Source organism: Spirosoma lacussanchae (assembly GCF_005870035.1).
Lineage (GTDB): Bacteria > Bacteroidota > Bacteroidia > Cytophagales > Spirosomataceae > Spirosoma > Spirosoma lacussanchae.
The window spans coordinates 188,275-245,945 of sequence record NZ_SWJG01000004.1; the positions used below are offsets into that span (position 1 = coordinate 188,275).

Below are 57,671 nucleotides of genomic sequence, written 5' to 3' on the forward strand. Positions count from 1 at the left end.
GGTCGGATCGACGGACTGGTCAACAATGCGGGCGTAAACGATGGCGTCGGGCTGGAAACCGGCAGCTACGAGCGGTTCATGGCTTCGCTGCACAAGAACCTCGTCCACTACTACCTCATGGCCCAGTATGCGCTGCCGTTCCTGAAACAAAGCAAAGGCGCTATTGTCAACATCGGCTCCAAAACGGCAGAAACGGGTCAGGGCAATACTTCAGCCTATGCCGCTGCCAATGGGGGCCGAAACGCCCTCACCCGCGAATGGGCGGTTGAACTGCTGCCGTACGGTATCCGGGTCAACGCCGTCATTGTAGCGGAGTGCTATACCCCTCTGTACGATACCTGGATCAGGACATTCGACAATCCGGAGGAGATGCTCAGCAAGATTGAATCGAAAATACCCCTCGGCCAGCGCATGACAACGGCCGAAGAGATTGCCTCTATGGTTGCCTTTCTGCTTTCGGAGCGGTCGAGCCATACAACCGGTCAACTCATTCATGTTGACGGTGGGTATGTGCATCTGGATCGGGCGCTCTAGCCTACGCTCTTTCATTAATGCTGTTCCTTTTTATTCCTCCCTACCTATATGAACCGTTTTTCTAAACCAACCCTGATCGCCCTCAGCCTCGCAGCTCAGCTGCTGACCGCATCGGCTTCGCTGGCTCAGTCGGCAGCCCCCGGCCCCTACCAGCCTACCTGGTCCTCTATCGACTCACGCCCGGTACCGACCTGGTTCGAAGACGCCAAATTCGGCATTTTCATCCACTGGGGGGTTTACTCCGTTCCGGCCTATAGTCCAACCGGTCGGGATAAAGTCGGCATCTACGAACGGTACGCCGAACATTACTGGCGCCGATGGCTCACCAAATCGCCCACGCAGAAATACTTCGATGAGTTTCACAACCGCGTGTACGGACCCAATGTCAAGTACCAGGACTTTGCCCGCGACTTCAAAGCCGAACTTTTTGAGCCCGAACAGTGGGCCGACCGTTTCAAAGGATCGGGGGCACAATATGTCGTGCTGACCTCCAAACATCACGAGGGGTTTGCGCTATGGCCTTCGTCACTCTCCTGGAACTGGAACGCCGTTGATGTGGGCCCACACCGCGATGTACTGGGCGATCTGACCAAAGCGGTGCAGGCAAAGGGGCTGAAGATGGGCTATTATTATTCACTGCTGGAGTGGTATCATCCGCTTTATAAGAAGGAAACGATCAACCAGTACGTTGACGAGCACATGATTCCCCAGATGAAAGAGCTGGTCACCCGGTATAAACCCGACGTGTTCTGGACCGATGGCGAGTGGGACTATCCCTCCGAAACGCTGAAAAGTACCCAGTTCCTGTCGTGGCTCTACAACGATTCGCCAGTTAAGGACCGGGTCGTCGTGAATGACCGCTGGGGCAAAGAAACCCGCAGCAAACACGGAGGCTTTTTCACGACGGAGTATGACCTGATTCACGAGGGAGATTCGAAGGGCGTTACGTTTGAGCGCCCCTGGGAAGAATGCCGGGGTATGGCCGGCTCGTTCGGTTATAACCGCAACGAGATGCTGGAAGACTACTCGACCTCCGAAGAACTCATAAAAATCCTGATTGACAAAGTAGCGCGCGGTGGAAACCTGCTGCTCAACATAGGCCCCACCGCCGACGGTCGTATTCCAGTCATCATGCAGCAAAGGCTCGATGATATGGGCAAGTGGCTGGCCGTAAACGGCGACGGGATTTACAGTACCCGCGCCTGGAAAAACGCCCCGAAAGTAGACAAGAATACAACTACGTTCTTTACCACAAAAGGCAAGGACTTGTACGTAATCACCACCAAATGGGCCGATAATTTGACGATCGACGGCGTCAAAAGTCCCGCTTCGGTGTCGCTGCTGGGCTACAAAGGTCCCATCAAAACCAGCGTAAAAAACGGAAAACTTACCCTGACGGCCCCTACCCTCACCCCGGCCACCACACCCTGCCAGTACGCCTGGGTCTATAAACTAACCGGCGCACTGAACTAACCGAATAGCATCAAAAGACAAACCGCCCCGTGTCGGATGTGATACGGGGCGGTTTGTCTTTTAACGCAGCCTGCGACTTAGTGATCGTCGTGGATAGCGGTACCTTTCTTACAGCAGCTGGGCAGCTTATTGTAGCTGTCCTGATCGGCCGGCAGGTCCTCGGCGTCGTAGCCCGATTTGCTGATGTTGGCCTTGAGCCGGGCAACATCGGTTTTGCCGGGATTATACCGGATCGTAACGACTTTCGATTTCACGTCGAGACTGGCTTCTTTCACGCCTTTCTCGAAGGCCAGGTTCCGCTCGATGCGGGCTTTGCACATACCGCAGATAGCCGATGTTTTAATCTTGACTTCTTTGTCTTTATCATCACGAGCAGACGTTCCGGCGAAGCTGGCACTTGCCAGTACGAGTGTGGTTAAGGCAGTTAGAAACAGGTTACGCAGCATGATTGTCATTGGTTTATGGTGAATGATTAACAATAATTCAGTGAGAATGGTGCCCGTTGCCGTGGTTCATCGACCCGGTTGATGATCGACTTCCCATCAGCAACACGGCGGGCGTAAGCCGGAGGTAGATCTGGCCGGACAAGGGGAACTTCCCGTAGTACGACTGCAAAAATTGATCCGGCATACTGGCAGTCAGCTGCGCCCCGGCTACCAGATCGGTGTTCAGATGCCGAATCAGCCGGTAGTTCAAGCCGAATGTCAGATTGTTGACATTCACCAGCCGATGCGCTCCGGTCCCGTTGGGGGTTTCGTCATGGCTGATGCCCAGCTCCTCCTGCGATTTGGTCACGTTCTCATAGCGACCATACAAAGCCACCCGGTTCAGTTGCAGGCTTGTTTCGGCCAGATACGCATTTTCGTTGACGCCATCGTGTGAGTTCAGCCCCCAGACCAGTGCCGAGGTTACGTACCGATCAGGGGCGCCCAGCGGTTTACTGTGCAGTACCGAAGCGGTGGTTCGGTTAACGTCCTCGCCGGGCTCGACGGCTTCGGGACTCTTTATAAACCCACGCGACACCTGAAGGGCCAGCGTGGGCGAAGGATTGACCGAAAACCGAAACGAGTAGCTATCGAATCGTGGTCGGTCGAACCCAAGCCGCTTTTCGTCGGGTTCACGGCCCGTAAACGAAGACGCTTCCAGCTTGGCAATACCCAGCCGGTAACCCGCCGTCACCACACCGAAGGTGATGTGAGTCGCGTCGTGCCAGTGGTGACCCAGGGGCGAATCGGGGTTGTTGAACGATGAAATCCGGTGCATGAACGCCGGCGGCCCCAGTGCTGGTTCACCCGGAAAACCTACGTACAGGAAGGCATCGGACTTCGGGCTGAAGGCGTAGCTGTACGCAACCGACAACTCAGAAAACAGATCGTGCTGGTGCTGCCGGTCTACCAGCCGCTGCCCCCGATAGCTCTCGCCCGACTGGAAAAGCAACGGATAGCCATCGGCGCCGACTGTTACGGGGTCCAGCGATAGCATAGCACGGGCCAGGAACAGGCCCCGCTTGCCAACGGTTCGCTGGGCCATACCCATAAACCAGTTCGGGGCATCGAACTGGCTGTCGCGGCCGCGGCCATCGGGGTTGTTGATGTTCTGATTGGTATGCCGCAGAAAGATGCTGTAATGCAGCATGTACATCCAGCTGGGGCGGTTCTCCGGGTCAGTATGTTTCATATACGCATACAGGGGCGTCTGATCGGGGTGCCAGCTGGTACCCGATCCGTTTCGATTCATGGGCAGGTTTCGCGAAAAGGAATGGCTCATGCTCATCGACGCGTCGCTGCCAGGCTGACCGGTCTGGTGCATTGAGTGATCGGTACGGCCCGAATCGACCTGGACCGCCGACGACGGAGCGGGCATGGTCATTCCTTCGTGGTGCTGGTGCTGAGCCAGGCTACGGCCTGCCAGCAAAAAAATAAACAGATGAAAAGCGTATTTCATTACGTTGGTGAACGAAGTAAGAAGCTGGATGGCTCCGACGGGCAGGGCCATCCAGACCGATCAGGCATTGGCCGACATTGCCCGGCATTCACTGGCGCATGTACGACAGGCTTCGGCGCAGGCTTTGCAATGGGCATGGTGGGCCGCATGTTTTTCGCACTCATCGGCGCAGGCTTCGCAGACTTCGGCGCAGAGTACCATAAAGTCACGCATGAACTCAGACCCACGCGCTTCCAGCCGACCGCAGAGGGTGCATATATCGGCGCAGTCGCGGCAGAGTTTGATACAGGCCGTCATGTCATGCCCCTTGCTATCGCGGTCACCCATTTCGATACAGGCGGTAACGCAGCGTTCGCAGGCTTCGGCGCATTCAAAGCAGGTGTCAGTGTGCTTGTGGTTGTGGTGCATCGTTTCCATGAGCGTCAGTTGAGAGTTGGGAGACCACCGTTGGTCTCTTCTGCATAACTCACCAGAGTGCTTACCGATTTTACATAATTACCGACCCGCTTACAGCCTATCCAGCGCCCGCCGGTCAACCTGCGTCGCTTTTCTGAACTGACCGGGCGTCTGGCCCGTCACCTGCCGAAACTGATTAGACAGGTGCTGAACGCTGCTGTAGCTCAGCCGCCAGGCCATTTCTGTCAGTGTCAGCTCATCGTACCGCAGCCACTCTTTCACCTTTTCGATCTTGAGCGCAATGATGTATTTCTCAACCGTCTGGCCCTCGCTGGCCGAAAACAAGCCACTCAGGTACGAGTAATCATACCCGAGTTTCCGCTCCAGAAATGTCGAGACGTTCTCGTTGGCATGCCGCTCGCCTTTCAGATACTGGATTTCGTTGATGAGCAGCACCTTGATGTGCTCGACCAGCAATTGCTTGCGATCGTCGATCAGGTCGAAGCCGTTCGCCAGCAGGGCCTGCCGGACCTCGCTGAGCGAAACCGCCGGTGGCAGATCATCAAGTTCTGCTTCACCCAGATCGACGCGCGTCAGGGTCAGTCCCAGTTTCTCGAGTTCTTCCCGCACGACCCGCTTACAACGGTCGCACACCATGTTTCGGATGGTCAGTATCATTGTGTCTTATCGTTGAGGTTTGAATCGAAAGCCCAGATAAACCATGCGCCCCGTTATAGGACCCCACACACGCGCACTGGCATCGAAGTCGCGCCCGAACGGATCGGAAGCTGCCACAATGGGCGAAAGCTGACGAAATCCGGTCAGGTTCTCCCCGCCCAGGTAAATCTCCCAGCCCGACCGAAACGCCCGGCTTAGCTGAGCATTGAGGTTCACGTAGCTCGGCGCGTACTCGATCGGCACATCGCTGTAGTTAGCATCAAGCCCCTCGCGCAGGTACGGAATCCGCCGACGGCCGTTCCACTGCAGGGTTGCGTCAACCTTCCATTTGTCGTACGGAAGCGCGTAGCCAACGTTCAGCAACACCCGATCGCGGGGAATCATCATCTTGGGCAACAGCAGCGTATCTTCGGATGGTACGGTCATGCTCTGCCTTACGTCGAATAGCCGGTAGGCCAGCTTGACGTCGGTCCGTCGGAACGGCTGGTAGTTCAGCTCGGCCTGAACACTATTGGCAAACGACTTCCCGTACAGGTTGTGGAAGTGCAGTTCGCGCGGGTGCTCCACGTCGACAACCAGCTGTTCGCGGAAGTCGGTACGGTGGTAATCCAGCACCAGTGACGCTTTTTTACCGAATAGCTGAAAATCCTGCGACAGACTGACTCCGTAATTCCACGACACTTCGGGCCGTAGCTGCGCATCGTTGATGATTACCCGCGAACTAACCAGATACCCGAAATTTTCGGCAAACAGATTGGGCACCCGGAAGCCCCGCCCCGCCGAGGCCCGCAGCGTCAGGTCCGGACTGAACGAGTACTTGAGATGAGCCCTTGGGGTCCACTGCGCTCCGAACAGGTTGTGGTAATCGAACCGCCCGCCCAGCACCAGCACCAGCCGCTCCGGATCGGTATAGGTGTACTCGGCAAACAGGCCAGGCACCGACTCGGTACGGTTCATGGGCGTTGCTCCAAGCTGCTCGCGGTAGTCATCGAGCAGGTAGCTTACCCCCGTTTTGTAAGTGTGGTTGGTATTGCCGATGATACTCTGATAAATCAGATTGGCATAAACGGTTCGCTGCTGACCCGTATACGGGCGAAACCCAAAGTTGGCCGTCTGGTCGTGATGAAGCGCGTTCAGGATCAACCCGAGGCCTTTGTACGGTTTTTCTGGATAAAGCTTAGCCGTTTTTGAGAAAAACTCCAGCCGTCGGGTCGTATTACCGAACCGGTAGCGGGAAGAGCCCAGGCGCGATAGCTGCCCCCCTTCCCGGTCTTCGTACAGCGCTTTGACCCCGAACTGAGTCATGAACCGTTCTGAGCTGTATTTGAATCGGTTAACACCGTTAAGCTGCGTATAGAACGGCAGATCACGGAAGCCGTCGTTATTCTGATCGATCTCAGTACGAAGGGTGCTGGCATGGCCCAGCACGCCAACGCTCCATTTCGGGCTGAGGGGTTGTGACCAGTTTGCGTTGCCTTCAATTCGGCCAAAACTATTTACGTAGCCATTCAGGAAAAGTCGGTTCGGATCGTCGGGCTTCTGCAGTTCGATGTTCATCTGACCGCTCATCGACTCGTACCCATTCACGACCGAACCGGCGCCTTTACCGACGTCGATGCTGGTAATCCAGGTGCCCGGAATGTAGTTCAGCCCAAACGTAGTGGCCAGCCCCCGCACTGTCGGGATATTCTCGACATTGGTCTGGACATACTGACCGCCCAATCCCAGAAACTGAATCTGACGCGCGCCCGTCACGGCATCGGCGTACGAAACACTGACCGACGCGTTCGTTTCGAAGCTTTCTGACAGATTACAGCAGGCTGCCTTGGCCAGGGTCCGCTGCGTGATGAGCTCGGTCTGAATGGGGTTCAGCCGATCGATCTGTCCCGGCGCGCCCGATACCGTCACTTCCTGCAGGGTTTGTTCGGCCCGCAGGCTTGCCACGACCGGCGCGGTCGGGTCCGTTACAGCCACCGTATCCGTACGGTAGCCAACATAACTAATCAGCAGCTGGGCCGGGATCGACGGCCCGACCAGTGAAAACCGACCAACCGAATCGGTGACGGCGCCCACGCCCGTCGTGAGCCAGCGAACAGTTGCTCCCACCAGAGGTACACGCTGTCCGTTGACCAGTTCGCCAACGGTACCACGAATAACCGGTACCGCTTTCGCTGGAATCGAGTCGGTCAGAGGCAGTTGTGAAGTAAGAGTATCAGTTTGAGCCCGGGACGGCAGAACGCCCGCCCAAAGGGCAATTCCCAGCAGAAAGAAACGCATGGATATACGGATTGATGAAGGAATGAATACAGCAGATCGGTACCCATGTGCGGGTACGGCCTAATTGTTTCAATCAGTTCATCAAATCAGCAGGGAACGCAAGAGGGTAAGGATCTCCCGCCCGGATATGGAGGGTGGGGCCGGGATACTACGTGAGCTGGTTGCCATCTCACGGTCAAAAATCCAATCGATCACCCAGGCCAGCAGCGCCGTAACGCCAGCCAGCACCGTTTCTGTAATGGATTTGACAAATTTGGCGACCAGCTGCGTCAGTGACGAGGTGGCATCTACGTTTTCGTAGTGATTGTCATCCTGGCAGCAATCTGTTTTCCGGACAACCGGCCCCTGTTTGGGCATCGGCTTACCGTCGGCTGAGCAGCCTTTCTTGACGTGGGCATCGCTGAAGGCGACGATCATCGTCTTCTTCTTACCACGCATCTGGCACGAGTGTTCAACCAGCCCAAAGCCCGTGCTGCTCAGCAGCACGACGCAGGCCATCAGGAGGTTGAAAAACTGGAACAGAGCGCGTTTCATACTGGGCAAATATCCGAAGCCACCTCATTCGGTGCAAGTTTTCGGATGATAAAATCGTAATTCTACACATGCAGAATGCCATCCTGTAAAGAATGGCATCCAGAACACATCGTAAAAGGGGGCTAAGCTGCTTCAGTTTCCCGTTCGGCAACCTCGCTCAGGGGGCGCAGGTTTCGCTGCTCTTCGTTGAACGGGAAGATGTCCAGAATCTTGGTTGTATTAACGTCCGTAATTTCGAACGGGTCGAGTGACGTACGCAGACTTAGCTCGACGCGCTCGTAGGCCTGCTTGGGCGTTTCGGCGTTGACCAGCATTAGACTGGGCGACTTTTTCTGTTTACCGGTTTTTTCATCGTCGGTGATGAACATCGCTTTCACCTTGAACCAGATATCGCCCCCATCTTCGTTAAAGAAGACATCGGCCAGCTTCATCCGCGAAATATTCGTGATGTCGAAGTCGGGGGTGTTGGCCGCAATCTCCTGATAGAGCCGGGCTTCGGCATCGGTATAGCTAACGGCATCAACCAGGTAGGCTTCTGTTACCGTCTTCTGCTTGATGAATTCTTCGTTCCGCGTACCAACAGTCGCGTCGTCAATAGGTTGCTGATAGCGGATTTTTCCGAGAAACCAGTTGGGCATTTTTTACCTGATTTAGTATAGTAAGTAAACATGAAATGGGGCGCAAAAGTGCCTAAAAAGTAGACAATTCCAAGCGCTGAATCTTACTTTCGACTGTACACCGCCCCGCTCTTCCCAAGCCACAAGAACCTTGTTTCCGCCCTGCAAGACCATATTGAAAAAAAGTTTAACGTCCGGAAACGTTTTTTACCATTTACATGTATGTACATTAAATGCAATTACATTAAACACGATAAACACTATGGAAACGCAAACCTCAACCACTACCTGGGTTATTGACCCGACTCACTCAGAAGTTCAGTTCAAAGTGAAACACCTGATGGTGTCAACGGTAACCGGTCTCTTCAGCCAGTACGAAGGCCAGCTCGAAATGGCAGGCGATGATTTTGAAGATGCAACCATTACCTTCTCTGCCGATGTGGCCAGCATCAGCACCGGTAACGAACAGCGGGACGGCCACCTGAAATCGGCCGACTTCTTCGATGCTGAGCAGTTTCCCAAACTGACCTTTACCTCAACGGGCATGAAAAAAACCGGCACGGATACCTACGACCTGACCGGCGACCTGACCATGCATGGCGTTACCAAGCCCGTAAGCCTGAAGGCTGAATACGGCGGGCAGATGCAGGACTTCTACGGCCAGACTAAAGCCGGTTTTGAAGTCGTCGGCGTGCTGAAACGGAAAGAGTTTGGCTTATCCTGGGACGGCGTTACCGAAGCCGGTGGCGTGGTTGTCAGCGATGACGTTCGGCTGATCATGAACATTCAGGTTACCAAACAGGCTTAGTTGTCCGGCCTGGCTGGTTTATACCCACCCGATAGCATAACAAAGGCCCCGCCAGATACAGTCTGGCGGGGCCTTTTTGTGTGACCAGTCCGATCGGGGCTGATCGTTACAGAATCAGGCCACTCCGGCGGAGCATGGCTTTCGGCGATGGCTCACGGCCCCGGAATTTTTTGTACAATTCCATGGGCTTCTCGCTGCCTCCCTTTTCGAGCACGTTTTTGCGGAAGCTGTCGGCAGCAGTCTTGTTATCAAGTCCGCCTTTTTCCTTGAAGAACTCGAACGCATCCGCATCCAGTACCTCGCTCCACTTGTAGCTGTAATAGCCAGCCGAGTACCCACCCGCAAAAATGTGTGAGAACGCCGGGCTGAACGCAACGCCCTCTACCCGCGGAAACAGGTTAGCCACCGAATCAACTTTATTCTCAACCTGAGTGACGGTTTCGCCGGTTGGCTTTTGACCATGGTAGTACATATCGACCAGGCCGAAGCGCAGCTGGCGCAGGTTAGCTAAGCCGGCCAGAAAGTTCTGGCTCGCGCGAATCTTTTCGATCAGTTCGTTCGGAATTACCTCGCCGGTCTGATAGTGTTTGGCGAACAGTTTCAGCGCTTCGGGGTCGTAGCACCAGTTTTCCATCACCTGCGAGGGCAGCTCAACAAAGTCGCGCGGAACGCTTGTGCCGCTCAGGCTTTCGTACTTCCCGTTGGCGAGCATCCCGTGCAGGCCGTGGCCAAACTCGTGGAAGAGAGTGGTCACTTCGTAGAAGGTCAGCAACGACGGCTTAGTATCGGTCGGTCGGGTGAAGTTGCAGACGTTGACGATATGGGGCCGTACGTTCTGGCCATTCTCGACTTTTTGTCCCTGCACGTCGTTCATCCACGCGCCCGATCGTTTGCCAGGCCGGGGGAAATAGTCACCATAGAAAACCGCCAGGAACTTACCGTCTTTATCGAACACATCGTAGGTTTTCACCTCTGGGTTATAGACCGGGATGTCTTTACGCTCTTTGAAGGTGATGCCGTACAGCTTGTTGGCCACCGTGAAGGCGCCATTCAAGACGTTTTCGAGTTTAAAATACGGCTTGAGGGTCTCATCGTCGAGGTCGTATTTCTCTTTTTTGAGCTTCTCGGCGTAGTAACTGTTGTCCCAGGCCTGAAGTTTATCCTCGGTGAAGCCGTGGGCTTTGGCGTAGGTAGTCAGCTCAGCCAGCTGGCGCTCAGCCGCCGGACGGGCGTATGTAACGAGTTCATCCAGAAAGCTCTGTACCTTATCGCGCGAGCCCGCCATGCTTTCTTCCAGCACGAAGTCGGCGTGGGTTTTGTAGCCCAGCAGGTTAGCCCGTTCGTACCGCAGGGCGACCATCTTCTGGATAATGCCGGAGTTGTCGTTTTTATCGCCGTGAAAACCGCGTCCGTTGAAGGCCATGAACAGTTTCTTACGCAGCTCACGGTTGTCGGCGTACTGCATGAACGGACCATAGCTGGGGGCCTGCAGGGTAAACATATACCCTTCCTTACCTTTCTGCTTGGCCGTAGACTTCGCCAGTTCGCGTACATAATCGGGCAGACCGGCCAGCTCTTTTTCGTCCGTCACGAGCATGGAGTACTCGTTGGTTTCGTTGAGCACGTTCTCGCCGAACTGCAGCGACAACTGCGACATCTCCTTATCAATGGCGCGGAGCCGCTCTTTACCTTTGGCATCGAGATTGGCGCCGTTGCGGGCAAAGCGTTTGTAGGCTTTTTCCAGCAGCATGGCACTTTCGGTATCGAGTTTCAGGCTAGCCCGCTGTTCATAAACGGCTTTGATGCGGGCAAATAGTTTGTCGTTCAGCGTAATATCATTGCCGTATTCGCTGAGCAGGGGCGATGCCTCTTTTACAATTTTCTGTAGCTCAGGGGTCGTTTCGGCGCTGTTCAGATTGAAGAGGACCGACGTTACCTTACCCAGCAGATCGCCCGACCGTTCGAGGGCTACGATCGTATTTTCGAAAGTCGGTTTAGCGGGGTTGTTAACGATAGCATCTACGTCTTTGCGGCCCTGTGCCAGCCCCTCCTGCAAAGCCGGCAGAAAGTCAGCGTTTTTAATCTTATCGAAGGGAGCCGTCTGGTGCGGAGTCGTGTAAGGGGCTAAGAAGGGATTCTGATTCATTTTGGGTTGTTGTACCGACGGCTGCGCCAAAGCGGTGGTAGTTACCACAGCCAGCAACAGGCCGGTTTTCCTAAGATGTTGATGTGTAAACATGAGCTTGTGGGTATTGAGTTTCCTTGAAAAATACGAAACAAAGACAAAGTCGCCAATACGGTGTTGCATCGACGGTCGCAAAATCGGCTAAGTGGTTACCCCTATGGCGAATAAAGCCTGCCCCACCGGGCAAACAACAAAAAACAGCCGGCCAATATGACCGGCTGTTTAGGCATCCTCTTGCTTTATCCAACTTAATGTCCATTAATATCCGTAGGGCTCATAACCACGCCCCCGGCTGTTCCGGCGATCGGGCCAGCGGTTTGCCGACCGTTCGTAGGGACGCATCCGCTCAATAACCCGATCCCGCTGTTCAGGTCCCAGAACGGCCATCATATCGAAGAACTCCCGTTGCCGCAGCTGCCGGTAAGTGTCGCGCTGGCGTGGGTCGCGGGGATCGACCCGCCGGGTCTGCTGCTCGAACCGCTCGCGAATCCGGCGAATTTCGCGCTCCTGCCGGCGGGTCAGATTCAACTCCCGGTCCCACCAGTCGAGGTGACGGTCGAACCGGTAATCATCGTAGTCGTAGTTATAGTTTGGCTGGCCGTAACCGGGCTGTGAGGGGTAATTAGCCGGCGGAGGAGCCGGGTACCCATAGCGTTGTGCCAGGGCGCTGGTCGAAAGAAGAACAACGAGGGTAGCGGCCGTAAGCAGTGCATTTTTCATGGTGGTCATTGGTTTTTGTTGCATTTGCCTCTTTGAACAAACCACCGGCTCAGCGTTTAATCGGCCACAATTTATTTTTTCCATGCACCCGGCATCCAACTCGCCCGAAAGCCCGTCTCAACATAAATCGCCGGTTGGGTGGAGGCAACAGAATCTGTTTTGCCTCCGCCCAACCGGCGATCCACACCCGCAAATGGGTTTATAACGCCTGCTTAATGGCTCTGATCCGGTCGTTGAAGTTCAGACTCGGAAAATTGATATTCGGCACCAGCGTTGCTTCTAGATAGCCTGTTACCAGGTCATCGTGCGGAATCCGGCGACCAGTTGTTACGCTTACGTATTTCGACGTCACCCACAGCACGTTTTTGAGCTGCGTTTTGGCATCGTCGGTCATGTAATACTCGGTAACCGTGGTGTCTTCGTCGTAAAAAATCAGCCGCGACATGATGCGCACCCATTCGCTGACCTGGGCTGGGCGTACGTAGGCAATCTGATGCTGATAAATGACCCAGCTCGTTTTCAACTCATGGAACAGCTGCCCCGGGTTGAAGTCATACAGCTTGGCTACCTGGTCTTCGCGCGCGTTGAAATAATAATCGAAGTACTTGGCGTTGTTGAGGTGCTGGAGCGGGTCGCAGTCCTGGAAACGAATAATCACCCGCGATTCGGTTTCGGTTGGGTAATGGCGATTGGGGTCACGATGAAACATAGTCAAGCCTGGATTTATACTGAAGGATGCCCTGCGCTGTCGGACGGACCGAAAAACCAGCTGGTCTATAAACCCGCAGGCCAGCATCATGGGTGCAAATCACGCCAATCATTTTTACCCGATAAATTCTGGTTCAGACTTTTTACACCATTTTTGCGTTAGTACAGCAAAATCACAATAAAATAATAATTGTCCATTTCCGATCACCTATGAAATCCATTCGCTTCATCGTACCCCTGTTGCTGCTCTTCACCTCACTGACTTCCTTCGCGCCAGCCGATAATCCCGACGCCGTGGTGGGCACCTGGCTGAACGGCACCAAACGTGGTCATATTCAGATCTATAAGCAGGGTGGCACCTATTTTGGCAAACTGATCTGGATCAGTGAACCCAACGACCCAAAAACAGGAAAACCCAAAACCGACTTCCGCAACGCCGACGAGTCGAAACGGTCGCGCCCCCTCCAGAACCTGATGCTGATGTACAATTTCAAGTACGACGGGGATAACGTCTGGACTGATGGTAAAATTTACAATCCGGAGGACGGTAAGGAGTACAACTGCAAGATGACCCTGAAAGACCCCAACACGCTCGACGTCCGCGGCTATGTAGGCATCTCGCTGCTGGGCAAAACCCAGACCTGGACACGGGTCAAATAATGCCTCAGCCATACGGCAAAAAAAGAGCAGGTCCTGACTATCCGGACCTGCTCTTTTTTTGTGGCGCTACCGGAGCTGCTCGATGCTCACCAATTTGGGATTTCTGGTCAACATATGAATGATGAGCCAGGCCACCAGATAGGTACAGCCACAAATTGTAAACAGCACATTATACCCCCCGGCCAGGTTTCCGGCGGCTTTGTAGCTGTCCAGCAGGCTCCCCACCAGCATCGGAAAGAAAATACCACCCGTGGCGCCCGCCATACCCGCAATACCGGCGGCCGAACTAACGGCCTGCTTCGGAAACAGGTCAGAAGCCAGGGTAAACACATTGGTGGCCCAGGCCTGGTGAACCGCGACCGCCAGACTGATCAGTCCGACGGCGACCCACACGTCCGTGGCAAACTGAGCCATGATGATAGACAGTTCCAGCCCCGCAAAAACCAGTAATACCGTTTTTCGGGCCTTCAGCGTAGGCCAGCCCCGCCGGATCAGCCACGACGACAGGTATCCTCCGCCAATGCTCCCTACGGTCGTGGCTCCGTAAATCAGCATCAGTTCGGGGCTCGGCTTTTTCAGATCCAGCTCAAAGGTGGACGAAAAATACGAGGGCAACCAGAACAGGAAAAACCAGTAAATCGGGTCGATGAGCCCCTTGCCGGTGATAAGCGCCCAGGTCTGCGGCAGGGTGAATAGTTTGAACCAGTTGATCGGCTGTTTATCGGTCGAACCGGCTTCCTGCCCGCTGGTGATGTAGTCGTATTCGCGGGCCGACAATCGCTTTTGCCGGGCCGGTACGTCGTAGAAGATCAGCCAGAACAGCAGCCACACGAACCCCAGGGCGCCGGTTATCCAGAACACCTCCTGCCAGCCGTACCGGCTCAGGATCTGCGGCACAATAATTAGCGCTACCACAACCCCCACGCTGGTACCGGCGTTGAACAGCCCCGTAGCCAGCGCCCGCTCGCGCTGCGGAAACCATTCGGCTACGGTCTTGACGGCCGCCGGGTAATTACCCGCTTCGCCCAGTCCCAGCCCAACGCGGGCCACCCCGAACCCAAATGCACTCCGGGCCAGCGCGTGCAGCATCCCGGCTACGCTCCACCAGACAATCGTGACAGCGTACCCAATTTTGGTACCGACTTTATCGATGAACCAGCCGAAGGCCAGCAGCCCAACCGCATAGGCCGCCGTGAAGGCAATTACGATACGGGCAAAGTCGGTCTCGGTCCAGCTGAACTCCACCTCCAGAATGGGTTTGAGTAACCCGATGATCTGCCGGTCGAGGTAGTTGATGGTAGTAGCCGTGAACAGTAGCACGACGATGAACCAGCGGTAGCTGGTGCCCGCCGTAACAGGGGCCAAAAGGGGTTTTTCGGGCGTGATCATAGGGACAAGGGTTAGGACGGGATCGGATCAGACAGTGTGGGGCAGCTTCTCCAGAAACCTCTGGAAGTGCGTTTTCAGCAACGACCACTGCTTATCCCGGATGAGGGTTTTATCGAAGAGGTGGCTACCCACACCTACTCCACTGGCGCCGGCCCGGAAGAACTGGTCCAGGTTAGCCAGGTTGACGCCACCCGTAGGCAGCAGTTTAATTTGAGGCAAAGGGCCTTTCAGATCGCTGATGTACGCCGGGCCGAGGGTGGTTGTCGGAAACACCTTCACCATCGATGCCCCCAGAGTCCAGGCTTTGTACACTTCCGAGGGGGTAAACGCCCCCGGAAAAATGGGAACCCCCCGCTCGACACAGCCTCGGATCACCGCTTCGTCGATGATGGGGGTTACGATGAACCGGGCACCGGCTGCCAAAGCTTTTTCCAGCTCCTCAGCCGTGCATACGGTACCGGCACCTATGTTAAGGTCCGTTCCGTACTGATCAACAGCCTGCCGGATCATGTCTTCGGCACCGGGGGTATTGAGCGTGATTTCGATGGTTGTCAGGCCGGCATCCCGGTAAACGGGCAATACCTGCGCCACGTCGTCGGCAGATACGTTTCGGATAATGCCTACGAGAGGAGCCTGGTCAAATCGCGTCCAGGAAAATGCGGAAGTAGTCATCGGGTCGTTTCTTTTACAGTCTGATTCCGGAACAGGAGCATCTGCCCCTTGCTGGCGGCTTTGTCAATTAATTCGGCCGGCAGAATGGTGGTACGGACCGAGAGGGTGAGTTCATCGATAGCCAGCTCATAGAAGGCGGTTAGCCGGCTGCCGCTGCAAATGACCAGCGGCCAGTCGGTCTGGGTGAGCAGCGGATACAGTTCAGCCCCAATGATCAGCCCGCTCAGGTAGAACGCGTTCTGACTTTTGGTGAGCGTCTCGAACAGCTGGTTGGTTCGGGTCGTGAACAACCCGTTCAGCAGCCCGGACGTAGTTGCCTGCCGAACCCCGCGCCGGAACGCTATCTTGTTGGCCGCCGTAAAGCTGGTCAGGCTGCTCACCTCAACCGACTCCCGCAGCAAACTCTGATGCGCCATTAGGTCGAACAGCTCGCCGGTCATATAGGTCGTGAAATTCAGCAGACGCCCGTTCTGCACGTACAGGTGTTTCGAGTGGGTACCCGGAAAGACGAAAATAGCTTCGGCAGTGCCAACGCCGGCCTGGCTGAGGAGCGCAATGAGTCCAATCAGCTGCGTTTCTTCGCCCCGCATCACGTCCTGCTGGCTTCTCACACCCGATATCAGCAGCATCTCATGCGGGAAATCGGGTTCAGCCTCGTAATACCGCACACTGGCCTGACTGCCGTCAAGCGCAAACGGCAGGGTCGCGTAGGGCACCTCTTCCATACCGATCGATGATGACGCCATACCGGATATGACAAGGGGGACCTTCGTCAGATCGACCGACACCTGCTGAGCCAGCACCTGAATCTGCTGCCGGAGTTGCCGGCGAAAGAAATGCTCTCTGGTCAGGCCGTTGACCGCCCCGGTCTTTCGCCAGGCGTCAAACGTCCCGGCTATGCCCTCTCTGGCTATGAGTTCACCGACACATTGATCGTCGCTATACTGCAGCAGCTGTAACCGAAAAAACGAGGTTCCCCAATCACAACATAAGAGATAATTTGACATCGGGCGAGTTGTTGAGAGTACAGAATGAATGCCGGCTATTCTTCGGGTCATGGACGCTTCGGTAGCGCGAAAGCCACATACGAGCCCCCCGACTTCAATCCGTACCGGGTTCCGCCAGCCGCTATGGCCACGTACTGCCGACCGTTGACCTGGTAGGTGATGGGGGTCGCGAACCCGCCCGCCGGTAACTGATAGCTCCACAGTACACGACCGGTCTGTTTGTCAAACGCCCGTAGGTTTTCGTCGTAGGTAGCCGCTATAAACAGTACCCCCCCCGCCGTCACGAGCGGTCCACCGTGGTTTTCTGTACCAGTCTGAGCAATTCCCTGGCGGGTCAGCTCGGGATACTCGCCCAGTGGTACTTTCCACCGGTACTCACCCGTGTTAAGGTCGATCGCGTTGAGCGTGCCCCAGGGTGGTTTAACCGCCGGGTAGTTGTCTTGGTCCCGAAACTGGGTAGTTCCGTTGTTCAGATAGGGAGGCACGTACGGGAAATCACTGCCCCCTGCCGGACTCGTCGGTGCCGCCACCGCATGAACGTCGACAGCTGCCGAAGCCGTCAGGGCGGGTTTTGTGTTGAGATTCAACAGAAACTGTACGATGGCCTCCCGGTCTTCCCGGGCTAGGTGCTGAAACGAAGGCATGCGCCCCCGGCCCGAAGCCAGCAACTCAAGAATCTGCTTTTTATCGAGCCGTTTGCCTACCTCGGTCAGGTCAGGATAAGCCTGAGCCGTTGTGGCCGATGCCGTACTCTTTCCGCCCAAACCGTGGCATACCGAACAGTTGTTGTTGAACAACGACGCCCCCCGGCCCAGGGCCACGCCGGTTGGCTGAATTCGACTGTCACGCATCTTGAGCCACCAGAGCATATTGTTCCCGTTGACGTACAGCACGCCATCCGGATCAGCCGCAGTACCGCCCCATTCGGCACCGCCCCCGAACCCCAGGAACAACGACCCTTCTTCGCTGGGCGGCATGTATTTGCTACCCCGACGGCTGTTCCGAAAGCGCTCCAGCACATAGGCGCGGGCCGCGGGCGTACGATTGGTCAACGTGGCCTCTGTCACGTCCTGAAGCGCAAATGGCGCTGGTTTTGTCGGTACGGGCTGCGTGGGCCAGGGCTGCTCACCGGGCAGAGCGGGTGCGGTAGGTACCGGTACTTCTTTCACCGGAAACAGGGGTTTGCCCGTTTCCCGGTCCAGCACGAAGACATAGCCATCTTTCGTAGCCTGCGCCACCGCATCGACCAGCCGACCGTTCTGTCTGACGGTGATCAGGTTGGGCGGACAGGGCAGATCGCGATCCCAGAGATCGTGATGAATGGTCTGAAAATGCCAGATTCGTTCGCCGGTTCGGGCGTTCAGGGCCAGAATGCAGTTAGCAAACAGATTCTGACCGGCCCGCGCACCCCCGTAGAAATCGACCGAGGGCGAACCGGTGCCGGCATAGACAATGCCCCGTTTATCATCGACAACCATACCTGCCCAGCAGTTGGCCCCACCCAGTTTGCGGTACGCATCTTTCGGCCAGGTTTCGTAGCCGTACTCGCCCGGCAGCGGAACCGTATGGAAAGCCCAGGCCAGCTTCCCCGTTCGGACATGGTAGGCCCGGATCGTACCCGGTGCGGCATCGCCCCCTTCCGACACCCCCGACCCCATCACCAACAGATCCTGGTAGATAACGCCGGGGGTTGTGGCCCGAACCGACAGGTTTTGCAGGTCATGGCCCAGCGTTTCCCGGTCGCCTACCCCGTCGTGCAGGTCTACGATTCCGTTGGTTCCGAAACTGGAGATAGGTGCTCCCGTTTGCGCGTTTATGGCGTATAGCGATGAACCCACCGAGTACAGAATCCGCTGATCGGCTCCGTCGGCCCAGTAAACAACCCCACGGAGCGGATGAAACTGAGGTTTCTTCGCCGGGTCGGTAAATGGATCGAAGAGCCAGCGTTTTTGCCCCGTAGCGGCATCGACGGCAACGAGTTTCATCCGCGGGGTCGTTCCGTACAGGACGCCATTCACCACGATCGGCTGGCACTGGATGTCCATACCCCGCTCGGCTGGGTTGTTATTGTCGCCCGTGTCGAACGTCCAGGCCAGTTGCAGTTCCTTCACCGTACGGGTATTAATCTGCGCCAGGGGAGAATACCGATTGCCGGCTTTGTTTCCTCCATAGGCGGGCCAGTCTGCCCCGGCCGGCGGGTCGACGGACCGCTGGGTGTCGTTCACTCGCATACTGCCGGACAAGAGCAGCGCACAGCCGATAAAAAGGTTATTGACTAGTTTCATGGGACCGAATTCTCATAAAACGTGTAGTTTATTTTCCACGTCACCTCCTGGCCGGGTTCGGCCCGCAGGCGGATATACGGTTCGGGGCAGGACGTGGTGGCGCAGGCCCAGAACACCAGTTTCTCCAGCGGCTGGTCGGCGGTCATCCGCACCGAAGCGCCCGTTTTCCGGTTCTCGATCCGAACGTCATAATCGCTTGCCGACGGACCAAATCCCTGCAACCCGGCGCTGAACACCTGCTCCCGTTTTTCGAGCGGGCGGGCGTAAACCAGCTTGTTCCCCTCCGTCAGAATGGTACTGCCAAACCCTTTGCCTTCGGCCGTCACCGCAAAAGGAAAACGGATTTCTACCCCTGGCCCCGTCGGCTGTTTGTCGATCACGAAGAAGTTGTGGTTATACACGCTGGTCTCTATACGCCGTTGACCAGTGTTCTTCAGTCGGTGTTCCAGCACCAGTTCGGGCTTTCCGTTGGTGAGCCGTACGGTCTTGGTGTACTGATAGCCGTAGCCGGCTGCGTCGGTTAACTCGTGCCGGAAAACCACCCGGTCGGCATAGGTCCTGACGCTCCGCTTTCCGTAGTTGACTACGTCGTAATACGTAGCAAACGAGTACGTTTTGGCGTCGGGCCTGCGAAGGGCCCCTACCCCGATTTTTACGAACGTAGCCCCCGGTTCAGCCTCGGTGAAACCCAATGGGGTAAATTCTTCCACCGGCCCGTTAATGGCGTCGTGGATTTTGGGGTCGTAGGCATCGTACCACGGCTCTACGAACCGGTGGCCTTTGTAGTCGAGGAATCCGAAGGCGCCCGACCAGTCGAAACGGGTACCCCGGTAGTAGCCCCGTGCCGTATCGGGCAGGTACAGCGACGTCCGAATAATCCCGTTCGAGATAAGCACCTGGGGTGCATCATCAGGAATGCGGGCGCCGATGCCCAGCACCAGCAGGCCGCCAGCCAGTACCGTCGTTTTCGCAAAAGCAGTTGGTCTCATCATTACCAGTCGACAACCGACCCGTCGAGGGCATTATACGTTTCGGGGTTTTTCCAGTCGTGGCCCAGTTTATCTTTCAGCTGCGCATCGTCCAGCTCGATGCCCAGCCCCGGCCCCTGCGGGATCATGACGGTACCGTCCTTTTGCAGTTTGAAGGGGTTTTTCAGGTAGCCTTCACCCAGCGTAACCTGCTCCTGCACCAGAAAATTGGGCACGCTGGCCGCCAGATTCAGGCCCACTGCCAGCGAAATCGGCCCCATGGGGTTGTGGGGCGCTATGGGTACGTAATAGGCCTCGGCCATGCCCGCAATGATGCGTCCTTCGGTAATACCACCGGCATGGCACAAATCGGGCTGAACGATGCTGGCCGCTCCCTTTTCCAAAATTTCGCGGAAGCCCCATTTCGTAAAAATTCGTTCGCCGGTAGCGATGGGCAGATGGGTACCACGGGCAATATCGACCATAGTATCGACATTCTGCGCCTGACAGGGTTCTTCGATGAACATGGGTTTGAACGGCTCCAGCTCCTTGATCAGCACCTTGGCCAGCTGGGGCGAAATGGACCCGTGAAAGTCGATGGCAATGTCCATATCGTCGCCCCCGGCTTCACGCAACGACGCAAAATTATCGACCGCGTACTTGATGAATTTAGGATTCTCGACAATGTTGGCGGGGTTCTGTTTGGCAACGCCGGTTTTTATTACGGTGTAGCCCTCGGCCTTGCGCTTCTTCATATCGTCGGGGGTGCTGGCGCGGCCGTATACCCGAACCCGGTCGCGGGTGGGTCCGCCCAGCAGTTCGTAAACGGGTACGTTCAGCAGCTTGCCTTTAATATCCCAGAGCGCATGGTCGATCCCACTCAGCGCGCTGGTCAGGATGGGCCCGCCCCGGTAGAACGCATGGCGGTATATGGCCTGCCAGTGGTGTACAACCTGCCGCGGATCTTTACCGATTAGGTAGGGCTCAATCTCTTTGATAGCCGTCTGAATGGTCAGCGCGCGCCCTTCGAGCAGGGGCTCGCCCAGGCCGGTTACCCCGGCATCGGTGTGTATTTTGAGGAAGATCCAGCGAGGCTTTACCAGAAACGTTTCCAGCCGGGTAATTTTCACTTTCCCGTAGCCCTGGAACGGGGGCGGGCTGGCGGCATATGACCGCTCGGGCAGTACCATGGTACTCATGCCGGCCACACCCAGCACCGACTGGATAACCGACCGGCGGGAAACGGCATTGGTTTTTGGGGATGATTTCATACAGGTTCAGGGAGTTTAAGGAGTGATCAGGGGCGAATGATGGTGCCGTCCATTTTGCGGACCTGCCAGTTCGACTTGGTTGTGATGGGGTATTTGGCGGCTTCTTTTTCGTTGATATCCACCCCCAGCCCCGGCACCTCGTTGACCGACATATACCCTTTGTTCATGGTCGGGCAGCCGCTGAACACCTCTTTCATTTTATCGGAGAACTGGACGGCCTCCTGGATGCCGAAGTTCCAGACGGCCAGATCGATGTGCGCGTGGGCGGCATGCCCCACCGGCGACACATCGCCCGGGCCGTGCCAGGCGGTCCGGATGTTGAACCACTCACCCAGCCGCGCTACTTTCATGGCCGGCGTAATTCCGCCAATCTGCGAGACGTGAATCCGAATAAAGTCGAACCACTGGTTTACCATAGGCTCCTTGAACTCATTGATGTTGTTGAACAGCTCGCCCATCGCGATCGGCACCGAGGTTGCCTGCCGCAGGTTGGCGAACCACTTCATGTTTTCGGGCGAGAAGGGGTCTTCGATAAAGAACGGGCGGTATTCTTCGACCTGCTTGATCATGTTGATGGCATCGATGGGCTGCACCCGCTCGTGAATGTCATGCAACAGCTCGACCTCTTCCCCGCATCGCTTGCGCACCACCTCAAACATTTTCGGAACCGACTTCAGGTACAGTCGCTCGTTCATGTAATTATCGGTTTCGCCCCCAAAGTTGGCCGCTTTGAAATCGGGCTTGTCGGCCGTGGCCCCTACTGCGCCGTAGCCGCCCTGCTGAATCCGGATGTACCGAAACCCCTGTTCCATGAATTTAGTCACGCTCTCAGCGGCTGCTTCGGGCGTATTGCCACCGGCATGGGTATAGCACGGAATGGCAAACCGAACCTTTCCGCCCAACAGCTGATAGACCGGCATACCGGCGCGTTTCCCTTTGATGTCCCACAGCGCCTGATCCAGCCCGGAGAGGGCGTTGTTGAGCACGGGGCCGTTTCGCCAGTAGGAGCTGACATAAGCCGCCTGCCACATGTCTTCAATATTGTCTACATCTTTACCCACGCAGAACTCATTGAGGTAGGTATTGATGGCAACGACCACGGCCGCAGCCCGCTGGGTAAACGTAGCGCAACCCAGCCCATATAGGCCCGGCTCCGTCGTTTCCACTTTTACCACAATCAGGTTCGACCCCTGCGGAGCCGTAGCAATCGCCTTAACACTTTTGATTTTGACCGGTGCGGCCCCTACTGCATAGCGGGCCACCGGTTTCTGTTCGCGGGCTTCGGCGGTAGAAGGGCCTCCGAAGAGCCCCAGCAAACCGGCCGAAGAACCCATTCCCAGCATTTTTAGCGTATCCCGGCGACGTTGATCCAATGTATTCATGAACGTTTGTAAAGGTTTAGGTGATTGTTGCGAATAATCCCCCCGCCTGTGGGCAGGCGGGGGACCGGAAAGCCGAAGCCAGCCGATGGAACGAATGTGGAGTAAAAGACTATTTTTTATCCCACCATACCCGTGTATCGAGATTGTTAGGCCCCTGACGGGTAATGGCTTCGTTGAGATTCCCGGAGTTAACAACAATCTCGCTGTCAGGATAAGGCAACCGCCGGATGAAGTCGCCCTTCACTTCCGAGCCGGGATAGGGGTTCTTCTTCAGCGCCGGGAAGCCGCTACGGCGGAAATTGGCGAACGACTCGTTACCGTCGAGGAAGGTAGCGACCCAATACTGGGTGTTGATCTGCTCCAGCGCCCGGCTCGCATCCAGCGGCTGCGCATCCAGATACGCTTTGATAGACGCTTCGGGGATAGCCGCTCCGTACGAGGCCATCTGCTCCAGATTTGCCCGAACACCCCGCCCAAAATAGTCGGCCGCCGACCCCGTTACCCATCCGCGAACAGCTGCTTCGGCCAGCAGAAGCTGTACCTGGGCGTAGGTGATGTGGAACTCGGGCGCGTCTAATTTCAGCACAGTGTTCAGATTCACCTGCGAATAATCCCAGAGACTGGCGACCCCGTTCTGCGCCAGGGTCGACGTAATGGTAACGTCATTATAGCCCATGGGCATACCGATCTGGACTTTAGGGTCCGACGAGGCCCGGGCGGCTACCTGCTCCTGCCCGCCTTTGGCCCCAACATAACGAACGGCAAAAACCGAAAGCCGAGGGTCATTATTGTCTTTGAGGTAGTTGACAAACGGAGCGGCCAGGTAAAAATTCGTTTTTTCGCGGGCCGCCAGGTGGTTGGCGATGTAGTTATTGTAAATGGCCGTATGCCGAATGATCGAGTTGTCGGCGTTGGACTGAAAGACGCCCCCTGCCACGGCTTTGGCCACATAAGCCTGCGCCGTTGCCGGATCGACTTTGGTCAGCCGCATGGCCGCCCGCAGCATGAACGAATAGCCCAGCTTCTTCCATTTGGCAACGTCGCCCCCGTAGAGAATATCGGTCGTGACAGCAGCCTGGGTCGTGGTTAGCGCGGCCGACGCTTCGTCCAGCTCCTTCAGAATATCCTTATAGATAACCTGCTGCGCGTCATACTTGGGCGTAATGATCTCGTTCGTATACCCCTGGCCGGCTTCGAAGTACGGAACATCGCCGTAAGTATCGCTCAGGATCATGAACACGTAGGCCTTCCAGATGCGGGCTGCGTTATACGTATTCACCTGCAGCGGGTCGCTTTTTGTCTGGTCAAGCACCGCAACGAGCTGTTTCAGGACATTGCGGTAAAAATTGGTCCAGACCAGGGGGGTGTTGCTGTTGTTGATCTGATCATAATTGGCCCCGGATAATGAACTACCGTAGGGCGTGATGATCTGCTGTACGATCCCGAAGTTGTAGGTGAGCATCCCCAGCGTGCCGAACCCGTCGAGGTAAGTCGTACTGATGATGGCTTTGTTAAGCACCAGCGAGGGCGCCAGCGACGTTGGATTGACCCGGTTGGTGTTGAGTTCGGTAAACCCGTCGTCGCAACCCGTAAACAGACCCAGCGAGAGTACGAGGGCCAGTATGTATGTTTTTTGTCGTTTCATGATGTCTTTGATAGAATGTTAGAATCGATGCCGTTTGCAGATGGGCGAAACAGAATACCCGATACGGGCTTTAGAACCGCACGTTTAGGTTGAAGCCGATGCTACGGGTCAGCGGCAGACCCGGCCAGAAGTCGAGGCCAACGGCATTATCCGACGACACCAGCACTTCTTCCGGGTCCATGTTTTCGGTCCATTTTTTGAGTACCAGCACGTTGTTGGCCACCGCATTCAGCCGCAGTCCTTTGATGAAGAAACTGGCCGGTAACAGCTTGCTGAAATCATACCCCAGGGTTAGCTGCCGCAGCTTCCAGAACCCGGCATTCGACACAAAATCCTCGTTGATACCCAGCGGGTTGATCGACTCATAGAACGGCTGTACGGCGGCTCTGGTCTTGTTCACCTCGCCGTTTGGATTTACCCCATTGCCGATTACATACCCTTCGGCCCGGCCGGGCAGGGTCCGCTTCGACAGCCCGTGGCGGACGTAGTTGATGTTACGACCCGCAATCATCTTGTGGCCCAGTTTGAAGTCGATCAGCGCCGACAGTACGATCCCCTGGTAGGTAAAGGTGTTGGTAATACCACCGAAATACCGGGGCAGGGCGCTGCCAACGTTCTGGAGTACGTTGTTGCGCAGGGGCATGCCGCTGTTGGCATCGAACACCTGACGACCCTGAGCATCGCGCAGGTAGGTGAACGTGTACAGTTGCCCGATCGGTTTGCCCACCACCTGGTTCAGCACCCGGCCTCCGCCACTGCTGACCGTAATGACGGTATCGTTGGGCGACAGCCCAAGCCGCAGTACTTTGGAGGTGTTGTACGATACGTTCGCGCTGACGTCCCAGCGGAACGCCCGCGTCGACACCGGCGAGAACGACAGCAGCATCTCCAGCCCCTGGTTCATGCTACGCCCTACGTTGATCAGCTTGCTCGTATACGACGACGCATCGGACACCTGCGCGGCCAGAATCTGATCGTCGGTTGTTTTGTGGTAGTAGGTAAAGTCGAAGCCTATTTTGTTCTGGAACAGTTTCAGCTCCAGCCCCACCTCGGCTTCCTGAATCCGAAGCGGCCGCAGGTTTTTGTTCGGCACTACGGTCGCGTTGATTCCCCCGACCGGCACCAGCGCGCCCGATGGGTTCGGGAACGAGTTGTTGTCGACGGCAAAATACAGCGCGTTCGAATACGGGTCCACGTTGTCTGATCCCACCTGGGCGTAGGCGGCCCGCAGTTTCCCGAAGGTCAGCCAGCCCGGCAGGTTGTCGAAGGCCTGCGAAAAGACGAAACTCCCCGTCACGGACGGGTACAGGATGCTCCGGTTCGATGGGGCCAGGGTCGAGAACCAGTCGTTGCGGGCCGTGGCATTCAGGAACAGAAACTCCTTGTACGAAATAGTAGCGGCCCCGAAGACGGAGTTGATTTTTTTCTCGGCCAGGGCGTACAGGGGGTCTTTGATCCGTCCGTTCATCACGGTATACAAACCAGGCTGTACAAAGTCCTGCACCGTTACGCTGTTGTAATCGTTACGGGCGTAGCGGGCGTTGCCGCCGAGCGTCAGGTCGACCCCGATGGCACCAAAAGTTTTGTTCATGCCAATGATCAGGTCGAGGTTCCGCTCCAGGTTCTGCCGCACATCCTGTGTGTAGGAACCGTTGACGAAGCCCACCGGCGCCCGGGCAATGGGCGCGTAGCCGTTCGGAATGTTATAATCCTGATTGCGGACGTACGAATCCTGCGCCAGCCGCCCCTGCACGTAGAGCCAGTCGGTGAACTGGTATTTGAGGGCCAGGTTCCCGAACAGCCGGCTCCGCCGAACGTTCTCGAACTTGTTGTTCATGGAATAGTACGGGTTGTTCCGGACCAGGAACCGCGAAAACACGAACTCGTCGCCATTGGGCAGGGTCTGGTTCTGGCGCAGGGCCTCAAACGGCATGGAGTTGGCCAGAGTGAAGATGACGGTCGAAACCGACAGGTCCTGCGTATTGAGCTGGGGCGGATTTATGTTGTTTTCCAGCGAGTAGTTGATGTTTCCCAGCGCCGTTAGCTTGCTGGTAATGTTCTGCGTGAAGCCCAGGTTGATCACCTTCCGGTTGAAAGTGTTGTTCTCCATAATGCCTTTGTTGTCGGTGTTACCGAACGACAGGCTGAACCCACCCGAGGGCCCGTTATTGGCCACGGTCACCGTATTGGTAAAGTTGGTACCGACCCGATAAAACTTCTTCACCCGGTCAAATACCGGCTCGTAGGGCCAGGTTTCGTTATCGAACAGGGTCTGGGTCATGCCGGGCTGAAACTTCTCGCCGAAGCTCCATACGCCCGAGGTGGGATTGGGCGTGGTGGGTCGTTTGCCGCCTTCGCCCTGCCCGTATTCGTACTGAAAATCGGTGAAGTCGAGGGGCGTATCGGTCGTAAAGTTGGTGTTGTAGGTGACGCCGAATCCCTTGGCCGACCCCTTGCTTTTGGTCGTGATCATGACCACCCCGTCTTTGGCACGGGAGCCGTAGAGAGCAGCCGCTGTTGCCCCTTTCAGTACCGTCATTTCTTCGATATCGTCGGGGTTGATACTGCTCAGCCCGTCGCCCCCGTCGGAGCTGTTGGAAGCCCGGTTGCCAAAATCACCCCCCAGCGAATAGTTCGAGTTGTCGATGGGCACCCCGTTCACCACGATCAGCGGGTTGTTCTGCCCACTGAACGACGACTGGCCCCGAATCCGGATCTTGGCCGTTCCGGCGGGGCCGGTTCCCATGGAGGTGATGTTAACGCCAGCCAGTTTTCCCTGGAGGCCATTCACGAAATTGGGCGTACGGTTCACGTTGATCTGCTCGGCATTGACCGTGGCGGTTGCATAGCCCAGCGTTTTCGATTCGCGCTTGATACCCAGGGCCGTAACGATTACCTCATCGATGGCTTTCGCATCTTCGACCAGCTGCACGTTGATGATGGACCGATTGTTGACCGGAACCGTCTGGCTGACGTAGCTGATGTAGGAAAATACCAGCGACGCATCTGACGCCACATTGATCGAATAATTACCCGACGCATCGGTCGCGGTACCCAGCGAGGTACCACCCACTACCACGTTCACACCGGGCAACCCCTGGTTATCGGCGCCGGTTACCCGGCCGGTTACCCGGTTACTCTGTGCGAAGCCGTAACCCTGACACAGCAGGACAAGCACCACAAGTACGTTTATAGGTTTTTTCATGGGGCAAGGGATTATAGGTATATAGAAAGGCACTCAAAGCGAATCTGGACTGATCACCAGTTGTGAATGGCCCCGTCGGGACTCTTCAGAATCGGATGCGGATATTTCGTATTGGCCGTTACTTCCAGCACGAAGGTGGCTTTCCTGGGGTTGAACGTCACGCCCAGCCCCGGGTCGGGTTTCAGATAGAGCTTGCCGTTTTTGAAGTTCACCAGGTCTTCGTTGAAGTACTCGGGCCGCTCGGGCTCGCCACCGGCCAGCTCCATCAGGCAGCGCGTCGGACTGCTCGATCCCAGCACGTGTACCAGGGCGGCCACGGCCAGCGGGCCGGTGAAGTGCGGAATCATGCCTACGTAATGGGTTTCGCACATGGAGGCCAGCTTCTTGAATTCGGAGAGGCCGCCCGTGTTGGGCAGGGTAAAACGGGTATAGTCGATGAGCCGCTGCTCGATGAGGTTGTTGCTATCCCAGCGGTCGCCAAACTGCTCGCCAACGGCAATGGGTACGGTGGTCATCTGCCGCACCGTTTTATAAACCTCCGGATTTTCGGAGCGGATAATATCCTCGACGAAGTAGGGCTCGAGATTCTCCAGCGCTTTGCAGATTTTCACCCCTTCGGTCGTATCGAAGCGGGTGTGCAGGTCGATGGCCCATTTACCGCCACCACCCACGGCCGCATCGATTCGTTTGCAGAGGTCGATCGTTTTTCGGGCGTTGTCGTAAAAGTCGAACGGCTCGGTGCCGTTGCCGCCGGTTGGCCCGATGCGGTAGGCCCGTAAGCCGGCTTCGATGCAGTCGCGGGCGCGCTCCTCTTCGGTTTTGGCTTTAGAAGCCCGAAAACCTGTGGCATAGCACTCGACATAATCGCGGGTGGCCCCGCCCAGCAGTTCGTAGACTGGTACCCCCAGCGCCTTCCCCTTGATATCCCACAAGGCCATGTCAAGAGCGCCCTGCGCGTGGAGTTTTTCGCGACCCGGCGGATAGAACATGCCCCGGTACAAATTCTGCCAGATGTGCTCGATGCGAAACGGATTCTCGCCGATTATCATCTGCGCGCACTGCTCGATCATATCTTTGGAGCCACCCTCGCCAATACCCACGATCCCCCCATCGGTTTCAACCTCAACAATGCCCCGCGCCTGGTTGAAAAGCGGTTTGGTATAGCCAGGGGCTGCGTAATAGCGAATTTTGGTGATCTTCAGTTTAGGCACAGCAGCCTCCGGGGAGAGCAGAGGCAGACCGGCCAGCGCTGCCGTTGAGCCAAGTAGCGATGATCTGATAAAGGTTCGTCGTTGCATATAGGTAGGTTCAGGAATTGCAGAAAACGATTGCTTAAACGATTAAGCAAGGGGCTAAAAATGTAAGCCTAGTCAACGAGTACTTTTATTTTTGACGAGTTGCGGGCAATTAGATTAGCTTCCATCAGGATCTGTTTTCGCTCCTGCTGGGGGTCTTTGAGTTTGTTAATCAGTACATCGACCGATGTTTTGCCTAGTGCCTCCATCGGCTGTTGCAGGTAAGTGATGGGGCAGTAATAGAGATCGAATGCTTCGGCCTGGCCAAAACTCACAATAGCCAGATCGTCCGGCACATTCAGGCCCAGTTCGTTGATGTATTTTAACCCGCTGATCGCCAGGCGGTACGTAGCAAATATCAATGCATCGATGGGCTTTTCAGCGGCCAGCATCAGGTCGATACCGGCCCGCACTTCCAGATCGACGTTGGTAAACTCGACCTCGGTCAGCCACTCGGCGCAATACCCGGCCTCGCTGCCCCCGAGTGCATCCACATACCCCCGAATCCGCTCCCGCATATGAAACAGCTGCGACCGGTAAGCTACAAACCCGACATGCTGGTAACCGCCCTCTACCAGATGCATACCTGCCTGATAGGCAGCCTGGTAATTGTCCAGCGCTACGTAGTCCGTATCGATATCCGGAAAGTAGCGGTCCAGCAACACGAACGCAATGTTTCTGTTCTTCAGGTACTGAATCTGCTCTTCTGTGTGTTCAGACGACACGATGATGAACCCATCCACCTGCCGGTTTATCAGTACATTGATCAGATCCCACGACTTATCGGCGTCTTCGTCCGAACTCCCAATGATGACGGTATAATCGTTTTTCTTGGCTTCATCCTCTACGATCCGGGCGATATTGGCGAAAAACGGGTTCGATATATCGGCGATGATCAGGCCCAGCGTACGGGTTCGTCCACTCCGGAGGCTTTTGGCCAGGTAATTCGGCTGGTAGTTCAGGTCAATGGCAATCTGTCTGACCCGGGCTGCGATCTCTTCCCCTACCCGACTTTCCTTCTCCTTACCATTGAGTACGTAAGACACCAGCGCCGTCGATACACCCGCTTTCTGAGCAATGTCTTTCAGGGAGGCTTTCTTCTTGTTCATACGGGCAGGCTGGGCTGATCCGGTCAGGCCTTACCCGGCTGAGGCAGTCCTGACGTAACGACTGCCAAAACTAAGCTTAATCGTTTAAATACAAACAATAGTAGCAATAATTTTTTATTTATTTTCATTATTCATTGTTCTCTAACGAGTATCTGTTGCTGCTGGTTAGTCAGGTAAGCAGGCTCATCAGCCCGCCGTAGCCGCTCTTCCGTAAACCGGCCTGGCCCGGAGCATACAGCCCGGAGTTTACTGGTATACGGCGTTTATTTAGTAGTTTCAACCCTTATTTATCCGTACACCTAATCGACCAACGGCTTCATCATGCAGTCTCATTCCGTAACGACACTGATCATCGGGGCCGGTCCGGCGGGTCTGGCTATGGCTGGTCAGCTGGCCCACCTGGGTATTGCCAGCACCGTGCTGGAAGCCAGCGACTATGTGGGTTTTGCCTGGCGTACTCATTATGACCGGCTGCACCTGCATACGGTCAAGGAGCATTCGTCATTGCCCCATCTGCCCTATCCGGCCAGTTACCCGACCTACGTATCCCGGCTCCAGCTCGTGGAATATCTCGAACAGTATACCGAACATTTTGGCATCAAACCCCTTTTCAACCAGAAAGTGACGGCTATCCGGCCCGGCCAGACAGCTGGTCGATGGGAGGTCCAAACGGAAACAGACCTGTTTCTGGCCGAACGGGTCATCATCGCAACCGGATACAACCGAGTGCCGAACGTACCAGAGCTGCCGGGTCAGTCGGCCTTCAGAGGCATCATCTGGCACAGCCGCGAGTATCGCAACGGCGCACCGTTTCAGAATGAAGACGTGCTGGTCGTTGGCATGGGCAATACCGGCGCCGAGCTGGCCCTCGATCTGCTCGAACACGGCGCCCGACCCGTTATTTCAGTACGTCGTCCCATCAATATTGTCCGTCGGGACGTATTCGGGAGACCGGCACAGCCTACGGCTATCTTCCTGAGCAAGTTTCCGCACTGGTTCTACGACCTCATGACGGGGCTGTCGCAGCGATTGACGGTGGGCGACCTGACGGCCTACGGACTGGGGAAACCCGACCATCCAGCCTCCTACGACACCCGGCGGGGTAAGATTCCCGTCATCGACATCGGCACCCTCGATCAGATCAAAGCGGGCGCCATTGCTGTTGCCCCGGCCATTCGTCAGGTCAACCCCAAAACCGTCACTTTTGCCGACGGCAGTGAACGCCCTTTCGACGCTATCGTTCTCGCCACTGGTTACCGGCCGGGTCTGCTCCCCCTGCTCGGCGACACCCTGGCTGGCCAGATTTTGAATGAACGAGGTTACCCCAGGCAGCTCTGGTTCGACGATCCGGGCTTGCGCGGACTCTATTTTCTGGGCTTCACTACCCCGCTGACCGGAGTCATCTACAACCTGACCATCGACTCGGAAAAAATCGCGAAGCACGTTTCCCAAAACAATTCTGTCACGGCATAGTTCTATTTATGTAGTCACGGTGGCTACGGATGTATTCAACGTTATAATCACTACTATCATGAACGAGACAACAATCAAAGGTGGCTGGAACGAACTGAAAGGTAAAATCAAACAAGCCTATGGCGATTTGACCGACGATGATCTGGCCTACGAAGAAGGACAGGCCGATGAGATGTACGGCAAAATCCAGCAGAAGACCGGCAAGACGAAAGACGAAATTACGAAAGCCATTGCCGATCTGTAAACGACGGTGATGTCTGCATACAGCCGGGCCTGATAAGGTCCGGCTTTTTTTGTGGCCTGAAATGGCAACTTCGTGGGGTATTTTTTCTGGTTCATGCGAATTGCTTCTGATCAAACCGCCGGTTCAGTCTTCTTTTGGGGGTTCATTGACCCCGCCCATGAAGAACCGTTTTTTAATCGCCGGTCTGCTCATAACCGCCCATACCCTCCCGGCGCAGACCGTTGTCACCTCTGTGCAGGACGCGCTGACCCTGGCCCGCCGGAACAACCCGGACCTGGTCAACGCCCGGCTTAACCGTACGGCTCAGGAACAGCAGCGCACAGCCGTACGGGCCAGCCTGCTCCCCTCGGCCCGGCTCTTTACCAACTTCGATTACAACTACGCCTTACCCGTGCAGCTCGTACCGGCCGAATTTGTGGGCGGGCGCGTCGGCGATTTTCGGGAGTTTCGGTTTGGCCTTCCCTTTTTCCTGACGGCCGGCGTTGAAGTCAACGCGCCGATTCTGAACCGCCCGGCCCGCGCCGACCGGACTATTGTTGACCAGAATCTGCGTATCATCGACAACCAGACGCTGGTGTTGCAGGACGAAGTATCGACCCAGACCGCGCGCCTGTACCACGCGACCCTGCTGACCCGGGCCGCCATCGGCATCTACCAACGTAATCGCTCGGCGGCCGATACGCTGGCGCAGATTGCCGCCCAACGACTCGACAAAGGCCAGATCGAACCGCTCGAATACAACCGAATCCGGTCGGTACAGTTGACCACAACCGACATTCTTTACCAGAACGAACTAACCTACGCGCGCAACCTCGCCCAGCTCAAACTCCTGCTGGGCCTGGCCCCCGCCGATAGCCTGGTCCTCGCAGAAGAACTAACCAACCGCCCAATCGACAACCTGGCCAGCGAACCGACAGGCAGCCCGGCCGAACGACCCCAGGTGACCCTTCAGCAATCGCGGGTGGCTCTGTCGCGATTACAGCTCGACCGCGAACGGCTCATGCGCTGGCCAACCCTTTCGGCCTATGGACGCTATACGCAGCAGGCCCAGCGAGACCAGATCAATTTCCTGAACCCGAATGAACGGTGGTTCACTATTGGCGTAGCGGGTTTGCAGTTCAACTACCCCCTTTACTCGGGCGGCCTGCGGACCAGCAACATCGCCCGGGCGCGGCAGCTGCTGAAAGTAGCCGAGGCCGAACTGGCCTACGAAAGCGACCGCCAGGCAACCGATACTGACGATGTCCGGAACACATACAACCAGGCCGTTCGGTCGCTGGGGCTGAACCGGCAGAATTACGACCTCAGCCATCAGAACGTCCAGATTGCCCTGGTTAAGTACCGCTCGGGCCTGTTCGCCTACGACCAGTACCTGAACGTTTTCAACGAAGCCCTTAGCGCGCAAAACCGGTTCCTGACCAACCTCTCGAATGTATTTATCAACCAGACCATCCTGCAGATCCGCAGCGGCCGATAAACCCGACCAGACCAGGCGTGACGACTGACACCGCCCCGTACACCATGGCCCGCATCCCGACAATTAACTGCACACATGAAAACAAACCCATACCTGTTAGGCCTCCTGGGAATACTGTCTGCCTGCAACCGGGGCAGCGAGGGGGTATCACCCACTTACCGTGACCTCACCGAAGCGGTCTACGCTTCGGGCAGCATCTACCCAAGAAATGAGTATACCGTCACGGCCGACGCCACGGGCCTGTTGCAGCAGCGACTGATCAACGAAGGCGATACCATCCGTCGGAACCAGTTGCTGTTTGTGCTCGAAAGCGCGGCCGAAGATGCGCGTCAACGAGCGGCTGCCAGCGCCTACCGGCAGGCCCAGGCCAACCTGGGCGCCAACTCGCCGGTACTGGCCGAACTGGAAGCCCAGGTCCGGAACGCCCGCACCCGACTCGCCAACGACTCGATCAACTACAGCCGCTTCCGGGAGCTGTATGCCCAGAATGCCACCTCCCGCGCCGAGCTGGAACGGGCTGAGCTGAACTACACTCTGGCCCGCAATAACCTGCGGGCGCAGCTGAACACCCTCCAGCGGAGCCGTAATCAGATTCAGGTCGACGTTGAAAACAACCGCAGTCAGCTGATATCTTCGGAAGAGGCAGGCCGCAGCACGCGGGTCCGCAGTTTTGTGGATGGCAAGGTGTACGAAGTTTATAAAGATCCCGGCGAGGTAGTGCGGGTGGGTGACCAGCTGGCTCTGGTAGGCAGCAGCCACCAGCTGTACGCCCAGCTGGCCGTCGACGAGAGCGACTTCGGCCGGATACGGGTTGGGCAGACGGTCATGCTGAAGGCCGACGTGTATCCCGACAAAGTGTTCAGGGCGCGCATCGCCAAAATCTATCCGAAGCTCAATCGCTCCGATCAGTCGTTTCGGGTCGACGCTGAATTTACCGATGCCAGCCCCGCGTCCTATTACGGCCTCACGGTCGAAGCCAACATCATCATCAGCCAGAACCGGCGCGTGCTGACCATACCGAAATCTTACGTCGTTGGCTCCGACAGCGTCTGGATCGAGCAGGGTGGTAACCGGCAGAAAGTACGCTTCCGGAAAGGCGCCGAAAATTTCGACCTGGTTGAGGTGAAAGGCGGCCTGACGGAGGCTTCCAAACTGATTTCGATTGATTGAGCGATTGCATTGTTTTTCAGTAGTCTACACTCAATCACCGATTCACTCAATCTTTCGTTCTCATGAACATCAACATAGCGGCTCAGATTGCCCGGACGCATTTGCTGGCCAAGAAACGCCAGACACTGGTTGCCATGCTCGGCGTCACCTTCGGTATTGCCATGTTCATCACCATGATCTCGTTCATGCAGGGCGTCAACCAGTTTCTGGAAGATTCGGCGCTCGATGCCAGCCCGCACATCCGGGTCTATAACGAAGTGAACACGCAGCGCCCAAGCCTGATCGACGAACAGAAACCCGGCGGGTTCAACGTAGTCTACCACCAGAAGCCGAAAGACGAATCGGCGCGACTCAAGAACGGACTTCAGATTGCCGAACGCATCGGGCGCGAAGCAGGGGTGCTGGGGGTATCGCCCCAGGTAGCGACCCAGGCCTTTTACAACAACGGCCCCATTCAGCTCTCCGGCACCATCTCGGGCGTAGACATTGACCGCGAGAACCGGCTTTACAAACTGACAAACCGGCTCAAGTCGGGCAGCCTCAACACGCTGAAAACCAATCCCGACGGCCTGATTATGGGAACGGTACTGGCCCGCAAGCTGAACGTTCGGATTGGCGACAAAGTCACGGTAACGACTCCTACCGGCAGCACCCGGATTTTGCGCGTGGTGGGCACCTTCGGGTTCGGCGTCGGCACGGTCGACAATACCAAGAGTTACGCCAACCTGGCTACGGTACAGGAGATTCTCCAGCGAGACCCCAGCTACATCACCGACATTCACGTCAAGATGTTCGACCCACTACAGGCGCTTCCCTTCGGCCAGAAGATACGGGCTGTCTACGGCTATTACACCGAAGACTGGGCCACAGCCAACACCGCCATCCTGGCCGGCGAAAAAATCCGGAATATGCTCACCTACGTGGTGTCCATCACGCTGCTCGTCGTGGCCGGGTTTGGCATCTATAATATTATGAACATGACCGTCATCAACAAAATCAAGGACATTGCGATCCTGAAAGCCACCGGCTTCGACGGGCGCGATGTGGTCGCTATCTTTCTGTTGCAGGCCGTGTTTATCGGTTTTACGGGCGGCCTCCTGGGGCTGGCCATCGGCTTCGGGCTAAGTTATCTGCTCTCGATCACGCCCTTCAACGCGGGTGATTTCCTAAGCATCAAAACCTTCCCGGTCATTTTCGACGGTACGTACTACGGTCTGGGCCTATTGTTCGGGGTCATCACGACAGTGCTGGCGGGGTATTTTCCGTCCCGCAAAGCCGCCCAGGTAGACCCAGTCTCAATATTACGAGGATAGATTTTTTGAGTGATGAGTGATGAACTATGAGCGATGAGTTCTTACCGGTCATCTACGCGCATCACTCATCACTTATCACTTATCACTAAAACAATGTCTACGGTTCTTTCGGCTCGGCACCTGAACAAGTTTTTTTATGATCCTGATAAATTTCAGGTTCTGAAAGACGTCACGTTTGAGGTGCAGACGGGCGAATTTCTGGCCATAGTGGGTAAGTCGGGGTGTGGCAAAAGTACCCTGCTTTATCTGCTCTCGACGATGGACACCGACTACGACGGGGAGATCGACATGGCCGGTACGACCCTAACCGGACGGAGTCAGAACTTCCTGGCCCAGTTCCGCAACGAGCACCTGGGTTTCGTGTTTCAGTTTCACTTTCTGCTCCCCGAATTTTCGGCCCTGCAAAACGTTATGTTACCAGGACTCAAACTGGGCAGGTATCCCGAGAAAGAGATCGAAGAGCGAGCCATGGAAAAACTGCGACTGATCGGTATGGCCGACTATGCCCGGAAACCGGCCAGCAAACTGTCGGGCGGGCAACAGCAGCGGGTAGCGATTGCGCGCGCCCTGATCAACGACCCGACCATCATCATGGGCGACGAACCGACCGGGAACCTGGACCGGGCCAATTCCGAGAACGTGTTCCGTATCTTTCAGGAGCTGGCGGCAAAGGGGCAAACCATCATCACCGTTACGCACGACCCCGATTTTGCGGCCGGCACTGACCGTATCATTGAAATGAGCGACGGCAAGATCATCAGCGGCCATGAAAATTCACATCGACAAACGCATTGAACTGGCGTTTCTGTACATCTCAATCATGGGCATTGCCGTCCGGTACTGGGTACTGCCCGACATCCGGTGGTGGCAGCAGGCATTGCTGTTCATTGTCACGATGATGATGCTGAACGCCGTCTGGATCTTTCATTACGTATTCAACCACTGGCTGAATCTGCGCTTTCCGTTCGAACGTAGCGTAACCAAACGCATTGTCATTCAGCTGATCGGCAGCTGGTCGGTGGTTAAGACCGTACTGATTATCTGCAGTATGCTGGTTGTTCATCGCATTGTTCCGTCGCTGTCGGAGTTCTTCAACCGACTGACCCTGATCGCGCTGGGCGTCGGTATTTTTCTGGCCAACGTTGTCATCAGTTTGGGGTTCATTGCCAACCAGCTGTTTCAGCGCTGGCAGGCCGACCAGCTCCGGGCTGCCCGGCTCGAAAAAGAAAAAGCGCAGGTCCAGTACGACAACCTCCGAAATCAGCTGAACCCCCACTTTCTCTTCAACAGCCTGTCGTCGCTCGATAACCTGATTGACGACGATCCGGCGCTGGCCCGGCGGTTTCTGCAACAGCTCTCCAGGGTATTCCGGTACGTGTTGCAGCACAAAGACCGTGAGCTGGTGCCGCTGGAGACCGAGCTGGCGTTCATCAAAAACTACGTGTCGCTCCTGCAAACCCGTTTCGACGGCACCCTGTCGATTCGCTGCCAGATCGAGCCCGACGATACCGAGCGACTGATTGTACCCGTTACGCTTCAGATCCTGATCGAAAACGCCATTAAACACAATGTCATCAGCGAAGCCCAGCCGCTACCGATACTGATCACGACCGACCACGAATACCTGACGGTTTCGAATCCGGTCCAGCGCAAAAAACAGATCGGCACTTCCAACGGGCTGGGGCTTCAGAACCTGACCCTGCTCTACCAGTTTCTGACGCCCAAACCGGTTGACATACAGGACGCCGACAACCAGTTTCGGGTGCGGGTTCCGCTGGTGGGCTGAGTAGTCCGACCTGACTATGATTCGTATATGTCCAGGCCATAAGCCGGGAATGGGTAGCTTTCTGCATCCATCCTTTTGGTGCTTTGGCATCGGCCGGAAAACTTTTTTTGCCACCGACCGCAAGTTTAGCCGTGATTCGGGACCTGAATCAGAAACAACTGTGCGCTAGTGAACGAACAGGCCGATGAGCTACACCGACTCGAACTCCTTCGGAAGGGCGACGAACCTACCTTCCGCTGGCTGGTAGACACCTACCAGACCCGGGTCTTTCGCACGGCCCTGGCTATCGCTCCAACGCCCGAAGAAGCCGAAGATGTAGCCCAGGAGGTGTTTGAAGAAGTGTACCGAACCGTGGGCCAGTTTCGCGGGGAGGCCAGCCTGTCGACCTGGCTTTACCGGCTCACGACGTCGCGGGCGCTGAAGAAAGAGCGGGATCGGAAGCGAAAAAAACGATTCGCGTTTCTGACCAGTCTGTTCGGTCCCGACGAGTCGGCCATCTACGACCCACCCGACTTTCAGACACCCGAAACCAGCCTCGAAGACCGCGAACGGATCAAGGTCATCAACCAGGCCGTGCAGCAGCTGGCCGAGTCGCAGAAAATAGCGTTCACGCTGCATTATCAGGAAGAACTGTCATATCAGGAGATTGCGGCCGTGATGCAGACCTCGGTTTCGGCCGTCGAGTCACTGCTGTTTCGGGCGCGCCAGACCCTCCGGAAACGATTAACCCCTTACAGGAACTCATGAACGATTCAACAAAGAAACCAACCGGGTCAAACGACTGGGAAACCGACTTCCAGCGCTGGGGCAAACGCCCCCTGCCCGAAGCCAGCCCCTTTTTCTATACCCGTCTGCAGGCCCGGCTGGCCCAGTCCGGCGAGTCGGCTGGCTGGTTGCCGTGGTGGCTTCGTCGCCCGGCCTACGCCTACGCGGCCCTGAGTCTGCTGATTATGCTGAATGCTGGCGCGGTGATCCGGTCAAACTGGATCACTGAAAAACCGGCGGGGCCAGACCTGGCCCTGTCTGAACCGAACAGGCCGGACCAGGCCACGGCCGATACCGATCCCATCCTGGACGATTACGACATAGACCCGATTACGATTGCTTATGAATGATCAACGGCGCATCCGTCTACTTACGGGCTTGGTTGTGGTACTGGTGTTGCTCAACATCGGCCTGCTCAGCTGGCTTTGGCTACGGCCTGCCCGCCCCGACTTTCGAGGCAACCGGCTCCGCGAACGCACGTTTCTGGCCGACACCCTGCGGTTTTCGCCCGGGCAGCGGCAACAGCTCACGGCCCTGCAACGCACGTATTTTCAGCAGATGAAACCCCGAGTGCAGACCCTGCGGCAGGCCCGGAGGGCGTATTTCCGGCTAACCGACTCCTCGCTAACCGAGGCACAGCGTCGCGACCGGCTGCTGGCCTTCCATCGACAGGCGACCGACATTGACCTCCTGACCCTGGCCCATTTTGACCGGATTGCGGCTATCTGCACGCCCGATCAGCGGGCGTTGCTCAACCAGCTCATGAGCAAACTACCCGAACGTGCTTTCCGGATGCCCCGCTCTCGCCGAAGCAACCGCGACGGGCGTACCGAAACCCGGCCGCCGTCAGATTCAATTCGCTGAGTCAGTCGCCCTGCCGAGTGTCGGGAGTGCCGGTCGGATCGGACCACGCAAAAAAAAGTTGAGCCGGACCGCAAGTTCAGTTGCGTACCGGGGCCTAAGGGTACGAACGGCATCTGAACGATGACTGAATAGCCAACAACAAATCCAATAAACACCCATGCAAAAAACACTCATTGCCACCGTATTCGTATTCCTGTTCTATTTATCTGACGCCACCGCCCAGCAACGCCGACACAGCCGGGATGGTCAGCAGGCCCGTACGCAACAGGATAGCACGCGGGGTCCCGGCGGCCGGTTCCGCCAGATGGAGCCGGTAACCGCAGCCGAGCTACCCGCCACGGTAGCCCCGTTCGTTAAACAATCCTATCCTAATGCAGCCATGAAGCGCATTGCCAAAAGCAAGGAGGGTAGATTTTATGTTGTACTGGCAGAGACCGACAAACCCCGGCGGCTCCTGATTGTCGATAGCAAAGGCGAGATCGTTGAAAACCGCGAGATGCCGGTTCGTAACGGACGCGGGGCGGGCCGCCGACCCAACCGCTCTTAAGCCTCCTGTTCAGCAGCATATCCACACGGGCGGAGTCGTCTGACTCCGCCCTTTTTCGTTCGACGTTATGAACATCCTCCCCCTGTATCGCACGGCCCGCTTTGGTGGCTGCCTGCTCGTTCTCTGGCTGCTGGCTTCGGTTGCCCACGGCCAGTCGGTCGGCTCGGTCGACGGTTCGGTTACCGACACCAAAGGCGAACCGCTGATCGGCGTAACCGTTCAGCTCGCCAGTCAGCCCGACAGTTCTCTCCGGCGCGGGGTCGTTACCGACCTCTCCGGACGCTTCACCTTCGACAATCTGCCGACCGGTTCGTACCGGCTCCAGGCTTCGTTTGTGGGGTTTACGCCCGCGTTTGAGACCATACGTATCGACTCGGGGCGGGTTCAGCTGCCAACGATCCAGCTACGCGAAACCGCCCGTCAGCTGAACGAAGTGGTGGTAAAAGGCAAGACGGTTTCTGCTGAGCAGAAAGGAGATACCATTCAGTTCAACGCCAATGCCTTCAAGGTAAACCGCGATGCCCAGGCCGAAGACCTGGTGCGCAAACTGCCGGGAGTCGATTTGAGTGGCGGAGGCATCAAAGTACAGGGCGAAGACGTGCGCGAAATCCTCGTAGACGGCAAACCGTTCTTCGGCGACGACCCGGCCATTGCGCTCCGGAACCTGCCCGCCGAGGTCATCGACAAAATTGAAGTGTTTGACCGGCTCAGCGATCAGTCGCAGTTTACGGGAGTCAACGACGGCAATACCCTCAAGACCATCAACATCGTTACCCGGCCCGACCGCCGAAACGGACAGTTTGGTAAAGTGTACGCCGGTCTGGGCACACCCGTGGCGGGTACCGATGCGACCTACGCAGCCGGGGGAAGCGTGAATCTGTTCAAAGGCGACCGGCGCATTTCGATCATCGGGCAAACCAACAACGTGAACCAGCAGAACTTCTCGAGTCAGGATCTGCTGGGCGTGCTGGGCAGCGGAGGTGGTGGAGGTGGTCAGCGGGGCGGAGGTGGACGCGCCGGTGGCGGCAGGGGGGGACGGGGGGGTGGTAATCCCGGCAACGGCGGCAGCACCGACAACTTCCTGGTTGGTCAGCAGAGCGGCATCAATACAACCAACTCACTGGGTATCAACTACAGCGACAACTGGGGTCCTAAACTGACGGTCCGGGGTAGTTACTTTCTGAACCAGAGCCGCAACCGGAATGAGCAGTCGTCGCTGCGGGAATACTACCAGACCACCGGCGACTCGACCCAGACCTACCGGGAGCAGTCGGCCGACAACGGCATGAACCTGAACCACCGGCTCAATTTCCGGCTCGAATATACCTTCGATAAAAAGAACTCCCTGTTGCTGACGCCCCGGCTGAGCTTTCAGACCAATGAGTCGGGCTCAACCACCAACAGCGAAACCCGACTCGGTACCGGGTTGCTCAACCAGTCTGAAAACCTCTTCTCGTCCCGGAACCAGGGCTACTCGTTCAACAACTCCCTGCTGTTCCGCCACCGCTTCGAGAAACGGGGGCGCACCTTCTCGGTGAACCTGGGCACCACCTTCAACGACCGTACGGGCCTTAGCAACCTCTCCTCGCTGAACGATTTTTTCGAGGTCGATACCGTACGGCAGGTGATCAACCAGCAAACCAACACCCGCTCCAACAGCTACCAGCTCTCGGCCGGGCTCAACTACACCGAGCCACTGGGACAGGGCATTTTGCAACTATCCTACAACGCCGGTCTGAACCACAGCAACGCCGACCGGTTTACCTACCGGCTCAACCCCCTGTCGGAACGGTACGATGCCCTCGATTCACTGCTCAGTAACCGTTTCGACAACGACTACCTGACCCAGCGGGCGGGCGTTGGCTACAACCTGAATACCAAAACATGGCGACTTTCGGCCGCGCTGAACCTACAACGGGCCGACCTCATCAGCGACCAGCTCTTTCCGCGGGTGGATCGGGTTACGCGGGCCTTCACCAACCTGCTGCCCACCGTTACGGCCGACTACCGCTTTACCGACGATCTGCGACTGCGCTTCACCTACCGAACCAGTACCCAGGCGCCCAGTATCAATCAGTTGCAAAATGTGCTGAACAACACCAACCCCCTGCTCCAGACCATCGGTAACCCCGATCTCGACCAGAGCTACAGCCACATGCTGATGACGCGCTTCACCAAAACGTCGGTCTCGAAAGCCAACAGCCTTGTGGCGCTGGTGAACCTGAACTACACCCAAAGTCCTATCGGGTCGTCGCTATTCATTGCCGACACGTCGCGGTTTGTGCCGGGGGTTGTTTCGTCAACGGGTCAGGGCGTGTTCCTGCAAAAAGGTACGCAGCTGACCCGCCCCGTCAACACGGAAGACGCGCTGAATCTGAGAACCTTCTTTTCGTTTGGCACCCCGTTGACATTCATGAAAAGCAACCTCAACCTGAATACCTCGCTGAGTTATAACAAGACCCCCAGCCTGATCAATAACGAGGTGAACCGGGCCAACACCTACGCCTTCAGCCAGGGACTCGTACTGAGCAGCAACATCAGCGAAAAAATTGACTTTACCCTCTCCTACTCGTATGGGTACAACAAAGTGGTCAATACGCTGCAACCCCAGCTGAACAACAACTTCACGACCCAGACCGCCGGTGGTAACCTGACCTGGAATCCGTGGAAGGGGTTGGTGGTGCGGTCGGATATCAATTACCAGCAATACGCCGGTTTATCGGGCGGGTTTAACCAGCAGTTTGCACTCTGGAACGCCAGCATTGCCCAGCGGCTGTTCAAAAGTCAGAACGGCGAGCTGAAGCTGTCGGTCTTCGACCTGCTCAACCAGAACAACAGCATCAGCCGGACCTTTTCAGAAACCTACCTGGAGGATAACCGCTCGCTGGTGCTGAACCGGTATTTCATGCTGACGTTCACCTACAACCTCCGCCAGTTTAAATCCTAAGTCGGGGCGAGAAACGATAACAACCCCCTCATAAACAGGCGTATTAGTCTCAACAGCTGGTGAACATAACCGGAGCTATTGAGACCGCTCCCCTCACTCAAAACCGGCTCACTAAACGGTGTATGGACACTCGTATGCACGTGGTCAGACAGGGAACGATCCAGGGCTCAATAGTATATTTGCTTCGTCCTCCCTTAAGCGTTGGTAAATTCGTTTGGCAAGACAAAGTTCGCTCCTCACAGGCGGAAGTTGTTGAACGTTAAATACCTTCAATACAAGTCGGCTTACACTAACAACTTAGGATTCCAAACAGGGGGAGTATTGAATGCCAGAGGAACCTTGCTTGTAACAGAAGCCGGGCAAACACGCCATCCTATGAAGTATTTCTTTACCCTTACTTTTTCACTACTGGTAACCTCCAGCCTATGGGCCCAGAAGATAGCTAAAAGCCAGGCTCTTGAAGATCTTACCTTTCTTGAGCGAATACTGGTCAACGGACACCCCGTCAATTACAACCCGGCTCATCCAAAGGTCACCCTGCTCCCCCTGCTACAAAAGCTGAAGGCCAATCAGCAAGACAGTTTGACTTCTACCCAATTTCAGCGCTTGCTCAGGGAAGCCATCTTCCGCATGGGCTGTGTGCACACCCGCATTAGTAAAGTCCCTACAGAACCAGGCAAAACGAACAAAGTGTTCTTCCCGTCTTCGCTGTGGATCCGAAACGGAATTTTAGTCGATACGCTTAACCGGGCCGTACAGGCAATCAACGGCATTGCCGCCCAACAGCTTGTAGACGAGATCCGCCACCTCTATGCCAGTGACGGGGCCACAACGGCGCTGTCGACCGCCGTCTTCAACAAAAACAGTTCATGGCTGGTATCGCAGTACTTGAACTATCCCGCTCAGTACACGATGCGTCTGGACACGACAACGTTGCTGCTCCAGGCCGTCAGCTCGCCACCAAGCGTACCCCATACGTCTTCTTCCTCTGCCGACCAGGTGCTTTTTCGTAATGAGGATAACGTCTTTTACTTAACCTCAAGCGTTCCTGTGTTGAAACTGACCGAGTTTCGCAAAAACGATCGGGCTCTAATCAAGAAGAGCTTCCGTTATCTGGAACAGACGCCAGCGAAACAGCTTATTCTTGATTTACGGGACAACCTGGGTGGTAATCGCCAGAGTGCCGTAGCGCTTACCCAACACCTACTGAAGGATGTAGCGTTTAGTTACACCATTCTCCAGCCTAAGCCATCCATCTGGCAGTACTTGAACGGCAAAGGCAAACTCTATCTCGCTCTCTCCAAGCTTAAGTACAATGTGGGTCAGTTTTACCGGGGCCAGAAGACGGCGCTGGGCCGAGCGTTTGTGTATCGTTATAGGCCCAGCAAGCATCCCTTCGAGGGGCAGGTGTATGTCTTGACCGATGGTTATACGGCTTCAGCCTCAACCATGGTTACCTCGTGGCTCAAACAACATAGCTCCGCGCGTTTTGTGGGTCAGCAGTCAGGCGGGGGCTACAATGGCAACAACGGGGGCAGTTTCCCAACAGTGACTTTGCCTAACACGAAGTATGAAATTAGTACCCCTGCTTACCGGCTGATCCTGGATGCTGGCTCCAGTCAGGCACAAGGTATTATGCCAGATGTTATCATTGAGCCGGATGGGGCTAAAGACGCTGCGCTGAAGCGAACGATAGAGCTCATTGGCGCAGGCGGAGAGTGAGTGTAGTGGCCTAGCCGACTCGTTCAACATAGCTTATCTAAGGTGCACATATAATGAGCCAAATATGCAAGTACTAACCTAAAACGCTCGTATTCAAACTGGTTGATTATCCGCTCGGCAACAGGTTCAAAGTTGTTGCTTTTGTTCTCAGCCAACCTGATGATTCGTTTCAAATCGAATTCCAGGTAAACTCGTCTCTATCTGTTTAAAAATCGTAACAAGTTTTTCGGGCGTTATCCAGCAGCTATTTTGGTGATTAGTCGCTGGTCGTACAGCGGATAGTTTACGGGTGGATTAGTTACGTACCTGTGCGTCCGCGTGTAACAGGATTTACATTGAATAACGGTCTTAGTCTAAACCGATTAGCTTTGCAGCCAGAATTACGCCCCCGAAGCCGCTCGAAACGGTATGACAATCCTCCTCATTGAAGACGAACCGCTGGTGGCCCGTCAGCTGCTGAAACTGGTTACCCAGGCCGAGCCAGTCGCCCGAATCGATGGCCCCCTTGGCAGCGTAGCCAGCGTGGTAGATTACCTCAGCCAGCACCGGCCCGACCTGATCATTGCCGATATCCAGCTGGCGGATGGTGTCAGTTTCGACGCCTTTCAGCAGGTGAACCTGAGCGTGCCCGTCATCTTTACGACCGCGTATGACGAATACGCCATCCGCGCCTTTAAGCTTAACAGCCTCGATTACCTGCTCAAACCCATCGATCCCGATGAGCTGGCGAACGCCCTGGCCAAATACCATCGCTGGCAACCGACAGGGGCCGATTTTGCGACCCATTTTCAGTCGTTCCTGAGCCAGCTCAACACCCCCGCCCAGCCCACCTTTAAACGCCGGTTCACGGCTCATTACCTGCGGCAGATCATATCGGTGCCCGAAGACCGGGTCGTCTGCTTCACCCGCAACGAACTGATCTACCTCTACACGACAGACGGCCACAAACTGGTGACCGACTACCGCACGCTGGACGAGCTGACGGATCTGGTCGACCCCGCCTGTTTTTTCCGGGCCAACCGGCAGTTTTTGGTGAGCCTGCAGGCCGTGGCTGGCTACCGACCCCACCATACCGGCCGCATCGAAATCATGCTGAAAAAACCGGGCGATCAGCTCGAACTACAAGTCAGTAAAGAGCGGGCTGCCAGCTTCCGCCAATGGTTTGAGGGTTGATTGTCCCTGCGTCCTTACCGTTCATCCACTTTTTAGAAAAACCAGCACAAAACCGTTGACAAGGGTGTAACATCATCGTAACTATACAGATAGTTTTCACACTACCCAACTAACTGGTTTTCTCTATGACTACGTTTACTAAACGGGTTTACCGGGGACTGCTCTCGGCCACCCTGCTGGCCGGTAGCCTGCTGCCCGCATCGGCTCAGGACAAACCGGCCGCCGTAGCTCTGCCTGCCGGGGTCACTAAAGGCGCTTCCGTAGAAGGCATTACCGAGTATACGCTCAAAAACGGCCTCAAGGTACTGCTCTTTCCGGACCCATCGAAGCCAACGATTACGGTAAACATTACTTATCTCGTGGGCTCGCGGCACGAAGGCCTGGGCGAAACCGGTATGGCTCACCTGCTGGAACATATGGTCTTCAAGGGATCGACCAAACACCCCAACATTCCGCAGGAACTGACGGCCCACGGCGCCCGCCCCAACGGCACCACCTGGCTCGACCGAACCAACTACTTCGAAACGTTTTCGGCTACCGACGAGAACCTGAAGTGGGCGCTGGATCTCGAAAGCGATCGGATGGTCAACTCGTTCATCAAGAAAGAAGACCTGGCTACCGAGTTTTCCGTGGTACGCAACGAGTTTGAAATGGGCGAAAACTCCCCGCAAAACGTGCTGAACGAACGGGTAGTCTCCTCAGCCTACCTCTGGCACACCTACGGTAACTCGACCATCGGTAACCGCTCTGATATTGAAAAAGTACCCATCGAGAACCTACAGGCTTTTTACAAGAAGTTTTACCAGCCCGATAACGCCGTGCTGGTCGTAGCCGGGAAGATCGATGAAGGCAAGACCCTGGCGCTGGTCAACGAGTATTTTGGCCCTATTCCGCGCCCAACCCGGGTGCTACAGCCCACCTACAGCATCGAACCAGTACAGGACGGCGAACGGTCGGTAACCCTCCGGCGGGTAGGCGACACCAAAGTTGTGTCGGCGCTCTACCACATCATGCCCGGCTCGCACCCCGACTACCCGGCCATGGACGTGCTGACCGAACTGTTGACCAACGAACCATCGGGCCGGCTGTACAAAGCCCTCATCGAAACCAAAAAAGCGTCGCAGCAGTACGGGTATTCGTTTACGACCAAAGACCCTGGCTACGTATATTTCGCCGTCGAGATGCTGAAGGAGAAGTCGATCGAAGACGCCCAGGCCGCTCTGCTCAACACCCTCGATTCGGTAACGATCAAAGCGCCCACCAAAGAAGAGGTGGAGCGTGCTAAAGCCAAACTCCTGAAAGACGTTGAACTAAGCTTCAAAAGCGCCGAACGCGTAGGGCTGGCCATGAGTGAATACATCGCTACCGGCGACTGGCGGCTGGGCTTTCTCTACCGCGACGCCCTCGAGAAAGTGACGCCTGCCGACGTACAGCGGGTGGCCAAGTTCTATTTCAAACCATCTAATCGCACCATTGGCCTGTTTATTCCGGAACCCAATCCGGATCGGGTCGAGGTACCCAGCGCGCCGGATATTGCGGCCATGGTCAAGGATTATAAAGGCCGGGCACTGGTGGCTCAGGGCGAGGCTTTCGACCCCTCTCCGACCAACATCGACGGGCGTACGCGCCGGTCCGAGCAGCCCAACACGATCGAGCTGGCCCTGCTGCCCAAGTCGACCCGTGGCAATGAAGTGAACGCCCGGCTCACGCTGCGCTACGGCGACCAGAAAAGCCTGGCCAATAAAGGCACGATTTCGGCCCTGACGGCCTCCATGCTCGACAAAGGCACAACCACCCGCAGCCGTCAGCAGATCAAAGACGAACTCGACAAACTGAAGGCTCAGGTGAATGTGTTCGGGGGCGGCAACCAGGTTAACGTGGTCATCAAGACCACTAAAGAAAACCTGCCCGCCGTGGTGAAGCTCGTTAGTGATGTGCTCAAGAATCCGGTCTTCGATGCCAACGAGTTCGAGAAGCTCAAGCAGGAGCAGCTGGCCGGTATCGAGTCGCAGCGGTCCGAACCCCAGGCGCTGGCTTTCACCGCTTTTCAGCGGCAGATGAGCCCCTACGCCAAAGATGACGTTCGCTACACGATGACACCCGACGAAGAGGTAGCCGCTATCAACGCCACCAAACTCGATGATCTGAAGCAGTTTCACAAAGACTTCTACGGAGCTCAGAACGCCACCATGGCTGTTGTTGGCGACTTCGACGAGGCTGCGGTGAAGAAGATGGTCAACAGTGAACTGGGAACCTGGAAAGCGAAGAAACCCTTCAGCCGACTGGTATCGCCTTTTTACGACATCAAGCCAACGCCCCAGACCATCGAAGCCCCCGACAAGGCAAACGCCCTGATGGTGGCCGGGGTGAACATCCCGCTGCGCGACGACGATCCCGACTATCCAGCGCTGGTGCTGGGCAACTACATCCTGGGTGGGGGTTTTCTGAACTCCCGGCTGGCCGTTCGCATTCGGCAGAAAGAAGGAATCAGCTACGGCGTTGGTTCGCAGCTGCAGGCCAACCCGCTCGATAAAACCGGCATGTTTATGACCTACGCCATCTACAACCCGGAAAACGCCGAACGACTCGAGAAGGCTTTCCGCGAAGAGCTGGACAAGGTGGTTAAAGACGGCTTTACCGCCGACGAGATTCAGGCGGCCCGGTCGGGTCTGCTCCAGTCGCGGGTGGTGTCGCGGGCGCAGGACCCATCGCTGGTGGGCACGCTCAACAATTACCTGTACCTCAATCGCACCATGGCCTGGGATGCCGATTTCGAAAAGAAAATGGAATCCCTGACGCCTGAGCAGGTGAATGCAGCCATGAAAAAGCACATCGACCCGGCTAAAATATCCATTATCAAAGCCGGTGATTTTGCCAAAGCAGCCAAAAAGATTGCTGAGCAACAGCCAGCATCGTCGGTAGGCAGCGGCAAGAAAAACTAGCCGATAGCTTAGCTTTTACAACCCCAGCCCCCCGCTGGTTTCAGCAGTCAGCGGAGGTTCAGTGAAGACCGGATTCCTGACCAGAAACGCGAATACAAAGTAGATGGTGTGGAATCTGGTCTCTTTTTACATCTAACAAACTAAAAATATCGTTATGTACCTAAACTTTCCGTTGTTCCATGAAAGCCGTTTCGCTGATTGCTTTATTCTGCTGGCTGTCGCTGACCGGTCAGGCGCAAACCCGGGTTGTTTTGCTCCGCGACACCACCCGGCTGGGTCTACCCTTATTTGAGCTGACGATGAAATACCCGGCCGCCCTGGCCCGAAAACCCGGCGAGAAGGGCTTATTTGCGCAGCAACCCAAACGGTTCATCGACTCGCTTTCCCGGGCAACGAGACAACTGTTTCAGTTTGCAGAAACCCATAAAAAGCGCTTACCCGTGCCGGGCATCCTACTGCAAACCCGCGAGTTCATTAATCCCGACGGCACCTATGCCTGGGTGTTCTGTTCATTTCCGGCTCCGGAGCTGACCGCCCGGCAGGAAGAACAGATTCTTGACGTTCTCTATGAGTATTACGGTAAAAATCGATTTCCACTCCGGACATTGACCGGGTTTCGCTGGGAGAGCGTACTGCAGGTAGGACACGTACCGGACAGGCGCACGGTTCGCCGGGGGGCGGGCATCATCAGTACACTCGAAGCCGCCGGGCAGACAACCCGCCCCGACACCGTAACTATGCTGGCGTTCAATCAGCTCAACCTGAAAACGATTCCGGCGGTGGTGTACCGCTTCCCGAAACTGAAGGAGCTGGATCTGTCGAGAAATAGCCTGACCGCTCTGCCCGCCCGCCTGATGGCCGACATTCCCAGCCTGCAGCAGTTGAGTGTACTGTACAATGCCATTCCGGACGATAGTGTGTTCATAACGCCCAATAAACACCTGATTTCGCTCAACCTGCAGGGGAACAAGCTGACGCGTATACCAGCCTCCGTGCGCCAGAATAAACGACTTGAAAGCCTCTGGATGGGCAACAACCAGCTGGCCAGCCTGGACGTGCGGCTGCTGAAAAGCCTGCGCCGGCTCAACGACCTGAACCTGTACAACGCCGGCCTGACTCAGCTACCCAAACAGATTCGCCGGCTGAAACACATCCGGGTACTGGATCTGTACTACAATAAGTTAACCCAAATCCCTCGCCAGATCAGCCGGATGAAGCGACTCGAACAGCTCGCGCTATCACATAACGACCTGACCGAACTGCCGGCATCGCTGGCCCGACTCCGACGACTGCAGGTGGTGTTTGCGCATCATAACCGCATCAGCCAGCTCCCGGCCGACTTTGCCCGGCTGGGCAGGCTACGCGTTCTGGACCTGAGTTACAACTGGATAACGGTGGCTCCGCTGGTGCTGGCAGCGCTTCCCGCACTGGAAGAGCTCGACCTCAGTAACAATAACTTACAGGAATTCCCGACAGTGCTTACGCAGATCAGATCGCTCAGGAAAGTGTATTTAAGCAGCAACCCGATGTTTGGGACGGAAGCGATGAAAAGCCCGTATGCGGGGCAGATCCGGGAGCTGCAGGCCAAGAACAAGGAAGTTTTCTACTAAGCCCCATTTATACCTTATCATGATTTTATAAAACAGAATGAAGAATTCGTGAATAATTGAGTCGGCAGGGATAAAAAAAACGGGCGCTGGCTGTTACACCTGCAGTAAGCCGCCCCATTATGCAAGTTTCTACAACGCCAGTACCTGCTGCCTCGAATCGAACTACCCTCTGGATTGCGCTCGTTACCGTTTACATCCTTTGGGGGTCGACCTACCTCTTTGTTCATTTCATGACGGAGCGCATGCCCCCGCTCTACATGGCCGGTATGCGGTTTGTAGCAGCAGGCACCTTGCTCTATGGCTACGCCCGACTGTCAGGTGCGCCCCGCCCTACCCTGTCGAACTGGCGGGCCACCGGTCTGTTGGGACTTCTCTTTCTGACCGTGGCCAACGGCGCCATCGGAACGGCGCTTCATTACCTGCCAACGGGCCTGACCGCGCTGCTGGTAGCCACGTTACCCGTCTTTGTGCTGGTTCTGAACTGGTTGTTTTATGCACGGGCACGGCCTACCAGGCAGGCGCTGGCGGGGTCGGCGCTGGGTCTGCTGGGGGTGGTCATCCTGTTTCAGCCGGGCAAACTGGTTATTCCCGGAGGCTCTGACGGGCTGCTGATCGGGCTGTGTATGACCATGATTGCCAACACCGGCTGGGCGTTCGGTACCCTGCTTACCCCGCGGGTCAACATGCCGGCCTCGTCGGCCCTGTCCAGCGGCATGCAGATGCTCACGGGCGGAACGGTACTGATCCTGGCAGCCCTGGTCGTTGAACCGATATCGTTGCTGAGCATTCTCGACGCCCCGCCCAAGGCCCTCTATTCGCTGGGATACCTGATCGTATTTGGGTCGATTGTCGGCTTTTCGACCTTTTCCTGGCTCGCGCGCAACGCTCCGCCCACGCTGGCCTCTACCTACGCCTATGTGAACCCCATTGTGGCCATGTTGCTCGGCGCAGCTTTTGCCGGGGAAGCGATCTCCTCGCAGTCGCTGATGGGGGCGGCCGTTATTGTGGCCGGTGTCGTTCTGATTACGCTTGGGAAAAAATAACTGGTCAACACGCCCACTATGCGTCAGGTAGCTATCCTTCTTTTTGATGAAGTCGAGGTGCTCGACTTTGCGGGTCCCTTTGAAGTCTTCGGTGTCGCCGACCGCAAAGCCGACCCAAAATCATTTCAGGTATTCACCGTGGCGGAGCGTGGTCCCGTGTACGCCCGCAACGGCCTGTCCATTAACCCGTCGTATCTGCTCAATGACCACCCCAAACCCGACCTGCTGATCATTCCGGGCGGGGGTGGCTATCAAAGCGACGGTACGCCCTATGGTACCCGGCGGGAAGTCGATAACCCGGCGGTTGTGAACTGGATACGGCGGCAGGCTGCCAGGGCCGAGCTGGTCCTTTCGGTCTGTACGGGCTCCCTACTCCTCGCCAAAGCGGGTCTGCTCGACGGCCTTTCCGCGACGACGCACTACCTGGCACTGGATAGTCTGTCGGAGCTATCTCCCACGACCACGGTACAACCCGTCGACCGCTGGGTCGATACGGGCCGTGTTGTTACATCGGCAGGCATCTCGGCGGGCATCGACATGTCGCTGTACGTAGTGAGCCGACTACTGGGCAAAGAGGTCGCCGACGAAACCGCCCGGTATATGCAGTACGACCACTGGGTCTAAACCGGCGGGATACCGACGCTCGTCCAGCCACCATCGACCACCAGACTCTGGCCCGTAATATGGCGCGACATCGGCGAAACCAGAAACAAAGCCGCCTGCGCAATATCCTCGACCGTAGCCGGGCGCCCCATGGGGGTAATCCGTGACCAGATCGGGACATAGGTCGGATCATCGAGGGTCCGTTCGGTCAGGGTAGCGCCAGGGGCAATCGCATTGACCGTAATGCCCAGGGGCGACAGGTCAATGACGAGTTGTCGGGCCAGCATTTCGAGGCCGGCCTTGGTCATGCTGTACACCGGCAGGCCCGGGTGGCCCAGATGCCCAACCACCGACGACATGAACAGGATACTGCCCCCCGGGCCCCGAACGCCGTCGGGCTGCCGACGCATCTGGCTGGCAGCCGCCTGCGCCAGAAAAAAACTCCCCCGCAGGTTCAGGTTTACGATCGTCTGAAAGGCGTCGGGCGTGGTGGTAAAAATGTCGCCAAAAACGGTGATGCCAGCGTTGGCAATGGCGATATCGAGCCGCCCAAACGTAGCCACGGCCGTTTCGACCAGTTGATTGATGAAACCAACCTCCGATGCGTCGCCCGCACAGGCTATACACCGTCCGACCCAGGCCTGACCCCGGCCGGTTTCGGTCAGCGTATCGGCGGCCTGCCGGGCTAATTCCTCATTATAGTCGTTCAGCACCACGTTGGCCCCCTGGCTAACCAGCGCCCGGGCAATGGCAAAACCGATGCCCGTACCGGCACCAGTAATTACGGCGGTTTGTTCAGAAAAAAGCATAGATACTTTAATGCGAATCGCGACGAACCTCGCTACCCGAACCGCCCCGTAAAAAGTCAAAATCGGCCCCTTCGTGCGCCTGGGTCACATGGCGGATGTAGAGGTTCACATAACCCCGGTCGTAGCCAAGATTGATGGGTTTGAAGTGAACCAGCCGGGCCGCCAGTTCCTGGTCCGAGACGTGCAGGTGCAGGCTTCGGTTGGGCACATCGAGCGTGATCAGATCGCCGTTCTGAACCAGTGCCAGATTACCTCCCACAGCCGCTTCTGGCGAGACGTGCAGCACCACCGTACCGAAGCCCGTTCCGCTCATGCGTCCGTCCGAAATCCGGACCATGTCGTGTACGCCCAAAGCCAGAATTTTTGCCGGCAGCTGCATATTACCCACTTCGGGCATACCCGGATACCCGCGGGGCCCCACGTTTTTCAGTACCAGCACACTGTCGGGATCTACGTCCAGGTCGGGGTCGTCGATCCGGGCTTTGTAATCGTCGATATCTTCGAAAACCACGGCCCGGCCCGTATGCTGCATCAGGTGGGGCGAGGCCGCCGAGGGCTTCAGCACTGCGCCATTGGGGCAGAGGTTACCGCGCAGGACGGCTACACCCGATTCGGGTTTAAAGGGCTGGTCAATGGTGGCGATAACGGCCGGGTCGTAACACTGCGCATCGGCACAGTTCTCCCCGATGGTATGGCCGTTTACCGTGATAGCGTCGGTATGCAGGTACTGACGGAGTTCATGCATCACTGCGGGCAGACCACCCGCATAGAACAGATCCTCGACAAAGTGCTCGCCCGAGGGCTGCAGGTTGGTCAGCAGCGGAATTTTGGCCGACAGCCGGTCAAAGTCATCGACCGTCAGGTCGACCCCTACCCGGCCGGCAATGGCCAGCAAATGCAGAATAAAATTGGTCGATCCGCCCAGGGCTGCATTGACAACAATGGCATTCTCGAACGCCTGACGCGTCAGGATATCAGATGGTTTGATGTTCTCGCGGGCCAGTTCTACCGCCCGTACACCGGTCATATGAGCCAGCACCTTCCGGCGCGAATCCGCGGCCGGGATCGTGGCATTGTCGGGCAGGGCCAATCCCAGCGACTCGACCATGGCGGCCATCGTGCTGGCGGTGCCCATAACGGCACAGTGGCCCTGGCTGCGGGCCATGCTGGCCTCAGCCGCGATGAAGTCGTTCTGGCTCATCTCCCCCATTTTGTAGGCTTCGGCAAACCGCCAGAGGTCGCTGGTACCAATCTTCTGCCCCCGGAACCGCCCGGCCAGCATCGGCCCGCCCGATACGACCAGGGTTGGAATATCGACCGAACAGGCTCCCATTACCAGCGACGGTGTTGTTTTGTCGCAGCCGCACATCAGAATAACCGCATCGAGCGAGTTGCCCCGGATGCTTTCTTCCACGTCCATGCTGGCCAGGTTACGGAACAGCATAGCGGTGGGTTTGATCTGGCACTCACCCAGCGACATCACCGGAAACTCGAGCGGAAACCCGCCGGCCTCCCATACACCCCGTTTGATGGCCTCGGCCAGCTCCCGGAAATGGGCGTTGCAGGGCGTCAGTTCAGACCAGGTGTTACAGATCCCGATAACGGGTTTGCCCTCAAATTCGTGGTGCGGAAAACCCTGGTTTTTCATCCAGGCCCGATATATAAAGCCGTCTTTACCGGTACGGCCAAACCAGTCTTGCGAACGAAGCGGCATAAGTTGACTAGGTAAGTTGCAGTGTACTCTTGGTGGGTAAAGCTAAGATGAATCCGGTTTTACTACGAACCCGGAGCGATGATTTTCCCTAAACAACTATACTAGACACATGGTACATCTAGTTTACAAACTAGTACGAAACGTTATACCATGAGCCAGCAGGAGACCTACCACGACTATGTCATCAAAGACGGTCAGTTTATCGGACGATTTGACGAGATGTATCAGCAGTTCGACCAGCCCTGGATGCAGGATAAACAGCCCAACCCCTATTCGCGGCAGGCTGGCATTCTGCACCTCAAACAGTTTGGCATTCAGTCGGTGCTGGAGTGTGGCAGCGGTCTGGGGTACTACTCCCAGGAGATTTACCGGCAAACGGGCATTATTCCCCAGGGGATTGAACTGTCAGAAACGGCCGTCAGCCGGGCAAAGACCCTGTTTCCGCACCTTTCCTTTACGGCTGATCGGGTCGAGAACCTAGCCCGGTATCCTCAGGTTGACGCTATTCTATTTGCCGAACTGACCTGGTACGTGCTGCCGCAGCTCCCGGGTCTGTTCGCCATCATGGCTGAACACTTCCCCGGCAAATACTTTATCAACAACCTGGTCTTTTATAAAAATACCCAGCGCTACGGAACCGAGTACTTCACCAACCTGCGCGAGTTTATCGATTATGTTCCTTTTCCGGTGGTTGGCTATTGTGAAGCCACTACCGAGAAAGACACCACGATCGAAACCTCGTCTATCTTCCGGATCGAGCCAAAATAAGGGGATTTTACCTACGGCAGTGGCTGAATCGTATTCGTAGGAGACAGCTCGCCGTCTGACGATGGTATCGGCGATACGGCCGATAATCTGTTCAACGGCTGGTCGGGTGATGCCCCCTCCGGATACACCTCCCAGCACTCCACATTAACGCGTCGCTCTGGCTGGCAAAACGGCAATAAACCTATTCCCTACCTGAGCCAGTCTGGCAGTTGACAGGACTAACAGAAGATTTCCTTGTTTTCAACGACAGCGTAAATCCGCCCCCATGGCTTTCCTTGCTTTATTCCTATCGTAAAGGCCCTGTATTTCTGAGAAACACAAAACATTTATGATCCTAAATCAATTCTGATTGGTACAGCAAACCGAGCGATATAGATGACAACCTTATCCAGCCTCTCTTCCCACATACCTTCTACCCAGCCCCAATGGGTAAAGCGTTTCGCTAAGTTTGGTCTGGCGGCCAAAGGAGTTGTTTACTGCCTGGTAGGTATACTCGCGTTTATGGCGGCCTTCGAAATAGGTGGTCGTACGGAACGTAACCTCAACAAACAGGGAATATTTCGATTCATACTCGAACAACCGTTTGGGCAGGGTCTGCTGGCCCTGGTGGCCATCGGCCTGGTCTGCTACGCCCTCTGGCGGCTAACCCAGGCTTTTCTGGATAACGAAAACAAAGGAACCGACGCTAAAGGCATCGGTCGCCGGGTAGGCTACGCTTTCAGCGGGTTGGTCTATGGATTCCTGGCCTATGGATCGTTCCGGATGGTACTGGGTAGCCAGGGAAGTCAGGGTGGAGATACGCGCCAGACCCTTGTTCGGGAACTGCTGCAGCAACCGTTTGGCCAATGGCTCGTCGGCCTGATTGGCCTGAGTATCATTGGCATCGGGCTATACCAGATCTACCGGGCCCTGTCGGGTAAGTACCTGAAAAATGTTCAGACCTCTTCCATCAAGACGGAGCTAAAGGAGATGATCATCCGATCCGGTAAGCTGGGGTACATCGCGCGGGGCGTTGTCTGGGGAATTATCGGCTACTTATTCATAAAAGCGGCCATGGCGGCTAATGCCAGCGAAGCCGGCGGCAGTAGCCATGCGTTTGCCTTCCTGGAAAAATCCAGTTACGGCTCGTATCTGCTCGGCGCCGTAGCAATAGGCTTATTTTGCTACGGCGTATTCATGTTCGTACGCGCCCGGTACGAAGTTATCAACACGAGTAACTAAAGAACACAGACGAGTCCGTAAGAGGCTGTTGGGAGCAGGCTAGTTTCAGTCACAGACAATCAGGGTGCATAGAAAGTCGCCAGTTGCTTTAAACGCGGCTTGACCAGCGGGTTTTTCATGGGCTCGAATCGCGCCACTTCGACATTATTTTTCGTGACAGCTACATAAAATGGCTGATTCAAGTGGGTAGTGAGGTGATAGATCGTCACCAGCTCGGCAATGTCTTCAGACCAGGCTGCCATACCGTATAAGGACGGAAAAGGTGTTTGCGCAAGTTTCCGATACACGTCCGGAGCCATGCTGATTGCCATCGGCCGACCGCTCCGGAAACGGGTTTGCTCCAGCAGCAGATCGGTGTATTTCTCAACAGGCGCGTTCATCGTGCGCCAAATATCTTTGGTAAATGGTGTCGGTTCAATGAGCGCGTGTCTCTCCGAAGTTGGCGGGGTGAGGCCCATCACCGCATCTACGACGTGCGTAGCTTCGTGGAGCAATACGTAAAGGAGGGCGTCCAGACTCCCCCCTTCGACCCGCATAGCATAACTAGAATCAGCGGTCCGGTTGAAGCAGCTATTCTCTTTCCACGATGCCCATTCGGAGATGGTCTCATCCAGCAAGCCCGCCCGAAACGTAATATTGAACTGTTTTGGCCCGTTCCCGGAATCGAGGAGCGACGTCAATGCTGTATTCGGCATATTATCCATGAAACTGATGCTGTGCAGATGCTGCCTCAGTAGTCGCTGATGTAACGGGGGCAATCGGGAAAAAGCCCTGCTCACCTGCTCGCTTTGGGCGGGTGTCAACTCGTGGTTAACAGGCTTCATGCCAGCCTCGCGAAACATAGTAAAAACGCTTTCGGGGGCAATTTTTATTCGCCGGGCTGGGTCATTGTCGTTCCTGGGACTTGTTGGTTGCGCCAGGGTAAGCACTGAGCACACCAGCACTCCCAAAACCGAAGCGGCCCATATAAAAACCGATTTGCCAATCATTGTATCATCATTCGTTTAACTCATGGTATTGCAGTTGGCTCACGGACTGAGCCAACTGCTTTCCGGAGCTATTTAGAATTTATGCGCTCCTTTTAACCTGAAATTCGTAGGGAACGGATAAGCGGGCCATCCAGTTTAAGGTGGTATTGCAAAACTGACGGACTTCCGGGAAATGTGCCGCTTACTTCGACAGTCAGCTCGGCCACCGGGCCGTTTTGATTGAAATCCAGTGGTTTTAGCTGCATCTGGTACTTTTCGGCCGCCTGCTGTATCCACTGCTTAATTTCATCCCGGCCCGAGTAGGATGATCCTTCGTCAGAGACCAGGGCTTCGGCGGTAAAAAATCCAGCAAAGGCGGTGCTGTTCAGGTCATTCTGTGCCTTGATGAGACCTGCTATGTTGTCAGGGAGGTTCATTGGTATAAGGTATATGGTTGAGTAAACAGATTCGACAGGAATGTTGGTTTGGAGCATCCCGGACTATATGGTGGGTATGGTGCCGCCGTCAATGACAAAATCGGTGCCGGTCAGGTAGGCCGCCCGGGGCGATACCAGGAAGCCCACTAATTCAGCCACTTCCTGTGGCTAGGCTGGCCGGCCAACCGGAATGCCACCCAGAGCATTCATTACCCCCTGAGCCGCCTGTTCAACAGTGACGTCTGAGCTTTCGGCAATACGCTCCATCATTCGGCTCGATGCTTCGGTCATAATCCAGCCCGGCGATACGGTG

At 56.2% G+C, this 57,671-nt stretch carries 49 protein-coding genes and 1 pseudogene (2 of these 50 only partly in view); 24 read left to right on the plus strand and 26 right to left on the minus strand.

Annotated features, from left to right (window positions below):
- Window positions 1-534, plus strand: the 3' portion of a protein-coding gene (locus tag FBR45_RS16640) for an L-fucose dehydrogenase (RefSeq protein ID WP_138504337.1). The gene continues 246 nt to the left of window position 1, outside the view; only the last 534 of its 780 coding nucleotides appear in the window; its start codon lies beyond the left edge, outside the window; it ends in the stop codon at window positions 532-534.
- A gap of 48 nt (window positions 535-582) precedes the next feature.
- Window positions 583-2,007 (plus strand): alpha-L-fucosidase, encoded by a 1,425-nt coding sequence (locus tag FBR45_RS16645; protein ID WP_138504339.1) that lies wholly within the window; start codon window positions 583-585, stop codon window positions 2,005-2,007.
- 77 nt (window positions 2,008-2,084) lie between these two features.
- Here FBR45_RS16645 and FBR45_RS16650 read toward each other — a convergent pair whose 3' ends face one another.
- From FBR45_RS16650 to FBR45_RS16680, 7 genes are all read right to left on the minus strand, one after another.
- Entirely contained in the window at window positions 2,085-2,453 is a 369-nt protein-coding gene (locus FBR45_RS16650) for a heavy-metal-associated domain-containing protein (RefSeq protein ID WP_138504773.1), read from the minus strand.
- A 37-nt stretch (window positions 2,454-2,490) separates the two neighbouring features.
- Window positions 2,491-3,951 carry a hypothetical protein gene (locus tag FBR45_RS16655; RefSeq protein WP_138504341.1) on the minus strand — a complete coding sequence of 487 codons (1,461 nt, stop codon included), beginning with the start codon at window positions 3,949-3,951 and terminating at the stop codon, window positions 2,491-2,493.
- Between the two features lie 60 nt (window positions 3,952-4,011).
- A complete protein-coding gene (locus FBR45_RS16660) occupies window positions 4,012-4,368 on the minus strand; it encodes a four-helix bundle copper-binding protein (protein WP_138504343.1) in 357 nt (118 codons plus the stop codon).
- 90 nt (window positions 4,369-4,458) lie between these two features.
- Entirely contained in the window at window positions 4,459-5,025 is a 567-nt protein-coding gene (locus FBR45_RS16665) for a helix-turn-helix domain-containing protein (protein ID WP_138504345.1), read from the minus strand.
- A 6-nt stretch (window positions 5,026-5,031) separates the two neighbouring features.
- Window positions 5,032-7,302: a TonB-dependent receptor gene (locus tag FBR45_RS16670; RefSeq protein ID WP_138504347.1), complete on the minus strand. Its 2,271-nt coding sequence runs from the start codon at window positions 7,300-7,302 to the stop codon at window positions 5,032-5,034.
- A gap of 81 nt (window positions 7,303-7,383) precedes the next feature.
- Window positions 7,384-7,836 (minus strand): HYC_CC_PP family protein, encoded by a 453-nt coding sequence (locus FBR45_RS16675; RefSeq protein WP_138504349.1) that lies wholly within the window; start codon window positions 7,834-7,836, stop codon window positions 7,384-7,386.
- A 122-nt stretch (window positions 7,837-7,958) separates the two neighbouring features.
- A complete protein-coding gene (locus FBR45_RS16680; protein WP_077921127.1) occupies window positions 7,959-8,474 on the minus strand; it encodes a DUF4494 domain-containing protein in 516 nt (171 codons plus the stop codon).
- A 241-nt stretch (window positions 8,475-8,715) separates the two neighbouring features.
- Between FBR45_RS16680 and FBR45_RS16685 the strand changes: the two genes are divergently transcribed.
- A complete protein-coding gene (locus tag FBR45_RS16685) occupies window positions 8,716-9,261 on the plus strand; it encodes a YceI family protein (protein ID WP_138504351.1) in 546 nt (181 codons plus the stop codon).
- 106 nt (window positions 9,262-9,367) lie between these two features.
- On the opposite strand, the gene FBR45_RS16690 is transcribed toward FBR45_RS16685, so the two are convergent.
- The 3 genes from FBR45_RS16690 to FBR45_RS16700 all read right to left on the minus strand — a co-directional run bounded on the left by FBR45_RS16690 (window position 9,368) and on the right by FBR45_RS16700 (window position 12,875).
- The gene (locus FBR45_RS16690) at window positions 9,368-11,407 is read right to left on the minus strand and encodes a M3 family metallopeptidase (RefSeq protein WP_246082290.1); all 2,040 of its coding nucleotides are present in this window, start codon (window positions 11,405-11,407) and stop codon (window positions 9,368-9,370) included.
- 297 nt (window positions 11,408-11,704) lie between these two features.
- Window positions 11,705-12,166, minus strand: coding sequence for a hypothetical protein (locus tag FBR45_RS16695; protein ID WP_077921170.1), 462 nt, complete (start codon window positions 12,164-12,166; stop codon window positions 11,705-11,707).
- Window positions 12,167-12,365: 199 nt separating this feature from the next.
- Window positions 12,366-12,875: an acyl-CoA thioesterase gene (locus FBR45_RS16700; RefSeq protein ID WP_138504355.1), complete on the minus strand. Its 510-nt coding sequence runs from the start codon at window positions 12,873-12,875 to the stop codon at window positions 12,366-12,368.
- 209 nt (window positions 12,876-13,084) lie between these two features.
- Here FBR45_RS16700 and FBR45_RS16705 point away from each other — a divergent pair, with 209 nt between their 5' ends.
- Entirely contained in the window at window positions 13,085-13,534 is a 450-nt protein-coding gene (locus FBR45_RS16705; protein WP_138504357.1) for a DUF2147 domain-containing protein, read from the plus strand.
- 66 nt (window positions 13,535-13,600) lie between these two features.
- On the opposite strand, the gene FBR45_RS16710 is transcribed toward FBR45_RS16705, so the two are convergent.
- From FBR45_RS16710 to FBR45_RS16760, 11 genes are all read right to left on the minus strand, one after another.
- Window positions 13,601-14,923, minus strand: coding sequence for an MFS transporter (locus tag FBR45_RS16710; RefSeq protein WP_138504359.1), 1,323 nt, complete (start codon window positions 14,921-14,923; stop codon window positions 13,601-13,603).
- Window positions 14,924-14,950: 27 nt separating this feature from the next.
- Window positions 14,951-15,595 (minus strand): bifunctional 4-hydroxy-2-oxoglutarate aldolase/2-dehydro-3-deoxy-phosphogluconate aldolase, encoded by a 645-nt coding sequence (locus FBR45_RS16715; RefSeq protein WP_138504361.1) that lies wholly within the window; start codon window positions 15,593-15,595, stop codon window positions 14,951-14,953.
- Entirely contained in the window at window positions 15,592-16,602 is a 1,011-nt protein-coding gene (locus tag FBR45_RS16720) for a 2-dehydro-3-deoxygalactonokinase (protein ID WP_138504363.1), read from the minus strand. Before FBR45_RS16720 ends, FBR45_RS16715 begins: the two co-directional genes overlap by 4 nt.
- Window positions 16,603-16,649: 47 nt before the next feature.
- Window positions 16,650-18,833, minus strand: coding sequence for an outer membrane protein assembly factor BamB family protein (locus FBR45_RS16725; RefSeq protein WP_246082291.1), 2,184 nt, complete (start codon window positions 18,831-18,833; stop codon window positions 16,650-16,652).
- A gap of 50 nt (window positions 18,834-18,883) precedes the next feature.
- Window positions 18,884-19,879, minus strand: a complete 996-nt coding sequence (locus FBR45_RS16730) for a hypothetical protein (RefSeq protein ID WP_246082275.1) — start codon at window positions 19,877-19,879, stop codon at window positions 18,884-18,886.
- Entirely contained in the window at window positions 19,879-21,126 is a 1,248-nt protein-coding gene (gene dgoD / locus FBR45_RS16735) for a galactonate dehydratase (RefSeq protein ID WP_138504367.1), read from the minus strand. The genes FBR45_RS16730 and dgoD overlap by 1 nt, the downstream gene beginning before the upstream one ends.
- A gap of 26 nt (window positions 21,127-21,152) precedes the next feature.
- Window positions 21,153-22,508, minus strand: coding sequence for an enolase C-terminal domain-like protein (locus tag FBR45_RS16740; RefSeq protein WP_138504369.1), 1,356 nt, complete (start codon window positions 22,506-22,508; stop codon window positions 21,153-21,155).
- Window positions 22,509-22,617: 109 nt separating this feature from the next.
- Window positions 22,618-24,153 (minus strand): SusD/RagB family nutrient-binding outer membrane lipoprotein, encoded by a 1,536-nt coding sequence (locus FBR45_RS16745; protein WP_138504371.1) that lies wholly within the window; start codon window positions 24,151-24,153, stop codon window positions 22,618-22,620.
- A 70-nt stretch (window positions 24,154-24,223) separates the two neighbouring features.
- A complete protein-coding gene (locus FBR45_RS16750) occupies window positions 24,224-27,358 on the minus strand; it encodes a SusC/RagA family TonB-linked outer membrane protein (RefSeq protein ID WP_138504373.1) in 3,135 nt (1,044 codons plus the stop codon).
- A gap of 53 nt (window positions 27,359-27,411) precedes the next feature.
- Complete coding sequence (locus FBR45_RS16755; protein WP_138504375.1) at window positions 27,412-28,656, minus strand: mandelate racemase/muconate lactonizing enzyme family protein; 1,245 nt, start codon at window positions 28,654-28,656, stop codon at window positions 27,412-27,414.
- Between the two features lie 68 nt (window positions 28,657-28,724).
- Window positions 28,725-29,762, minus strand: a complete 1,038-nt coding sequence (locus FBR45_RS16760; protein WP_138504377.1) for a LacI family DNA-binding transcriptional regulator — start codon at window positions 29,760-29,762, stop codon at window positions 28,725-28,727.
- A 321-nt stretch (window positions 29,763-30,083) separates the two neighbouring features.
- Between FBR45_RS16760 and FBR45_RS16765 the strand changes: the two genes are divergently transcribed.
- The 18 genes from FBR45_RS16765 (at window position 30,084) to FBR45_RS16850 (ending at window position 51,462) form a co-directional block, all read left to right on the plus strand.
- Entirely contained in the window at window positions 30,084-31,235 is a 1,152-nt protein-coding gene (locus FBR45_RS16765) for a flavin-containing monooxygenase (RefSeq protein WP_138504379.1), read from the plus strand.
- Window positions 31,236-31,293: 58 nt separating this feature from the next.
- Window positions 31,294-31,479 (plus strand): CsbD family protein, encoded by a 186-nt coding sequence (locus tag FBR45_RS16770; protein ID WP_077921142.1) that lies wholly within the window; start codon window positions 31,294-31,296, stop codon window positions 31,477-31,479.
- Window positions 31,480-31,636: 157 nt separating this feature from the next.
- Window positions 31,637-32,956, plus strand: coding sequence for a TolC family protein (locus FBR45_RS16775; RefSeq protein WP_138504381.1), 1,320 nt, complete (start codon window positions 31,637-31,639; stop codon window positions 32,954-32,956).
- Between the two features lie 75 nt (window positions 32,957-33,031).
- Window positions 33,032-34,126, plus strand: a complete 1,095-nt coding sequence (locus tag FBR45_RS16780) for an efflux RND transporter periplasmic adaptor subunit (RefSeq protein WP_138504383.1) — start codon at window positions 33,032-33,034, stop codon at window positions 34,124-34,126.
- Between the two features lie 62 nt (window positions 34,127-34,188).
- Complete coding sequence (locus FBR45_RS16785; protein WP_138504385.1) at window positions 34,189-35,439, plus strand: ABC transporter permease; 1,251 nt, start codon at window positions 34,189-34,191, stop codon at window positions 35,437-35,439.
- A gap of 93 nt (window positions 35,440-35,532) precedes the next feature.
- Entirely contained in the window at window positions 35,533-36,234 is a 702-nt protein-coding gene (locus tag FBR45_RS16790) for an ABC transporter ATP-binding protein (protein WP_138504387.1), read from the plus strand.
- A complete protein-coding gene (locus FBR45_RS16795; RefSeq protein ID WP_138504390.1) occupies window positions 36,206-37,225 on the plus strand; it encodes a sensor histidine kinase in 1,020 nt (339 codons plus the stop codon). The genes FBR45_RS16790 and FBR45_RS16795 overlap by 29 nt, the downstream gene beginning before the upstream one ends.
- Before the next feature lie 168 nt (window positions 37,226-37,393).
- The gene (locus FBR45_RS16800) at window positions 37,394-37,972 is read left to right on the plus strand and encodes an RNA polymerase sigma factor (RefSeq protein ID WP_138504392.1); all 579 of its coding nucleotides are present in this window, start codon (window positions 37,394-37,396) and stop codon (window positions 37,970-37,972) included.
- Window positions 37,969-38,340: a hypothetical protein gene (locus FBR45_RS16805; protein WP_138504394.1), complete on the plus strand. Its 372-nt coding sequence runs from the start codon at window positions 37,969-37,971 to the stop codon at window positions 38,338-38,340. The genes FBR45_RS16800 and FBR45_RS16805 overlap by 4 nt, the downstream gene beginning before the upstream one ends.
- The gene (locus FBR45_RS16810) at window positions 38,333-38,854 is read left to right on the plus strand and encodes a Spy/CpxP family protein refolding chaperone (RefSeq protein ID WP_138504396.1); all 522 of its coding nucleotides are present in this window, start codon (window positions 38,333-38,335) and stop codon (window positions 38,852-38,854) included. Before FBR45_RS16805 ends, FBR45_RS16810 begins: the two co-directional genes overlap by 8 nt.
- A 157-nt stretch (window positions 38,855-39,011) precedes the next feature.
- On the plus strand, window positions 39,012-39,401 hold the full coding sequence (locus FBR45_RS16815; RefSeq protein ID WP_138504398.1) for a hypothetical protein: 390 nt from the start codon (window positions 39,012-39,014) through the stop codon (window positions 39,399-39,401).
- Window positions 39,402-39,468: 67 nt separating this feature from the next.
- Window positions 39,469-42,348, plus strand: a complete 2,880-nt coding sequence (locus FBR45_RS26760) for a TonB-dependent receptor (protein WP_138504400.1) — start codon at window positions 39,469-39,471, stop codon at window positions 42,346-42,348.
- Window positions 42,349-42,723: 375 nt separating this feature from the next.
- Window positions 42,724-44,070: a S41 family peptidase gene (locus FBR45_RS16825; RefSeq protein ID WP_138504402.1), complete on the plus strand. Its 1,347-nt coding sequence runs from the start codon at window positions 42,724-42,726 to the stop codon at window positions 44,068-44,070.
- A 408-nt stretch (window positions 44,071-44,478) separates the two neighbouring features.
- The gene (locus FBR45_RS16830; RefSeq protein WP_138504404.1) at window positions 44,479-45,243 is read left to right on the plus strand and encodes a LytR/AlgR family response regulator transcription factor; all 765 of its coding nucleotides are present in this window, start codon (window positions 44,479-44,481) and stop codon (window positions 45,241-45,243) included.
- A gap of 125 nt (window positions 45,244-45,368) precedes the next feature.
- Window positions 45,369-48,185, plus strand: coding sequence for a M16 family metallopeptidase (locus FBR45_RS16835; RefSeq protein WP_138504406.1), 2,817 nt, complete (start codon window positions 45,369-45,371; stop codon window positions 48,183-48,185).
- Window positions 48,186-48,364: 179 nt separating this feature from the next.
- Window positions 48,365-49,795, plus strand: coding sequence for a leucine-rich repeat domain-containing protein (locus tag FBR45_RS16840; RefSeq protein ID WP_138504408.1), 1,431 nt, complete (start codon window positions 48,365-48,367; stop codon window positions 49,793-49,795).
- 119 nt (window positions 49,796-49,914) lie between these two features.
- Entirely contained in the window at window positions 49,915-50,838 is a 924-nt protein-coding gene (locus FBR45_RS16845; RefSeq protein WP_138504410.1) for an EamA family transporter, read from the plus strand.
- Between the two features lie 18 nt (window positions 50,839-50,856).
- Window positions 50,857-51,462, plus strand: coding sequence for a DJ-1/PfpI family protein (locus FBR45_RS16850; protein WP_138504412.1), 606 nt, complete (start codon window positions 50,857-50,859; stop codon window positions 51,460-51,462).
- On the opposite strand, the gene FBR45_RS16855 is transcribed toward FBR45_RS16850, so the two are convergent.
- Both FBR45_RS16855 and FBR45_RS16860 read right to left on the minus strand, forming a co-directional pair.
- The gene (locus tag FBR45_RS16855) at window positions 51,459-52,250 is read right to left on the minus strand and encodes an SDR family NAD(P)-dependent oxidoreductase (protein WP_138504414.1); all 792 of its coding nucleotides are present in this window, start codon (window positions 52,248-52,250) and stop codon (window positions 51,459-51,461) included. The genes FBR45_RS16850 and FBR45_RS16855 overlap by 4 nt on opposite strands.
- Window positions 52,251-52,257: 7 nt before the next feature.
- On the minus strand, window positions 52,258-53,964 hold the full coding sequence (locus FBR45_RS16860; RefSeq protein WP_138504416.1) for an IlvD/Edd family dehydratase: 1,707 nt from the start codon (window positions 53,962-53,964) through the stop codon (window positions 52,258-52,260).
- A 150-nt stretch (window positions 53,965-54,114) separates the two neighbouring features.
- Between FBR45_RS16860 and FBR45_RS16865 the strand changes: the two genes are divergently transcribed.
- Complete coding sequence (locus tag FBR45_RS16865) at window positions 54,115-54,732, plus strand: methyltransferase domain-containing protein (RefSeq protein ID WP_138504418.1); 618 nt, start codon at window positions 54,115-54,117, stop codon at window positions 54,730-54,732.
- Window positions 54,733-55,107: 375 nt separating this feature from the next.
- Window positions 55,108-55,953, plus strand: a complete 846-nt coding sequence (locus FBR45_RS16875; RefSeq protein WP_138504420.1) for a DUF1206 domain-containing protein — start codon at window positions 55,108-55,110, stop codon at window positions 55,951-55,953.
- A gap of 59 nt (window positions 55,954-56,012) precedes the next feature.
- On the opposite strand, the gene FBR45_RS16880 is transcribed toward FBR45_RS16875, so the two are convergent.
- From FBR45_RS16880 to FBR45_RS16890, 3 genes and pseudogenes are all read right to left on the minus strand, one after another.
- On the minus strand, window positions 56,013-56,795 hold the full coding sequence (locus tag FBR45_RS16880) for a hypothetical protein (protein ID WP_246082276.1): 783 nt from the start codon (window positions 56,793-56,795) through the stop codon (window positions 56,013-56,015).
- Between the two features lie 239 nt (window positions 56,796-57,034).
- Entirely contained in the window at window positions 57,035-57,358 is a 324-nt protein-coding gene (locus FBR45_RS16885; RefSeq protein ID WP_138504424.1) for a nuclear transport factor 2 family protein, read from the minus strand.
- Between the two features lie 63 nt (window positions 57,359-57,421).
- A pseudogene (locus FBR45_RS16890) lies at window positions 57,422-57,671 on the minus strand (SDR family oxidoreductase); it runs 539 nt beyond the window's last position.

What these genes read in the sequence shown, in the direction of transcription:
- FBR45_RS16645 (WP_138504339.1), top strand. Translation starts at nt 583, where the DNA reads ATGAACCGTTTTTCTAAACCAACCCTGATCGCCCTCAGCCTCGCAGCT.
- FBR45_RS16650 (WP_138504773.1), bottom strand. Translation starts at nt 2,453, where the DNA reads ATGCTGCGTAACCTGTTTCTAACTGCCTTAACCACACTCGTACTGGCA.
- FBR45_RS16655 (WP_138504341.1), bottom strand. Translation starts at nt 3,951, where the DNA reads ATGAAATACGCTTTTCATCTGTTTATTTTTTTGCTGGCAGGCCGTAGC.
- FBR45_RS16660 (WP_138504343.1), bottom strand. Translation starts at nt 4,368, where the DNA reads ATGGAAACGATGCACCACAACCACAAGCACACTGACACCTGCTTTGAA.
- FBR45_RS16665 (WP_138504345.1), bottom strand. Translation starts at nt 5,025, where the DNA reads ATGATACTGACCATCCGAAACATGGTGTGCGACCGTTGTAAGCGGGTC.
- FBR45_RS16670 (WP_138504347.1), bottom strand. Translation starts at nt 7,302, where the DNA reads ATGCGTTTCTTTCTGCTGGGAATTGCCCTTTGGGCGGGCGTTCTGCCG.
- FBR45_RS16675 (WP_138504349.1), bottom strand. Translation starts at nt 7,836, where the DNA reads ATGAAACGCGCTCTGTTCCAGTTTTTCAACCTCCTGATGGCCTGCGTC.
- FBR45_RS16680 (WP_077921127.1), bottom strand. Translation starts at nt 8,474, where the DNA reads ATGCCCAACTGGTTTCTCGGAAAAATCCGCTATCAGCAACCTATTGAC.
- FBR45_RS16685 (WP_138504351.1), top strand. Translation starts at nt 8,716, where the DNA reads ATGGAAACGCAAACCTCAACCACTACCTGGGTTATTGACCCGACTCAC.
- FBR45_RS16690 (WP_246082290.1), bottom strand. Translation starts at nt 11,407, where the DNA reads ATGAATCAGAATCCCTTCTTAGCCCCTTACACGACTCCGCACCAGACG.
- FBR45_RS16695 (WP_077921170.1), bottom strand. Translation starts at nt 12,166, where the DNA reads ATGAAAAATGCACTGCTTACGGCCGCTACCCTCGTTGTTCTTCTTTCG.
- FBR45_RS16700 (WP_138504355.1), bottom strand. Translation starts at nt 12,875, where the DNA reads ATGTTTCATCGTGACCCCAATCGCCATTACCCAACCGAAACCGAATCG.
- FBR45_RS16705 (WP_138504357.1), top strand. Translation starts at nt 13,085, where the DNA reads ATGAAATCCATTCGCTTCATCGTACCCCTGTTGCTGCTCTTCACCTCA.
- FBR45_RS16710 (WP_138504359.1), bottom strand. Translation starts at nt 14,923, where the DNA reads ATGATCACGCCCGAAAAACCCCTTTTGGCCCCTGTTACGGCGGGCACC.
- FBR45_RS16715 (WP_138504361.1), bottom strand. Translation starts at nt 15,595, where the DNA reads ATGACTACTTCCGCATTTTCCTGGACGCGATTTGACCAGGCTCCTCTC.
- FBR45_RS16720 (WP_138504363.1), bottom strand. Translation starts at nt 16,602, where the DNA reads ATGTCAAATTATCTCTTATGTTGTGATTGGGGAACCTCGTTTTTTCGG.
- FBR45_RS16725 (WP_246082291.1), bottom strand. Translation starts at nt 18,833, where the DNA reads ATGCGAGTGAACGACACCCAGCGGTCCGTCGACCCGCCGGCCGGGGCA.
- FBR45_RS16730 (WP_246082275.1), bottom strand. Translation starts at nt 19,879, where the DNA reads ATGATGAGACCAACTGCTTTTGCGAAAACGACGGTACTGGCTGGCGGC.
- dgoD (WP_138504367.1), bottom strand. Translation starts at nt 21,126, where the DNA reads ATGAAATCATCCCCAAAAACCAATGCCGTTTCCCGCCGGTCGGTTATC.
- FBR45_RS16740 (WP_138504369.1), bottom strand. Translation starts at nt 22,508, where the DNA reads ATGAATACATTGGATCAACGTCGCCGGGATACGCTAAAAATGCTGGGA.
- FBR45_RS16745 (WP_138504371.1), bottom strand. Translation starts at nt 24,153, where the DNA reads ATGAAACGACAAAAAACATACATACTGGCCCTCGTACTCTCGCTGGGT.
- FBR45_RS16750 (WP_138504373.1), bottom strand. Translation starts at nt 27,358, where the DNA reads ATGAAAAAACCTATAAACGTACTTGTGGTGCTTGTCCTGCTGTGTCAG.
- FBR45_RS16755 (WP_138504375.1), bottom strand. Translation starts at nt 28,656, where the DNA reads ATGCAACGACGAACCTTTATCAGATCATCGCTACTTGGCTCAACGGCA.
- FBR45_RS16760 (WP_138504377.1), bottom strand. Translation starts at nt 29,762, where the DNA reads ATGAACAAGAAGAAAGCCTCCCTGAAAGACATTGCTCAGAAAGCGGGT.
- FBR45_RS16765 (WP_138504379.1), top strand. Translation starts at nt 30,084, where the DNA reads ATGCAGTCTCATTCCGTAACGACACTGATCATCGGGGCCGGTCCGGCG.
- FBR45_RS16770 (WP_077921142.1), top strand. Translation starts at nt 31,294, where the DNA reads ATGAACGAGACAACAATCAAAGGTGGCTGGAACGAACTGAAAGGTAAA.
- FBR45_RS16775 (WP_138504381.1), top strand. Translation starts at nt 31,637, where the DNA reads ATGAAGAACCGTTTTTTAATCGCCGGTCTGCTCATAACCGCCCATACC.
- FBR45_RS16780 (WP_138504383.1), top strand. Translation starts at nt 33,032, where the DNA reads ATGAAAACAAACCCATACCTGTTAGGCCTCCTGGGAATACTGTCTGCC.
- FBR45_RS16785 (WP_138504385.1), top strand. Translation starts at nt 34,189, where the DNA reads ATGAACATCAACATAGCGGCTCAGATTGCCCGGACGCATTTGCTGGCC.
- FBR45_RS16790 (WP_138504387.1), top strand. Translation starts at nt 35,533, where the DNA reads ATGTCTACGGTTCTTTCGGCTCGGCACCTGAACAAGTTTTTTTATGAT.
- FBR45_RS16795 (WP_138504390.1), top strand. Translation starts at nt 36,206, where the DNA reads ATGAAAATTCACATCGACAAACGCATTGAACTGGCGTTTCTGTACATC.
- FBR45_RS16805 (WP_138504394.1), top strand. Translation starts at nt 37,969, where the DNA reads ATGAACGATTCAACAAAGAAACCAACCGGGTCAAACGACTGGGAAACC.
- FBR45_RS16810 (WP_138504396.1), top strand. Translation starts at nt 38,333, where the DNA reads ATGAATGATCAACGGCGCATCCGTCTACTTACGGGCTTGGTTGTGGTA.
- FBR45_RS16815 (WP_138504398.1), top strand. Translation starts at nt 39,012, where the DNA reads ATGCAAAAAACACTCATTGCCACCGTATTCGTATTCCTGTTCTATTTA.
- FBR45_RS26760 (WP_138504400.1), top strand. Translation starts at nt 39,469, where the DNA reads ATGAACATCCTCCCCCTGTATCGCACGGCCCGCTTTGGTGGCTGCCTG.
- FBR45_RS16825 (WP_138504402.1), top strand. Translation starts at nt 42,724, where the DNA reads ATGAAGTATTTCTTTACCCTTACTTTTTCACTACTGGTAACCTCCAGC.
- FBR45_RS16830 (WP_138504404.1), top strand. Translation starts at nt 44,479, where the DNA reads ATGACAATCCTCCTCATTGAAGACGAACCGCTGGTGGCCCGTCAGCTG.
- FBR45_RS16835 (WP_138504406.1), top strand. Translation starts at nt 45,369, where the DNA reads ATGACTACGTTTACTAAACGGGTTTACCGGGGACTGCTCTCGGCCACC.
- FBR45_RS16840 (WP_138504408.1), top strand. Translation starts at nt 48,365, where the DNA reads ATGAAAGCCGTTTCGCTGATTGCTTTATTCTGCTGGCTGTCGCTGACC.
- FBR45_RS16845 (WP_138504410.1), top strand. Translation starts at nt 49,915, where the DNA reads ATGCAAGTTTCTACAACGCCAGTACCTGCTGCCTCGAATCGAACTACC.
- FBR45_RS16850 (WP_138504412.1), top strand. Translation starts at nt 50,857, where the DNA reads ATGCGTCAGGTAGCTATCCTTCTTTTTGATGAAGTCGAGGTGCTCGAC.
- FBR45_RS16855 (WP_138504414.1), bottom strand. Translation starts at nt 52,250, where the DNA reads ATGCTTTTTTCTGAACAAACCGCCGTAATTACTGGTGCCGGTACGGGC.
- FBR45_RS16860 (WP_138504416.1), bottom strand. Translation starts at nt 53,964, where the DNA reads ATGCCGCTTCGTTCGCAAGACTGGTTTGGCCGTACCGGTAAAGACGGC.
- FBR45_RS16865 (WP_138504418.1), top strand. Translation starts at nt 54,115, where the DNA reads ATGAGCCAGCAGGAGACCTACCACGACTATGTCATCAAAGACGGTCAG.
- FBR45_RS16875 (WP_138504420.1), top strand. Translation starts at nt 55,108, where the DNA reads ATGACAACCTTATCCAGCCTCTCTTCCCACATACCTTCTACCCAGCCC.
- FBR45_RS16880 (WP_246082276.1), bottom strand. Translation starts at nt 56,795, where the DNA reads ATGTTTCGCGAGGCTGGCATGAAGCCTGTTAACCACGAGTTGACACCC.
- FBR45_RS16885 (WP_138504424.1), bottom strand. Translation starts at nt 57,358, where the DNA reads ATGAACCTCCCTGACAACATAGCAGGTCTCATCAAGGCACAGAATGAC.